Below are 57,671 nucleotides of genomic sequence, written 5' to 3'. Positions count from 1 at the left end.
CTGTCCGCCCATGGCGGCCCGGAGCTTGCTGTACACGAGCTTGTCGAACAAGGAGTGCTTGAGCCGGAGGCCAAGGCCCACTTTGCCGGCCTGCCGTGCGCGGGAGTAGGCGATGGCCGTGTCCGCGGCGCGGTGGAAGATGGCGCCCTTGCCACCGTCCTCGGCCTTGGTCAGGGCGGAGTTGTAGACCTTTTCGAAGACGCGCGGAACGGCGAGGATAAAAGTGGGCTGGTAGCTCTGCAGGTCCGGCAGGAGGTTCTTGATGTCCGGTGTGTGAGCCACCGTGACGCCGGCGGCCACCGCCAGCACGGAGATGAAGCGTGCGAAGACGTGGGCCATCGGCAGGAACATGATGGTCCTGGCGTGCTCGTGCACAACCGCACCCAGCGAGGTGGCCAGCACATTCTCGGAGAGTTCCACAAAGTTGCCGTGGGTCAGTTCGCAGCCCTTGGGCCGGCCGGTGGTTCCCGAGGTGTAGATGATCGTGGCGACATCGTTCAGGGAGGCCTCGCCGCGCCGCGCTTCAAGCTCGGCGTCGCTGATGCCGGCTCCCGCCGCACGGACCTCGTCCAGGCTGTCGCCCTCGAGCTGCCAGACATGCCGCAGGGCAGTGAGCCCCTCGGAGGTGGCGGCCTGCCGGATGATGTCCTCGTGATGCGCGGATTCGCCGAACGCGGCCACGGCGCCGGAGTCGCCAAGGTTCCAAGCCACCTGGGAGGGGGAGGAGGTCTCATAGATCGGGACCGAGACGGCGCCCGCGAACCAGATGGCGAAGTCGATCAGGGCCCACTCGTACCGGGTGCGGGACATGATGCCCACACGGTCACCGGCGGCCACACCGCTGGCCATGAGGCCCTTGGCGAGGGCCGAGACGTCGGCCAGGAAATCCGTGGCACCGACGTCCTGCCATTGGCCAGCCGCGTCGAGCCGCGAGAACAGCGCAGGGTTGGAGGCCTTGGCCGCCTGGCGCACCACGAGATCGGTGACGTTGGTGCCCGGATCGACATTCACCAGGGGCGGGACAATGATTTCTCGCACGACAGCTCCTTAGGTATCCATAGGCCCGCAAGGGGTACCGCTAAGCCTAGTATGCGGTCCCCCCAAGGTGTGTTCTGCGACACCTACTGGCCAGTAACTTTACGGTCAGGGCCGCCGTTCCGCCAGTCGTGGGTGCTGCGGACACCGCCGCTGCGTCATCCCGCTGCCTCATGCCGCAGCATCATGCCGCCGGGCCTCCGCGGCTGCGGCGGCCCCGGCGAATAGAATGAGGCACCATGCAGACACCAACACCCGGCCGGCAGCCCGGCCTGCGCGGCCGGACCGCGGCCTGGCGGAGCAGGACCCTGGGCGGAGCGGCGGCCGCCACCGCCGGGCACGACATCCGCTCACACCTGCGGCTGGGCCGCAAGGGCCTGGCGATCGGCGTCGACATCGGAGGCACGAAGGTTGCTGCCGGGGTGGTCGATGCCGAGGGCCGGATCCTCAGCCAGGCGAAACGCTCCACACCGGGCAATGACCCGCGCGCCGTGGAGCAGGTCATTGTCGAACTGGTCGAAGAACTGGGCGCAGGGCACCGGATCTGGTCGGTCGGAATCGGCGCCGCCGGCTGGATGGACCTCGACGGCGGCACGGTGCTGTTCAGCCCGCACCTGGCCTGGCGCAACGAACCGCTGCGGGAGAACCTGCAAAGGCTGCTGCGCCGCCCCGTCCTGCTGACCAACGACGCCGACGCCGCCGCCTGGGCGGAATGGCGCTTCGGCGCCGGGCAGGGACAGAGCCGCCTGGTGTGCATCACCCTGGGCACCGGGATCGGCGGAGCCATGGTGATGGACGGACGGGTGGAACGCGGCCGCTTCGGGGTGGCGGGGGAGTTCGGCCACCAGATCATCATGCCGGGCGGGCACCGCTGCGAGTGCGGCAACCGCGGCTGCTGGGAACAGTACGCCTCAGGCAACGCGCTCGGCCGTGAGGCCCGGGAACTGGCCGCCGCGAACTCTCCGGTTGCCCAGGAACTACTCAAGGCCGTGGACGGAGACGTAGGACGCATCACGGGCGTGATTGTGACCGAGCTGGCCAAGGCCGGCGACCAGACCTCCCGCGAACTTCTCGAGGACGTCGGGGAATGGCTGGGCCTTGGCCTGGCCAACCTCGCAGCGGCCCTGGACCCCGGAAAGTTCGTGATCGGCGGCGGATTGTGCGATGCCGGCGAGTTGCTGGTCGCGCCGGCCCGGAAGGCCTTCGCGCGGAACCTCACCGGCCGCGGGTTCCGGCCGGCAGCGGAGATCGAACTGGCGGCCCTGGGGCCCAACGCCGGACTGATCGGCGCCGCCGACCTCTCCCGGGTCAGCAGCCGCATGCACACGTAGCCTTACGACGTCACCAGCCCTGGAATAACCAGGCCTGAAATACGCGGCCCCGAAATAACCAGCGGAGTAGCCCGTGGACTGGATGGCCGGGTGGACTAGATGCGGGCCCCGTCGTCGTGCTCGTCCTTCTCGCCCGGCAGCTTCATGATCAGGAAGACTACCGCGGCCGCGAATGCGGCCACCATGCCAAGGATCGCTACCAGCGGGGCCGAACGCCAGAACATTGCCGAGAGCACCAGCGCAATCGGGCCGCCCACCGCGCCAATCCAGGCAAGGACGGTCATCGGATCTGCCCCTGCCAGACTCGGCGGCTCCTCCGGGACGAACGCGCCGTCGTCGTCGTCGTCGGTCTCGTAGTCGCGGGGGCCAGGTGCGGTGTCCGGGATCTCGTTGCTGCCCGCAGCCGGTTGCCCCGGGGCGGGGGCGAGCCGCTCCTTGGCGGAGAGCTCGATCGGCGCGGCGCCGGAGAGGCCCAGCGGGTCAAAATCGCGGAACGTCCTGCCCGGAAGGGAGTTGGCACCGAAGCCAGCGCCGGAGCCAGCGCCCGAGCCGGCTCCAGTGCTCCCGGCGGGGCCGCCAGTTGCCTCGTCACCGACTGCCCCGACCCCTTCAAGCCTGGCGACAAGGTCCAGCCAGACGGCCTCGTCATCGGACGGTGCGTCCGCGGCGGGGGAGCCCGGCTCCTTGGGCTGGGACTCCTGGGGCTGGGACTCCTGGGGCGGCGTGGCGTCCGAGTGCTCGGCAGCGCCAGCATTAGAAGCGGGGGGTCGGGCGTCGGCGGGGTCCTGGTCCGGGGTCTCGGGGTCCGGGAGGTCGGGATCTGGTTTAGTCATTGGCCGTGTCCTTCCGGCTGGCGCGGGCGGTGCCCGGACTGGCTGCGGATGCAACGGACCGGACAAATTCTGCCGTGCCACGGAAGATCTCGGGCGCGTCGTTGTCCATGGTAGCCACGTGGTAGCTGTTTTCCAGCCGGATCACCTCCAGCGGGGCGTTGGTCAGCCCGCGGCGCAGGGCCACCATGCTGGACTCGGACACCACATGGTCCACTGCCGAACGATACACCCGGACTGGTGCCGTGACGCGGGGCAGCAGCCGCACGGTGTCCTTGAACATCTTGTTGAGCTCGTGCGCGGCGGCCACCGGCGTGCGCGGGTAGGCGCCCTCATCCATGTCCGGTTTGAGGATGTCATTGGCAATCGCGGGGGTGCTCTTGAGGACGAACTTCAGGATGCCGGCCAGCGGGGCGCGGGGATCGTCGATGACCAGGCCGGGGTTGACCACCACAACCCCCGCCACGGGACGGGTGGCCGCAATCCGCAACGCCAGGGCACCGCCCATGGACAGCCCGGCCATCACCACGATGTCGCATTCTTCCGCAAGCTCCAGGTAGGCCGCGTCCAGGGACGCATGCCAGTCCCGCCAACGGGTCTTGGTCAGCTCCTGCCAGCTTGTTCCGTGGCCGGGCAGCAGCGGCAGCCGGACGGCGAACCCGGCACTGGCCAGGGACGACGCCCAGTCCCGTACACCGTGCGGGCTGCCCGTGAAGCCGTGGGACACCACCACGCCGGTCCGGGGGCCGGTTCCCGAGAACGGGCTGCTGAACGGCGAGTGGTCCGGGAGGATGCTCATGGGGTCTCCGAGGGGGCGGGGGGCGGCATGGTGGACCGTGTGTGGGTGGCGTGGGCGTGCTGAAGGAAGAAGCGGACTGATTCTTCAAAGAGTAGCGGCGCATCGGCGTCCATAGTGGCAACATGCCCGCTGCGCGGCAGCGGGATCACCGTGAGGTCCCGGGATCCGAGCCGCCTGCGCAGCAGCGCCAGGGACGACGGCGGGACCACCGCGTCGGTGCCGGACTTGAAGACCAGGGCCGGAGCCTGGACTGCCGGCAGATCCCGCAGGGTCGCGGAGAACAGCCGGCGCAGCTGGTCGACGGCGGCCAGCGGCGTCACGGAGTAGTCGCCGTCGTCGGTGGCGACTGCCGTGGAATTCTCCTCCTGAATCGGCATGGTGGTGCGCTGGAAGTACTTGAGCAGTCCCACGATCCTGACCCTGCGGTCATAGAAGCTCAGGCCGGGGTTGACTGCGGCCACTCCGGCCACGCTGTGGCGGGCTGCGGTGCGCAGCGCGATGGTGCCGCCCATGGACAGCCCCGCGACGTAGCAGTCCGTGGTCCGGGCGGCCAGTTCCAGATACGCCGTTTCAAAGCTCGCGTACCAGTCCTGCCAGCGCTGCCGGGCGAGGTCACGCCAGTGGGTGCCGTGACCGGGCAGGAGGGGCACCGAAACCGCGAAGCCCTGGTCGGCGAGGTGGCGGGCCCACGGCATGACGCTGTGCGGACTGCCCGTGAAGCCGTGGCAGATGGCCACGCCGGTCCGGGCATTGGGGCCGTGGCCGGGGTAGCTGAAAGCGGCGGGCGCCGGGGGAGTGCTGCTTTCAGTCATGAGCCCATCGTGTCACCCTTGGCGGCAAAACTCACTAGAGTAAGGTGTCCATTGAAGTCCTGGCCGGACCCGATTTGGACGGCCGGCCAGACGCCTTCCGGAGAGGTCGCCGAGTGTTTTATTGGTTCATGAAGACGTTTGTCCTGGGACCGGTGGTGAAGCTGCTGTTCCGGCCCTGGGTCAAGGGCCTCGACAACGTCCCGGCCCAGGGTGCCGCGATCCTGGCCTCGAACCACCTCTCCTTCTCGGATTCGATCTTTATGCCGCTCATGGTGCCGCGGCCGGTTGTCTTCCTGGCGAAATCCGAATACTTCACGGGTACCGGAATCAAGGGAAGGCTCACCGCGGCCTTCTTCCGGCTCACCAACCAACTCCCCATGGACAGGTCCGGGGGAGCCGCGTCCGCACAGTCCCTGAACGCTGGCATGCAGGTGCTCAGGAACGGCTCGCTCATGGGCATCTATCCCGAGGGAACTCGCAGCCCCGATTCCCGCCTGTACCGCGGCAAAGTGGGCGTCGCCCGCCTGGCGCTGCAGGCCCGTGTCCCGGTCATTCCGGTGGCGATGATCGGAACGGACAAAGTCCAGCCGATCGGCAAGCGCGTGCCCAATATCCGTCGCATCGGCATGATCTTTGGCGAACCGCTCGACTTCAGCCGCTACTACGGGATGGAGGATGACCGAATGGTCCAGCGTTCTGTGACGGACGAGATCATGTATGAACTCATGCGGCTGTCCGGTCAGGAATACGTGGACGAATACGCCGCCGTCGTGAAGCTCCGCCTGGCGGGCAAAGCGCAGGAAGCGGCACCGATCAAAGCCGCCGCGGACCCGGACGCCGGAGGGGACCCGACCGCCGGCACAACCGCCGGCACAACCCCCGACGAGACGCCCGACATATCCGGCGGAAACTCTCACAACCCTGGCGCATCGACGGCGGCCGCGGACGACGGCCCCGAGCTTCCCGGGACCGCCTGACTGGCGCCACGGGTGCCATATGACGGCAACGGAGCTGTCAATGACAGGCCGGGCCGCCGAACCTCGATGGGGCAACTATCCTTAGAGGGTGACCGAGCTATCTGAGAAACCAGTTTCCCCGCTGACCAGCACCGCCCAGAGCGGAGCCGCCAACTATCCCGGACTGGACAACTGGCGGGAGATCCCGGCCTCGCAGCAGCCCACATGGTCGGACCCGGCTGTGTTCGAGGCGTCCGTCAAGGAACTTTCCGTCCTTCCGCCCCTCGTGTTCGCCGGCGAAGTGGACATCCTTCGCGAACGGCTCGCCGCCGCCGCGCAGGGCAAGGCGTTCCTGCTCCAGGGCGGCGACTGCGCCGAGACCTTCGAAGCGGCGACCGCGGACAAGATCAGCGCCCGCGTCCGGACCATCCTGCAGATGGCCGTCGTCCTGACCTACGGTGCGGCCATGCCCGTCATCAAGATGGGCCGCATGGCTGGCCAGTTCGCCAAGCCCCGCTCCTCCAACGATGAAACGCGCGACGGCGTCACCTTGCCGGCCTACCGCGGCGACATCGTCAACGGCTACGACTTCACACCCGAGTCCCGCGCCCATGACGCCGGCCGGATGCTGAAGGCGTACCACACGTCCGCCTCGACCCTGAACCTGATCCGTGCCTTCACCCAGGGCGGCTTCGCGGACCTGCGCCTGGTGCACCAGTGGAATAAGGGCTTCACCGAAAACCCGGCCCACGCCCGCTACGAGTCCCTGGCACGGGACATCGACCGCGCCATCAAGTTCATGTCCTCCTGCGGCGCCGACTTCGAGGCACTCAAGCGCGTGGAGTTCTACGCCAGCCACGAGGCCCTGCTGCTGGACTACGAGCGCGCCCTGACCCGCATCGACTCCCGCACCGGGCTGCCCTATGACACCTCGGCGCACTTCCTGTGGATCGGGGAGCGCACCCGCGAGTTGGACCACGCCCACGTTGACTTCCTCTCCCGCGTCCGCAACCCGATCGGTGTGAAGCTCGGCCCGTCGACGAGCGGCGACGACGCCCTGCGCCTGATCGACAAGCTGGATCCGGACCGGGAGCCGGGCCGGCTCACCTTCATCACCCGGATGGGCGCCAGCAACATCCGCGAGAAGCTGCCGGCGATCGTCGAGCGCGTCACCGCCTCCGGGGCCCAGGTCCTGTGGGTCACCGATCCCATGCACGGCAACACGGTCACCTCGCCCAACGGCTACAAGACGCGCAACTTCGACGACGTCATCAACGAAGTGCGCGGATTCTTCGAAGTCCACCACGCGCTCGGCACCGTTCCCGGCGGACTGCACGTGGAAATGACGGGCGACGACGTCGCCGAATGCCTCGGCGGAGCCGACCCGATCGACCAGGAAGCGTTCCTCGACCGCTACGAATCGGTCTGCGATCCGCGGCTGAACCACATGCAGTCGCTCGAAATGGCGTTCCTGGTGGCCGGTGCCCTCGCCAAGCGCTGACCCGCTGCGCTAGCTCCTTAGTAAATAGCTCTGACAGAAAAGCTCCGCCCGGCTGATGCAGCGGGCGGAGCTTTTCTGCGGAGTGGGTCGGCAGCGAGCCGGGTACGGGTCAGAGGGTACGGTCAGACCACGGTCAGGGTGACAAGCGAGCCTTCGGGGACGCTCGTGTCCACCGGATACTGGTCGCGGACTGTTCCGAAGAAGCCTCCCAGGATCTCATCGACCTGGACTTTGAAGCCGAGCTCTTCGAGGGCTTGCTTGGCTTCCTTGGCCTGTTTCCCGATGAAGCTGGGGACCTCGACGAGCTTAGGGCCCTTCGAGATGGTCAGGGTGACGGTGCCGCCCCTGGTCAGGTTGCCGGAGGCCGGGTCCTGCGCCACCACGGCGCCCTTGGGTACATTCTTGTCATTGACCTGCTCCGGGGCGACTACCGCCTTCAGCCCGGCGCCTTGGAGCGCGTCGACGGCGGCACGCTGCTCCTGGCCCCGGACATCCGGGACCGGGATGGGCTGCGGGCCCTTCGACACAGTGAGGCCCACAGGCGTCCCGTGCCGCACCGGATTGCCGCTGCGCGGCGCCATCGCCAGGACGGTCCCGGCAGGCGCCTTCTCATCGAACGTCTCGGTAATGGGTCCCAAGGCCATCTGGGCGCCGTTGAGGGCGGCCTTGGCCTCGTCCAGGGTCTTGCCGGTCAGATCAGGCAACGGAAACAGCTGCGGACCCTTGGAAACAGCCAGGGACACCGGCTGGAACTTACGGATGACCTCCCCGGCCTTCGGCTCCGAGCCGACCACCAGGCCCGGTGAGACGTTGTCGTCGAAGACGTCCTTGACGATCGATTGGAACCCGGCGGTGCGGAGCAGGTCCTGGGCCTGGGCAACGGTCTTGTTCGCCACCGGGGGGACGGTTCCCGGCGAGCCCGGACCCATGCCGAAGAACCAGCCGGCGACGGCGGCGAGCAGTGCCGCGACCACGAGCAGGACGATCCACAGCAGCCCGCGGCGTCGCGGGTTTCCCTCGTGCAGGGTTTTGGTGGGCGTGGCCGCGGCGCGCTGGCGCGCCTTCTCCTCGTCCCGGTCCAGTTTCCGCTGGGCGCGCTTGCTGGGAGCAGCCGCGACTTCCGCCGGATCGTCGTCGTACCCGGCGGCGCCGTAGGCCGCCTCATCCGGAGTGGACAACGGTCCGTGGGCCGGACGCCGCGGCGCGCCGGACATCACGGTGGTCGGGTTGCCGCTGGTGCGGGAGATCGTCTCGGTAGGCGCGGCGAGGCTGCCGTACATCTCCGTGGGCATTTCGGTGGGCGGCGGCACGTAGGCTGTTTCTTGTGCGTCCCGCACGTCTCGCGCGTCCGACGCCGGGCCGGTAGCGCCGGGCGGCCGGCTTGGCGGGGCGGCCACGGCCGGCAGCGGGCTGCGGACGGCCGCCGGCGGCTGGAGGTCGAGTTCGGCGTCGCTGAGGTTGGTCCTGATGTGCCGGAGTTCGGACAACAGTGCGCTCCCGTCCACGGGGCGTTTGTCCGGGTCCCGGTCCGTGCACCACTGGACGAGTTCGTCGATCTCCGTGGCCAGCCCGGGCACCTGTCGGGAGGGAGCCTCCACGGTGGAATTGACGTGCTGGTAGGCCACCTGGATGGGCACGTCGCCGTCGAACGGCTGCCGGCCCGTGATCATTTCGTAGAGCATGATCCCCACCGAATAAATGTCGCTGCGGGCGTCCGCCTGTTTGCCCAGGACAAGTTCCGGGGAGATGTAGGCGACAGTCCCGATCAGGGCGCCGGTGCTCGTGGACGAGGAGATAGCGCGGGCCAGGCCGAAGTCGCCGAGCTTGATCCGCCCGTCGTCGGCGATCAGGACGTTTTCCGGCTTGATGTCCCGATGGATCATGCCGGCCGCGTGTGCGGCGCCGAGCCCTTCGACCACCGGGTCGATCAGCGCCAGAGCCAGCCGCGGTGACAGGGCGCCCTTGTCATTGAGGACGTCGCGGAGGGTGTGGCCCTTGATGAACTCCATGACCAGATAGGCGATCCGGCCGTCTTCGCCCTGGTCCAGGACTCCCACCACGTGGGGATGGGAGAGCCGCGCGGCAGCCTTGGCCTCGCGCCCCAGCCGGTCAAGGAACTGCGGGTCATCGGCCAGATGGGGATGCAGCACTTTCAGCGCGACATCGCGCTCAAGGCGCTGGTCAGTGGCAAGGTACACGGTGGACATCCCGCCGCGGGCAAGCCTGGATTGAACCTGGTAGCGGTTGTCCACCAGGTTCCCTACGAGAGCGTCCTGCACGTAATCTTGCACCTTACAATCGTAGTCGCTGGACAGAAACGGGCCCGAATCAACATGCGATCCGGGCCCGTAGCGTCAAGCTCCGCTGTGAAGGAGCCTGTGCTGGAGTCTGTGTTTAGCCGAACAGGCTGCGGTTGGCCTTGATGGCGGCGACGTACCCCTTGGTGTCCTCGAACATGCCATTCTGGCTCACCGAGTACTGACCCTGGTAGTAGCCGGCGATCGCATTGTCCAGATCGGGGCTTGTGCGGACCAACTGGCGGATGATCGCGACGCCTGCCGTGGCGTTGTCGTACGGATCCAGGAGGTTCAGCTTGCGGCCCACGAGATCGGAGGCCCACTGGCCGGAGGACGGGATGACCTGCATGGTGCCGATCGCATTGGCCGGTGACACGGCACGCTGGTCGAAGCCCGACTCCTGGTAGGCAAAGGCCAGGGCGAGGCTGGCGTCCACGCCCATGCGCCGTGCCGTGTCCGCCACGATCGACTTCATCTGCGCACGGCTGGGCACCGGCGAGGCGTTGAGGAGCGCCTTGTTCTGGTTGGCCGAGCTGACCACGGCGGCCGGGTAGCTGAAGCCGAGGAACGTGCTGGGCACGAGGGGCGTGGTGGCAGCAGGCTTGCTCGAGGCGGGTGCGATCGTCGACGCGCCGGGGATGACCAGCTTCTGGCCGGGGTAGATGATGCTCGACATCGTCAGCCGGTTGGCCGACAGGACGTCCGAGAGCCTGACGCCGTTGCGGGCCGCGATGCCGGAAAGGGTATCGCCGGCCTTGATGGTGTAGGAGCCCGAGCTGACCGGCGCGGGCGCTGACGCTGCGGGCTTGGTCGCAGGCTTGGTCGCGGCGGGAGCCGGGGTGCTGGATCCGCCGCCGACCTTGACCTTCTGGCCGGGATAGATCACGGAGCTCATGCCGAGCCCGTTCCACTTGAAGACCTCGGAAAGCCCAACGCCGTGCCGCGCGGCGATTCCGCCCAGCGTGTCGCCGGCCTTCACGACGTAGACGCGGCCAGCGCCTGAGGTAACAGGGGCTGACGTTGACTTGACCGGGGTGGCCGGTTTGGCTGCCGGGGCCGGCGTCGAGCCCGTGAGCTTGATCTTCTGCCCCGGGTAGATGATGGTGTTCGCCTGCAGGTTGTTCAGCTTCAGCACGGCGAAAGTATCCAGGCCGTAGCGGCCAGCAACGGCGCTGATGGTGTCGCCGCGGGCGATCGTGTAGACGGCGGGAACCGCGGACTTCGCCGGCCGCATGGCGCTTGGCAGCGACGCCGGGACGGAGGCGGCGGGGATCATTGCCGCCTTGAGGGACGTTGCCGCGTCTGCCTTGGCCTGGGCACGCATGGCGGCCGCGAGGGTTGCCGGGACCGAACGCACACGCGATTCGGCTGCGGCAGGCTGGGCAATCGCCAAGGAGGAAAGCATGACGGCAGGAAGCGCCGCCGTTGTGGCCGCTATTAGCGGCAGGCTGCGCCCCGGACGGAGCTGTGGCGAACGTGAGGTTGTCATTGGAAAGATCCTCTTCTCAGCGGCAACGCTGCGGTCAGGCCGGTAGAACTGGTGTTACCAGTGTGACAAAAGTTATTTCTGTTACAAATGTGATCTATGTGAATGTCTCATGAATTAGCAATTAGCACAAGAACTGTTTGACGTTCGCAAACCAGTCTCAGGCGGAGTGTCGGCCAAATACCGGTCGCCCCGGGGTCCCGTGCGAACCCGGGCGGCATTCCGGCGGGCGGGATGGGCCATGGCCTTCGGCCGTCATTTCTGCGACTGCCGACTAGGCGGCGGGGCACCCGCCGTGGCAATCTTTATCCGTGAGTAATGTAGAAAGCCTCGTGGGCGAATGGCTGCCCCTGCCCGATGTCGCACAGCTTCTGAACGTACCTATTACCAAGGTCCATGCACTCCTGGACGAACGTGCGCTGGCGGCCGTGAGAATTGGCGACCGGCGCATCCGGTCCGTGCCTGCGGCTTTCATTCAGGACGGCCATGCAGTGGAGAGCCTGAAGGGCACCATTGTGGTCCTTTCGGACGCCGGATACTCCGATGAGGAACTGATCAACTGGCTCTTTACCCCGGATGAGTCCCTCCGCGGCCGGCCGATCGACGCCCTTCGGGAAGGGCGCAAGACCGAAATCCGCCGCAGGGCGCAGTCACTGGCCTGGTAGGAGCACACTGGCAGCCTAGTGAGCCGGCAACATCATTAACCCGGCAACATAATTAGTAACCTGCCGTCACGGGCCGTGCACAGCGTAAGCCGCTGTGCACGGCCCGACCGCTTTTCCTGGCACCTTGGCCTGGCAGGGCCGGGCTAGGCGGCGCGGGAGACCGTGGCCTCTGCCAGCCTGCGGAGCGCGGTTTTGGGCAGGTCTTCAAGCGGCAGGAGGTCCAGGGCAGCGAAGGCCGCCTTGCCGAACTCCTCGATGAGTACTTCGGTGGCCTGGAGCGCACCGCAGCCCACGATGATCCGGCGGATCTCCTCGATGTCCGCGTCGCTGAGATCGGGGCTGCCCAGTTTGGCGTCGATATACTCTGATTCGGCCGGCGAGGCCTGGTCCAGGGCGAAAGCCACCAAGACTGTGCGCTTGCCCTCACGGAGATCGTCCCCGGCGGGTTTGCCCGTGGTGACGGGGTCGCCGAAAACGCCAAGGACATCGTCCCGCAGCTGGAACGCCTCACCGAGCGGCAGGGCAAAGGCGGAATAGCCGCGTAGCAGCTCATCACCGGCGCCGGCCAGGGCGCCGCCCAGGGCGAGCGGGTGTTCGGTGGAGTATTTGGCCGACTTGAACCGGATGATGGATTGGGCCCGGCTGACTGCCCCGGCGCGGTCCCGCCTGGGCCCGGCGACCTCTTCCAGGATGTCCAGGTACTGCCCGGCCATCACCTCGGCGCGCATGAGGTTGAAGATCAGCCGTGCCGGGCTGCCGGAGGCGGCGCGGTGCCCGATTTCCGTGAACGATTCCTCGCTGAAGGACAGGCAGAGATCCCCGGTCAGGATTGCTGCCGCGTGGCCGAACCGCTCGCTGTCCAGCGCCCAGCCCTGGGTCTCGTGCAGTTCAATGAACCGGCGGTGGACGCTGGGACCGCCCCGGCGGGTATCCGAGCGGTCAATGATGTCATCGTGGATCAGGGCCGCAGCCTGGAACAGCTCCAGGGCGGAGCCGGCCGTGACCACCTCGGTGGCGCCGGCCTCCCCGCCGGCGCCGCGCCAACCCCAGTAGCACATGAGCGCCCGGAGGCGCTTTCCGCCCGTGACCAGGTTTGAGATCGAGCCCATGAGCGGATCGATGTCCTGGGAGATCGAGGACATGACGGCCTGACGGCTGGTCAGGAACTCCGTGAGCTTGCCGGCGACGGCGGCCACGTAGTCCGTCTGCTCGAGCCTGAGCTGTTCCGCGAGACTCACTTGACGGACTCGGCAGCGACGTTCGCACCGATCGTGAACGTGGACACGCCTGTTGTCTGCATGACGGAGATGTTCACGGTTTCGTTATCCCCGCGCAGGAAGTCCTTGGAGGGCAGGGCGCCTACTGTTTCACCGGGCACGGGCTTGAAGCCCTGTGCCTGCAGGGCCTTGGTGTAAAAGGCCAAGGCATCCGCAGCAGGGGCACTGATACTGCCGACCAGCGCCACGGTTGCCGGCACGGTGGTCTTATCCAAGCTGCTGGACACCACTTTGGCTCCGGGCATGAGCGGCAGGAGTTTCTGCGGGAAGCCGGGAACCAGGGCGCCGACCGTCGCCGACGTGCCGGGCTCCGCGGAAGGGCTGGGGGGAGCCGTGGTGGAGGACTGCGCAGATGCGGCCGGGTTTGCCGCCGACGACGTCGCCAGGCTCTCGGAGCTGGCAGGCGTGCATGCGGCCAAGGCCAATAGCGTGCCCGCCGCCGCGATGGCCGCTGCGGCACGTTTGCGCTGTCCAAATACCTTCACAGAGACTTTCCTCCTGGTGTTGAAGCGGAATCAGCCTCCAGTTTAGTCAGTCCCCGGGCATAGGATTGAAGACGTGGGGCCGGACGCAGACAATCAGGAGCGAGTGCAGACGAATGTGCACCCTCCGGGGCTGTCGAATGCGCAGCCCCACATCCAGCCTTCCAGCCGCCTGAGTGGGGAATCCCTGCTGGACCTTCGGCGCACCAGCATCATGCACGTGGACATGGACGCGTTCTTTGTCTCGGTGGAGCTGCGCAGCCGTCCCGAGCTGAAGGGAAAGCCCGTGATTGTGGGCTACCCGGCGGACCGCTCCGTGGTGCTCTCGGCGTCCTACGAGGCCCGGGCATTTGGCGTCAGGTCAGCGATGCCCATGGTGGTGGCGGCACGAATGTGCCCCTCGGCTGTCATCATCGAACCCCGCCACAAGCTCTACTACGAAGTCTCCGGCCAGATCATGGAAATCTTTGGATCCATCACGGACCTGGTCGAGCCGCTCAGCGTGGACGAGGCATTTCTGGACGTCGGCGGAGCCATCCGGAGGCTCGGTCCGCCACGCGAAATTGGAGAATTGATCCGGGCCCGCGTCTTCCGGGAATTGGGCATCACGGCGTCCGTGGGCATTGCCGCCAGCAAGTTTGTGGCCAAGATCGCATCCACCCGGTGCAAGCCGGACGGGCTGCTACTGATCACGCCTGAGGAAACTGTCCCGTACCTGCACAGCCTTCCTGTCAGCGCGCTCTGGGGCGTCGGCGGCAAGACCGTCGAAGTGCTGGCCCGCAGGGGTATCCGGACAGTGGCGGACGTCGCCGCGTCGCCGCTGCCCTCGCTGCGGAAGCTGCTGGGCGCCTCGGGGGAGCATGTCTACCGGCTCTCTTGGGGCATCGATCCGCGGCCCGTGACGCCGGTCCGGCTGGAAAAGAGCATTGGAGCCGAGGAGACGTTCGCTACTGACACCGCGGATGACGCCCTACTGCACCGGGAGCTGCTTCGGCTTTCGCACCGGACAGCGGAGCGCCTCCGCGGCGCCGGCATGCACGCGCGCACCGTGGCGCTCAAACTGCGCTACGCGGACTTTTCCACCATCACCCGCAGCCGCACCGTCAGCACCCCGATCGACAGCGCCCAACTCCTATACGCCGTGGCCGTACAGCTCCTGGAATCCGTGGGAGAGAGGCCCATGACAGTCCGGCTCGTTGGCATCCGGGCCGAACAGCTGGAAGAGGCCGCCCACGCCCCGCTCCAGCTCAGCCTCGACCGCCGGGACGACAACTGGCGGGCCGCCGAACAAGCCCTCGATGCTGTCACCCGGAAATTCGGCAATAAGTCGGTTCTACCGGCGCGGCTCCTGGATCCCGGGGGACCCCTCGAATGAGCCTGGCGCAGGGATTCGCGGTGCCGCCACCGCAGGGGTTCCGGACAAGCGGTCCCGGGCATGGGACAGGGCCTTAAGACTGTCTTTCAGAACAGGCCGCAACAATCTATCCTTATTAATACCTAGGTTTAGGACTACTGGATCGACCGTTCGGGCGACCTGGGCAGCTCAGACCGGCGCGGGACTGTTGAGTGCCCCGTTCACCAAAGGCGGTGAGCGGGAACCACTTCGCAATCCCGGGCGTTAGGGGATAAGGGCAATGGCCACGTCACGCCCGGACGTTGGCAGACATGAGGAGGTCGTGATGCCGCTCTCGGAGCACGAACAGAAGTTGCTTGAGCAACTTGAGAAGCAGCTGCATGAGGACGACCCAAAGTTTGCAAGCCAGATGGGATCGGTCCCCGGACGCTCTTGGTCTACGCGCCATCTGGTCATGGGCGTGCTCGCGACGCTCGCGGGCGTGCTGCTGTTATTGGTCGGAGTGTCGACGCAAATCATCATCGTCGGCGTCGTGGGCTTTGTAGTAATGGGCGCCGGCGTCTATTTCGCCACCATGCGCAGTTCGGCTGTCGGCAAGGCCCGGGCAGCCGGCCGCAAACAAGGCAAACCCAGGAGCTCGTTCATGAGCAATCTTGAGCAGCGCTGGGACGAACGGCACGGGGGCGAATCCTGAACCGATCCGTGACGGCCCCTTAGGCCCTCCACTTCCCGCCACCGGTACGCCGGGGACGGCGCGAGACCCGCCTCGGCGGGTCTTTCGCCATTTAAAGCAGAAATTTTGCTGCGATCGGGACGCAAAAGGGTGTCGCCGTCGAATTGTTTCCGCCCTGGTGCCCGGTCCGGGCCGCGAATCCCGACGGCGAGTAAGGCAAGCAGGCAAAACCGCTCCACTTTCCCCCACCCGTCCTGTTTCCCTGCAAATGCTGGGAAGAAAGGGGATAAACATCCGCAAATTTGTCTAAACCTCCCGGGCGTGTCGTTGACTGTGGAGCGATGTGGAGTAATGTGGAGGACGTAAGAGGGTAGTGGCAGCACAGGGGACGTTGGACTTTCTAGAACAGACGGGCGGTGGGCCGTGTTTCTCGGCACACATTCGCCGCGTCTGGACGAAAAGGGTCGAATTATCCTCCCCGCGAAGTTCCGCGAGGAACTTGCCAGCGGGCTGGTTCTCACAAGGGGCCAGGAGCGTTGCATCTACGTCTTTAGTGAGGCTGAATTCGGCCGGGTTCACGAGCAGATGCGGGAGGCTCCAATTTCCTCCAAGCAGGCACGTGACTACATCCGTGTTTTCCTCTCTGGAGCCTCGGACGAGGTACCTGACAAGCAGGGGCGCGTGACGATTCCGCCGGCGCTCCGGGAGTACGCAGGTCTGGGCCGGGAACTCGCCGTCATTGGCGCAGGATCCCGCGCGGAGATCTGGGACGCCCAGGCTTGGAACGAGTACCTGGCCGAAAAGGAAACCGCCTTCTCGGAGACTGACGACGCTATTCCGGGGATTCTCTGAACCCCCGCTGATCCACAAGCAAACAACGTTCCTTGATCGAGATCTCCAGCCGCCCATCCGGTTGTTGTCCTGGCTCACTTCCCCGGAGCCAGGCCGGCGCTGGGTAGGCGCGGATGGGGATCTGGACCAAGGAACGTTGCGTAAGTGCCCCAACCACCCGCAGCCAGCAAACTCCCGCAACGAAAGGACGAAGGCATGACTGACCCCGACCCGGCGAAGCCTACGTCCGAACGCCATGTACCGGTCCTCAAGGACCGGTGCATCAATTTGTTGGCCCCTGGCCTCGAGGCTGCCCGGAGCCGCGGCGAGACCCCCGTGGTGATCGACGCGACGCTCGGCATGGGCGGACACTCCGAGGCTCTCCTCCAGCGCTTTCCCGACCTCCACCTAATCGGCATCGACCGCGACGAGGAAGCCCTGGCACTGGCGGGGGCGCGGCTGGCCCCCTTCGCGAACCGGACCGATCTCGTTCACGCCGTCTACGACGAAATCCCGGACGTTCTCGCGGACCTAGGCTTCACCGAAGTCCACGGTGTGCTAATGGACCTCGGCGTCTCGTCCCTCCAGCTGGACGAGCGGGAGCGCGGCTTCGCCTACTCCTTCGACGCGCCCCTGGACATGCGCATGGACACCAGCCGCGGCCAGACTGCCGCCGACGTCGTCAACAACTACAGCGAAGAAGAACTCGTCCGGATCATCCGGAAATGGGGCGAAGAGAAGTTCGCCGGCCGCATCGCGAACAGGATCGTGGCCGCGCGCGCCGAAAAGCCCTTCACCACCACCGGCGAACTCGTCGAACAGATCCGGTCCGTGGTGCCCGCCGGTGCCGCCAAGTCCGGCGGCCACCCCGCGAAACGCACTTTCCAGGCACTCCGGATCGAGGTCAACGAGGAACTGGACGTCCTGGAACGCGCCATCCCGGCAGCCATCGCGGCCATCGCCCTCGGCGGCCGCGTGGTGGTCATGTCCTACCACTCCCTGGAAGACAAGATCGTCAAGGGCTTCTTCCAAGCTGGATCGAAGTCCTCGGCCCCGCTCGGCTTCCCGGTGGAGCTCGAAGAACACAAGGCCGAACTCAAAACCCTGACGAAGGGCACTGAGGTACCTACCGCCGCTGAAATCGCCGAAAACCCCCGCGCAGCTTCCGCCCGGCTGCGCGCCGTCGAACGCATCAAAGCCAGGAGAGCCGCATGAGCACCGCCGCCGTCAACAGCTACCCCGTTGCCCAGGGCGCCACTGCCCGTGCCCTGCCAGGCCGCCCCGGCCGTGCCCCCGGCATTGAACCGACCCGGAAGGCGCGCACTCCGCTTTCTGTGGTCCGCTCGGTGCCCCGCAAACGCCGCGCACCATTCGTGGTCCTCTGCTTCGGACTCCTGGCGATTGCCCTCATGGCCGTCCTGGTCCTGAACATCTCCGTCTCCTCGGCCCAGTACCAGCTGGTCGAACTCCGCAGTCAACAGACCACCCTGACCAAGCAGAACCAGGACCTCACCCAGCAGGTCCAGAACTTCGACGCTCCGCAGAACCTCGCGGCCAAGGCCACGGAACTGGGCATGGTGGCTTCCCTCGCCAAGGGCCAGATCGACCTGTCCACCCTCAATGTCACCGGGAAGGCGAAGCCGGCCGTCAAGGGCGACGCCCCGGGCGCCGTCATCGCCGCACCGGCCCTCGCCGGAGCGCTCAACGTCGTCCCGCCGGCCACCGAGAATGAACCGCTCGCCCAGCGCAAATCGACAGAAGCAGACACCCAGCCGTCTGACACCAAACCGGCTGACACCAAGCCGGCCCCGGCACCTGCCGCCCCCGCGCCGCCCGCAGCTAAGGCCGTGGAGCTCCACGGCGGATCGGTGCCCGCCCCCGCACAGAAGACCCCCGGGCAGTAACGTTCACTGACCACCAGCAAGGCAAGCAGCAAGGACTCACCGTGGCGAAGAACTCCGGCAAGGCAAGCAAGGCGAAAGCCCCAAACGCCACCCGGCGGCTCCGCTGGGGACTCGGCATCATGCTGGCGCTCCTGCTGGTGGTCGGCGGCAAGCTGTTCATGGTCCAGGGCCTGGACATCGGAGGCATGGCCGAGGCCGCCCTCAATAACCGGCTCACGCCCATCGTGCTGCCAGCAGAGCGCGGCAGTATTCTCGATTCCTCCGGCACCGTCCTGGCCAGCAGCGTCATCCGCTATAACATCGTGGTGGACCAGACCGTCAACACCAAAACCGAATCCTTCCGCCGGCTCGAAACCATCAAGGGCAAAGACGAACTCGTCAAAGTCACCAGGGACCAGGGCATCTCCGAACTGGCCGGCGTGCTCGGCATGGACCGCGCCGCGCTGCGCGATGCCCTGACCGGGACCCAGCGCTACTACATCGTGGCCAAGGACTTGAAACCGGACGTCGAGGACCAGGTCTCCAAGCTGTCGATTCCGGGCATTGTCACTGTAGGCACCAGCAAGCGGGTCTATCCCAACGGCTCCGTGGCCGGCGGGATTGTCGGGTTCCTCAAGGACGGCACTACAGGCCAGGCCGGGCTCGAACAGACGCAGGACGAGATCCTCAAAGGAACCCCTGGCAAGCGGGTGTTCGAAATCGGGGCCGACGGACTGCGGATTCCCGTGGGCGTGGACGAGTTGACGCCGGCGATCAACGGCAAGGACATCAAGCTCACGCTGAATTCGGACCTGCAGTACTTTTCCCAGCAGGCGATCCAAAGTCAGAAGGACAAGCTCAGCGCCGAGTGGGGTGTGATTGTGGTTTCCGACGTCAAGACCGGCAACATCGTCGCCATGGCCGATACCGACTCCCCGGATCCGAACGACCCCGGCAAGGTTGCCGCCGAGGACCGCGGGGTGCGGGCCGTCACCGCCTCCTATGAGCCCGGCTCGGTGGAGAAGATGATTACGGCCGCCGCCGCGATCCAGGAAGGCAAGTCCAGCCCGCTGGACACCTTCACCGTTCCGCCGACCTACACCGTGGACGGGCAGACCTTCAGCGATGCGTTCGAACACGGCACCGAGCACCGGACTCTGGCCGGAATCGTGGGCTACTCCATGAACACCGGCACGGTCATGGTGGGCCAGCGCCTGAGCAAGGACCAGCGCCATGACTGGCTGCAGAAGTTCGGGATCGGCCAGGCCCCCGACATTGGGCTCCCGGCCCAGTCCAAGGGCATCCTGACCCCTGCCGACCAGTGGGATGGCCGCCAGCAGTACACCGTCCTCTTTGGCCAGGGCGTCGCCCAATCCACGCTGCAGACCGTCCGGGCGTACCAGAGCATCGCCAACGACGGCGTGATGCTCCAGCCGCGCCTGATCGACAGCTACATCAACCCGGACGGAACCGAGGACAAAGTCCCGGCCAAGGCGCCGCAGCAGATCGTTTCCAAGGAGACCGCCAAACAGGTGCGCGACATCCTGGAGAGCGCGGTAACGGAGGGTGAGATCAAGGAGGCCGCGATCGACGGGTACCGCGTGGGAGCCAAGACGGGCACCTCCGAATCCCCGTGCGACGACGGCAAATCCGGCTTCTGCGGCTACACCGCTTCGATCATTGGGATGGCGCCCATGGACAATCCGCGGTTTATTGTGGAGGTGGTCCTGCAACGGCCCAAGGGGTCTATCTTCGGAATCACCAACGGACCGGTGTTCCGTTCGGTGATGAGCCAGACGCTGCGCACATTCAACGTCCAGCCCTCCACCGGTGAACCCGTGCGGCTGCCGCAGTACGCCAAGTAGCGCCTGTTCCACCTGGCACCCGGAAGTTATCAGCGGGCGCCACTGCCCAGTGCCTGCGCGCCGGAGCATGTCTCCGTGCCAGTGCCAGATCCATTTAGTGCCCGATTCATCAGTGCTGATTCATGCAGTGCCCGATTCATTTAGTGCCCGATCCACTAGCACCACAACGGAGATCCACTTGTCAGAGCTCACCGACCCCGATGCTTCCGCGCCGTCCGGCCATGACTCCACCCCGGGCTTCCGGCCAACTGCGGTTGCCGCAGTGCCGCTGGCAGCCATCGGTGCTGAGATCGGCGTCGCCGTTCCCGGGGCATCCAGCTCCGTCCCGGTCACCGGGATCTCCCTGAACTCCCGCTCGGTCCGCCCGGGGGACCTCTACGTGGCCCTGCCGGGCGCCACACGGCACGGGGCCGACTTCGTGTCCCAGGCCGTCGACGCCGGCGCCGTGGCGGTCCTGACCGACGACGCCGGAGCGCGGCTGCTGGCCCTGGCCAATGACATCCCCGTCCCGGTGCTGCTGGCCGACGAGCCGCGCAGCGTGGTGGGCCGGCTGTCCGCACTCATCTACCAGAGCCGGCCCGACGGCGCCGGGGCACCTGCCCTCTTCGGCGTGACAGGCACCAACGGCAAGACCACCACCACGTACTTCATCAATGCCCTCCTTCGGGCGCTGGGCAAACGGACCGGGCTGATCGGGACGATTGAGATCCTGGCCGGCGGCGAGCCGATCCCGAGCCTGCTGACCACCCCCGAATCCACCGATGTGCACGCGCTGCTGGCGCTCATGCGCGAACGCGGGCTCGATGCCGCTTCCATGGAGGTTTCCTCGCACGCCGTGTCCTTCCACCGCGTGGATGCCGTGGTGTTCGACGTGGCCGGGTTCACCAACCTCACCCAGGACCATTTGGACCTGCACGGGACCATGGAGGAATACTTCCAGACCAAAGCCCGGCTGTTCACGCCGGAACGTGCCCGCGCCGCTGTGGTGACAGTTGACGATGCCTGGGGCCGGAAGCTCGCGGCCACCGCCGGGATCCCGGTGACAACCCTGGCGACGGCCACGGCCACGGCGACCGGCGCCGGGGAGGCTGAGGCTGCCTCGACAGGGGATGGGACCGCGGACTGGACCGCGGACTGGGCTGTGGTCCGGACTGCTCCGCGGGGCCTTGGCTCCGACTTCGTGCTCCGGCACCGCGGCGGCGCCGAGCTGCGCGTCCACACCGGCCTGCCGGGAAGCTTCAACGTCGCCAACGCCGCGCTGGCCACGGTAATGGTGCTCGCCGGCGGGCACGAACCTGCCGCCGTGCAGGCCGCCCTCGACGCCGCGGACCCCTTCACCGTCGCCGTGCCCGGCCGGATGCAGCTCGTGTCTACGGCCCCGGCTGCCGTGGTGGATTTCGCGCACAACCCCGACGCCTTGGAACGTGCCCTCGAGGCGGTCCGGTCCCCGGAACCCGGATCCAAGGTGATCATCGTTTTCGGCGCCACCGGACAGCGCGACCAGAGCAAGCGCCCCGCCATGGGCGCCATCGCGGCCCGGCTGGCGGACACCGTGATTGTCAGCGACGACGATCCCCACGACGAGGACGCGGCGGCCATCCGCGCGGACGTCCTCGCCGGTGCCCTGGCGGCCAAGGAGGACGAAGGCCTGGACTGCACGGTCCTGGAGGTTTTCCCGCGCGACGCCGCCATCGTAAAGGCCGTGGAGCTCGCCGGAGCAGGGGACACCATCCTGGTGGCCGGGCGCGGGCACGAGGTGTGGCAGGAAGTCAAGGGAGTGAACCTGGCACTCGATGATCGGGTGGAGCTTCGGAACGCCTTGACAGCACGGGGATTCACCGTTCTCGAAGACCACCGGATAGAGTCCTAAACCGAGATGATTGCACTTACAGCGGCGGAAATCGCCGACATAACCAACGGCCGGCTCACCGCGGAACCGGGAATTACCCCCGCATCCGTGGTGACCGACTCCCGCGAGGCCACGGCGGGTTCCCTCTATGTGGCCAAACCGGGGGAGAACGCCGACGGGCACGACTTCGTGGGCGCCGCCATCGACCGCGGTGCCGTCCTGGCGCTCGTCGAGCGCGAGGTCGCCGACGCCGCCGGAACGAATTATCCCGCCGTCGTCGTCGAGGACGCTGTCCTCGCCATGGGCGCGCTGGCCGCCGAATCGGTCCGCCGGATCCGCGCCAGCCGCGCGGCTGCCGGCGCCGCGTTCACCGTGATCGGCATCACCGGTTCCGCCGGCAAGACCACCACGAAGGACCTGCTCGCCGGGATCTTCGCGGCCACCGGCGCCGAAGGCGCCACCGTTGCGCCGCAGGGGTCCTACAACGGCGAGATCGGCGTCCCGCTCACCGTCTTCAAAGCCGATTTCGACACCCGCTACCTCGTCATCGAGATGGGCGCCACGGGCATCGGCCACATCCAATACCTCGCGGACATGGTCCGGCCGGAGATCGGCGTCGTGCTCGGCGTCGGCTCCGCCCATGCCGGCGAATTCGGCGGCATCGAGAACATCGCGGTCGCCAAGGGCGAACTCGTTGAAGCGCTTCCGGCCGACGGCACCGCTGTGCTGAACCTGGACGACTCCCGCGTCGCCGCGATGGCGGCCCGGACCCAGGCCCGCGTGCTCGGCTACACCTCCCGCCCGGCCGGCATGGGCCAGGACAACAGCGTCCAGGCGGACGTAGCCCAAGCCCATGTGGCCCCAACCAATGTGGTCCGTGCCGAGGGTGTGGAACTGAACGACGAAGGCCATCCCGAATTTGAGCTTTACCTCCCCGGCGACGGGGGCACGCACGGGACAGCCCAGCATCACGTCGCCGCCAAGCTGATCGGTGCCCATCACATGGCCAACCTCCTCGCGGCTGCTGCTGCGGCGCACGCGGCGGGCATCCCCGGCGCGCAGATCGCGGCCTCGCTCAGCGAGCAGGCCGCCGCCAGCCGCTGGCGGATGGAGCGCACGGAGCGTCCTGACGGCGTGACCGTCATCAACGATGCCTACAACGCCAACCCGGAGTCCATGCGGGCCGCCCTGCGGACGCTGGCCGAGTTGGGCCAGGGCCGGCGCACCTGGGCGGTCCTGGGCGCCATGCTGGAACTTGGCCCCGATTCAATCCGTGAGCACATCGCAGTCGGCACCCAGGTGGTGCGGCTCAACATCTCCCGGCTCGTCGTGGTGGGCCGGGAAGCCCGGTCGCTGTATGTCTCGGCCGTCAACGAGGGCTCCTGGGGCGACGAATGCGTTTTCGCCGAGACTGCGGACGAGGCCTACGACCTCCTTCAAGCCGAGCTCCAGCCCGGCGATCTGGTCCTGTTCAAGTCCTCGAACGGCATCGGGCTGCGCCACTTGGGGGATCGGATAGCATTACCCCCACATGCCGCCAAAGACTCTCCCGAGCGACCTGCTGAGGGAACCGCCGCAACCGCCACCGAAGGGAGTGCACAGCTGTGATTGCACTGCTGATGGGCGCCGGAATGGCGCTGTTCCTCGCGTTTGTGGGCACCCCGCTGTTCATCCGGTTCCTGGTCCGCAAGGGCTACGGACAATTCATTAGGGATGACGGACCCACGTCCCACCACACCAAGCGTGGTACGCCCACAATGGGTGGCGCCGTGGTGGTCCTGGCCGTACTGGTCAGCTACGGGCTCACGCACCTGTTCATGTGGATGATGAACCCGCACTCCCCGGGACCAAGCGCCTCCGGGCTGCTCCTGCTGTTCCTCATGGTGGGCATGGGGCTGGTCGGTTTCCTGGACGACTTCATCAAGATCTCCAAGCAGCGCAGCCTGGGGCTGGATACGAAGGCCAAGCTGATCCTCCAGGGCGCTGTTGGCATCGTTTTCGCCGTGCTGGCGCTGAACTTCCCCAACGCTGCCGGCGAGACACCGGCCTCCACAAACATCTCACTGGTGCGCGATATCCCCTGGCTTAACCTGGCCTTCGCCGGAACCGTGCTCGGTGCCATCCTGTTTGTGCTCTGGTCCAACCTGATTGTCACGGCTGCGACCAACGGCGTGAACCTCACCGACGGCCTCGACGGCCTCGCGGCCGGCGCTGCGGTCATGGTGTTCGGGGCGTACACGCTCATGGGCATCTGGCAAAGCAACCAGGCGTGCGGGTCTCCGCGGCAGGCCGGCGGTGGCTGCTACTCGGTCCGCGACCCCCTGGACCTGGCCCTGTTGGCTGCCATCCTGAGCGCGGCGATGGTCGGATTCCTGTGGTGGAACACCTCGCCCGCGAAGATCTTCATGGGCGACACCGGCTCCCTGGCCATCGGCGGCGCCGTGGCAGCTTTCGCCATCCTGTCCCGCACGGAGCTGCTGCTGGCCTTCATCGGCGGACTCTTCGTCCTCATCACGCTCTCGGTGATCATCCAGGTGGGCTACTTCAAACTCACCAAGGGCAAACGGTTCTTCAAGATGGCACCGCTGCAGCACCACTTTGAACTCAAAGGCTGGGCCGAAGTGACGGTGGTGGTCCGGTTCTGGATCCTGTCCGGATTGTTTGTCGCCGCCGGCCTGGGCATCTTCTACGCCGAATGGGTGGTACTGCTGTGACCGGACCGATCCCCACCCCGCTCACCACCTCACCCCGGCTGCAAGGGCTCACCACCTGGGATTCCGACTGGTCCGGCCTGCGCGTCGTGGTCACCGGCATCGGCGTCTCGGGCTTCGCCGCCGCCGATACCCTGATTGAACTCGGTGCCCGGGTGGTGGTGGTGGACGCCGCCACCAGCGCCAAGGCGCTGGCCCAGGCTGACACGCTCCGGATCGTCGGCGCCGCGGACGTCCTGCTGGGCGAGGAAGCAGTGGAGTCCGTTCCGAAGATCGACGGGCACAAGCCTGACCTGGTGGTAACGTCCCCGGGCTGGCGCCCGGACCAGGCCTTGCTCGCCGCTGCGGCGCGGGCACACATTCCGGTGTGGGGCGACGTCGAGCTCGCGTGGCGGCTCCGCGAACGCAAGGGCCGCAAGACTGCCGACTGGATGACCATCACTGGCACCAACGGCAAGACCACCACGGTGGGCCTGACCGAGTCCATGCTCCAGGCCGCCGGGCTCAAGGCGATCGCCGTGGGCAACGTCGGGACCCCGATCCTGGACGCCCTACGGGACCCGGTGGACTACGACGCTTTCGCGGTGGAACTCTCCAGTTTCCAGCTGCACTGGAGCCACTCGGTGTCCCCGGTGGCCAGCGTGTGCCTCAACGTCGCCGAAGACCACGTGGACTGGCATGGTTCCTACGCCTCCTACCTGGCCGACAAAGCCAAGGTCTACGCGAACACGCAGAAGGCCTGCATCTACAACGCCGAGCAGATCGAGACCGAACGCATGGTCGAGGACGCGGACGTGGTGGAAGGCTGCCGGGCCGTGGGCTTCACCACACTGACGCCTGCCATCAGTATGCTCGGCGTCGTGGAGGGTCTGTTAGTGGACCGCGCGTTCATCGCCGAACGCAAAGACAGCGCAGCCGAACTCGCCTCCATTGCTGATTTGGGGTCGGCGGCACCGCGCCACATGGTGGCGAACGCGCTGGCAGCGGCCGCCCTGGTCCGGGCTTACGGACTGGAGCCGTCGGCGGTCCGCCAGGGCCTGCTGAACTACCTCCCGGGCGACCACAGGATCCAGCCCGTGGCCCGCCATGAGGGTGTGCTCTGGGTCAACGACTCCAAAGCCACCAACCCGCACGCCGCTGCCGCCGCTTTGTCCGCGTTCCAGAACGTGGTGTGGATCGCCGGAGGCCTGTCCAAGGGCGTGAACTACGACTCCCTGATCCAGGAACAGGGCAGCCGGCTCAAGGCCGTGGTCCTGATCGGCACGGACACCAGCGATCTGCAGGCCGCACTGAAGCGACACGCGCCCGATGTCCCCGTGATCTTGCCGGCCAAGGGCGAGACTGAAGACGTGCAGACTGCCGGAACGGCCAAAGCCGCCGCAGGCCCTTCGCCGATTTTCAGCGAGACTGTGATGGCCCAGGCCGTTGCCTCGGCGGCGCAGCTGGCCGCTTCCGGGGACACTGTGCTCCTGGCCCCGGCGGCTGCTTCCATGGACCAGTTCTCTTCCTATGCTCACCGTGGCGATGCCTTCATCGAAGCTGTCCGCGAGCTCGTGGAAGGGCAGGCTCAGACCAGCGAGGAGTAACAATGGTCAGCACGCCCACACGTACGACGGCGGCACGATCCGCCGCAGGCGGGGCCAGCAGTGACGGGGCCAGCAGTGGCGGGGCCACGGCTAGCAGGACGCCCGGCGGCAGGCCCGCCGTCACTCCGGCAGCCCGGGTGCTTGCCTGGAACCGCGGATTCTGGTCCGCGCTCGAAGGCACTGGCAAGTCCCGCAACGGATCCACGTACTACCTGATCCTTGGCTCCACCCTGGCACTGACGGCGATCGGCATCATGATGGTCCTCTCCGCCTCCAGCGTGGAAGCGATCGCGGCGGGGGAGTCGCCGTACTCCGCCGCCCTCAAACAGGGCGGATTCGCCGCGCTTGGCGTTTTCGCGATGTTTGTCCTCTCACGCGTCAACGTCATCTGGTTCAGGCGCTTCGCCTGGCTGCTCATGGGGCTGGCCATTGCGCTGCTGGGCCTGGTCCTTCTCGTGGGACGCAGCGCCCTGGGCAACCAGAACTGGATCGACGTCGGCCCGTTCACCTTCCAGCCCTCCGAAGCCGCCAAGCTTGCCCTCGCGCTCTGGATGGCCACGGTGCTTGACCGCAAAGCGAAGCTCCTCCAGGAATGGCGCCACGCGCTCATCCCGGTCGTGTTCCCGGGTGCTGCTGTGGTCCTGGTCCTCATTCTCGCCGGAAACGACCTCGGCACGGCCATGATTGTGATGATCATCGTGGCCGCCGCGCTGTTCTTCGCCGGCGTCCGGCTGTCCTTCTTCGCCATTTCCGGGGCGTTACTGGCCATCGGCGCGACGGTACTCGCCGTCACGAGCCCGAACCGGATGTGCCGCATCCTGTCCTGGACGGGCCAGACCTGCGCCGACGGCTCAGACCTGAACTACCAGTCCACCAACGGCCTGTACGGGCTGGCGTCCGGCGGCTGGTTCGGCGTCGGACTGGGCCAGAGCCGGCAGAAGTACAGCTGGATCCCGGAAGCGCACAACGACTTCATCTTCGCGATCATCGGCGAGGAACTCGGGCTGGTGGGGACACTGGTCGTCCTGGTCCTCTTCGCCATCCTCGGCACCGCCATCTACCGGGTGGTCGTCGCACAGCACGATGTTTTCCACCGCGTCCTGGCCGGCGCGATCATGGTCTGGCTGCTGGGCCAGGCCAGCGTCAACATGGCCGTGGTCACCGGGCTGGCACCGGTGATCGGCGTCCCGTTGCCCTTCATTTCCTACGGCGGCTCGGCCCTGCTGATGTCGCTGTGCGCAATCGGCGTCGTCCTGTCCCTGGCCCGGGCCCAGATGGACCCGGGCATGCAGCCGAAGAAGATGCTCAGGTTCGGCCCGGCCGCCTTCGCGAATTCCGTGCGGCGCGCCCGCGCTGCCCGGGCCGCCAGCACTGCGGCCAGCCGATCCGCCGCCCGCCCCGCGGGCAAACCGGGCGCCCGCCCCGGCGCCAAGAGCGGCACAAAGCCGGGCGCCAAGCCCGGCGCCAAGGTCGCCGGGAACGGCGCCGGGGACCCAGCCAGGAATGCGGCCAACAAGTCGTCGGCCAAGGTCCCCACCAGCAAGAACCCTGCAGGCAAAATTCCCACCATCAAGAACTCCGCCTCCAAAAACCGTACGAAAGCGTAAACAGCCCTTCATGAACACTGAGACGCCCTTGTCCGTGGTCCTTGCCGGCGGCGGAACCGCCGGCCATATCAGTCCGCTGCTGGCGATCGCCGGGGCCCTCCGGCAGTCCCGCCCCGGAGTGCGGCTCCTGGCTGTGGGGACTCCCGGCGGGATGGAGGCGCGGCTGGTCCCGGCGGCCGGGCTGGACCTCGCCACCATCAGCAAGGTCCCGCTCCCGCGCAAGCCGTCCGCTGACCTGCTCCGGCTTCCGGGCCGGATGGCCGCGGCAGTGAAGCAGGCGGGCTCCATCCTGGATGAGGCAGGAGCCGACGTCCTGGTGGGAGTCGGCGGCTATGTGTGCACGCCGATGTACGTCGCGGCCCGACGCCGGAAGATCCCGATCGTGGTCCACGAGGCCAATACCCGCCCCGGCCTGGCCAACCGGGTCGGCGCACGCCTCGGCGCCCACGTGGCCGTTGCCTTCGCCGCGACCAAACTGGGCCGTGCACGGCACGTCGGCATGCCGATGCGCCCCGAAATTTCCGGCCTCGACCGCGCGGCCGCCCAGGCCGGTGCCCGGCAGGCGCTCGGGCTGGACGCGGACAAGCCGACGCTGATTGTCACGGGCGGCTCCTCCGGCGCCCAAAGCATCAACCGGTCCCTCGCCGCGGCCGTGGGAGCCCTCGCCGACGCCGGCGTGCAGACTCTGCACATCACCGGCCGCGGCAAGGCCGTGCACGACGCCGACGGCAAGCCGCTCGCCGCGCCGGGCTACCGGCAGGTGGAATACGTGGACGGCATGGAAACCGTCTACGCCGCCGCGGACCTCCTGCTGGCCCGTGCCGGAGCCGCCACCGTCTGCGAGGTGGCCGCGGTGGGCGTGCCCGCCGTCTTCGTCCCCCTGCCCATTGGCAACGGCGAGCAGGCGCTGAACGCTGCGGGCCTCGTCGCCGCAGGCGGCGCCTTGATGGTCGACGACAAGGCCTTCTCCGTCGACTGGATCCGCGAGAACATCATTCCCCTGCTCCTGGACCCGGACAAGCTGGCCCGGATGGCCGCCAGCTCCGAACAGCTCGGCATCCGGAACGCGGACCGGCGGATGGCCGATCTCATCCTCGAAGTCGCGTCCTCAAACCCGCTCAGCAGAAACCAGCAGCGCCCGACACAGCACGGCAGGAAGCAGTAGAGCAATGACCCAGCCCCAACAGGGAACGCGTTCCCTCGAATCCCTCGGCCGCGTTCACTTCATCGGCATCGGCGGCGTCGGTATGTCCGCCGTTGCCCGCATCATGGTGGCGCGCGGCATCCCGGTGAGCGGCTCCGACGCCAAGTCGCTTCCCGTCATGGATGACCTCGCAGCCGCCGGGGCGCGGATCGCCGTCGGCTATACTCCCGGCAACCTCGGCGACGCCCAGACGGTGGTCGCCGGCTCAGCCATCCGGCCCGACAACCCCGAGCTCGCGGCGGCGCGTGCCGCCGGGCTTCCGGTGCTGCACCGCTCCGAGGCGCTGGCCGCCACCATGGCGGATGACACCGTGGTGGCGGTCGCCGGAACGCACGGCAAGTCCACCACAACCTCCATGATCACGGTGCTGCTGCAGGGCGCCGGACTGGACCCGTCGTTCGCCATCGGCGCCAACGTCCCAGCGCTCGGCGTCAACGCGGCCCACGGCACCGCGGGGATCTTCGTTGCGGAGGCCGACGAGTCGGACGGCTCCTTCCTGAACTACCGCCCCGTGATCGCCGTAGTAACCAACGTCGAGCCGGACCACCTGGACTTCTACGGCACCGCCGAGGCCGTCTACGCCTCCTTCGACAGCTTCACGGCCTTGCTCCCGGCCGACGGCGTCCTGGTGGCTTGCGCGGACGACCCCGGGGCCAGGGCCCTGGCCGAGCGCACCCTGGCCCGCGGCAACACCCGCGTGGTCCTGTACGGGACGGCGGCCGACGCCGCCATCCGGCTACACGACGCCGAACCGGGCCAGGTGGAAATCTCGACGACGGCCGGCACCTTCGGCGTCGAACTCCAGGTTCCTGGCCGGCACAACGCGCTCAACGCTGCGGCCGCCTTCGCTGTGGCGATCGAACTCGGCGTCGCGCCGGAGACCGCGGCGGCTGCCCTGGCTCACTTCTCCGGCGCTTCGCGCCGCTTCGAGTTCAAGGGGGAGGGGCGCGGCGTCCGCGTCTACGACGACTACGCCCACCACCCCACGGAAGTCCGGGCCGCCCTGTCCGCGGCACGGGCCGTCGCCGGGCAGCACAAGGTGCATGTCCTCTTCCAGCCCCACCTGTTTTCCCGGACCCGCGAATTTGCCCGCGAGTTCGCCGAAGCCCTCAACACAGCTGACACGGCCCTGGTCCTGGACATCTACCCTGCCCGCGAGGATCCCATTCCCGGTGTCACCAGCGGGCTGATCGCCGAGCACCTGGGCTCCGGCGGCCGCCTCGTCGGACCGGGCGGGGACGCTGTGCAGGCACTTCTGGCCGACGCCGGACCCGGAGACATCGTGCTGACCGCCGGCGCCGGCGACGTCACGGCCTACGGGCCGCTGATTGTCGACGCCCTCACGATCGAGGCCGCCGGTGCCTAGCACCAGGCGGCCCACCTACCGGGGCGGATCCAACGCTTCCGGAACCGGCTCGCGGCCGCCATCCGGCGGAACGGGCACGGATGTCATTTCAGCGTCCAAGAACGCCGCGGACATTGCCAGCGGCCACTCGAAGAACACTCAGCATCCGCAGGGCCCAGCAGATGTCGGGTCCGGCAAGGTGCTGTCCTTCCCTGAGCCCAAGGGCAAACGTCGCCGACGCATCCTGCTCAGCACCATAGCCATCGTGGCCGTGCTGATGGCGGGGATCGTCGCGGCCGCCGTCTACTCGCCGGTGCTCGCCCTGCGGACGGTCACGGTGGAGGGCACCAAGATGCTGACACCGGCTCAGGTTCAGGCCGCCCTCGCGCCCCTTCAGGGCAAGCCACTGCCGCAGATCAGCGAGGAGGAGGTCGCAGCCCTGCTTAAGCCGCTGGTCCAGGTCAAGGGCGTCTCCGCGAAGGCGCTGCCGCCCGCCACCTTGCAGGTGCACGTCACCGAGCGCATTCCCGTGGCGCTGGTCAAACAGGGCAAGACATTCCAGTTGGTGGACGTCGACGGCGTCCAGCTCAGCACCACCGCGGATGCCGCCTCGGTGTCGCTCCCGGTGATCGACGGCGGCAGCGGAACACTTCCGAAGGACCTCTTCCAGGCCATCACCGCGGTGCTGGGGGCGCTGCCGGCGGATGTGCTGGCACGGCTCTCCAACGCCTCGGCCGCCTCCGCCGACGCCGTCGAACTCAAACTCGACGACGGGCAAACAATTGTCTGGGGCAACGCGGGGGAGAAGGAGCTGAAGGCACGGGTCCTTTCGGCCCTCCTGAAAGTCCCGGCCGATCCGAAGAACCCCGTCAAGGTCTACGATGTCAGCGTGCCCCGGCACCCCGTCACGCGGTAGCTGCGACGCCGAGGGACGCCCAACTGCCCTCGGAAGCACATACAGGGGCTATTTGGCCGGTATTCCCGCGACACGCGGCGGCGGTTATTGAATGTCCCCGGCATAGGAAATACCGTCACAGACATGAGTTACTTGACATAACTATAACCTTCAAGTCGAAGGTTAAGGTTCAAAGATTCAAGCAGGACTCGACCAGTTTTCGCATTAGTACACGAACAAGGGACACGTAACGTGGCAGCTCCGCAGAATTACTTGGCCGTCATCAAGGTCGTCGGCATCGGCGGCGGTGGCGTGAACGCAGTCAACCGCATGATCGAGGTCGGTCTTCGCGGCGTCGAATTCATCGCCATCAACACCGATGCGCAGGCATTGTTGATGAGCGATGCCGACGTCAAACTCGACGTCGGGCGTGAGCTGACCCGTGGTCTCGGTGCTGGCGCGAACCCTGAGGTTGGCCGCCAGGCCGCCGAGGACCACGCCGATGAAATCGAAGAGGTCATCCGGGGCGCAGACATGGTCTTCGTCACCGCCGGCGAAGGCGGCGGAACCGGTACCGGCGGCGCCCCCGTCGTGGCCCGGATCGCCCGTTCCCTTGGCGCCCTGACCATCGGCGTCGTGACACGTCCCTTCACCTTCGAAGGCCGCCGCCGCGCCGGCTCCGCCGAGGCCGGCATCGACGCCCTGCGCGACGAAGTCGACACCCTGATCGTGATCCCGAACGACCGGCTGCTCTCCATCAGCGACCGCAACGTTTCCGTCCTGGATGCATTCCGCTCCGCCGACCAGGTGCTGCTCTCCGGCGTCCAGGGCATCACGGACCTCATCACCACCCCGGGCCTGATCAACCTCGACTTCGCCGACGTCAAGTCCGTCATGCAGGGTGCCGGTTCCGCGCTGATGGGCATTGGTTCTGCCCGCGGCGAAGACCGTGCCGTCAAGGCTGCGGAGCTGGCCATCGCCTCCCCGCTGCTGGAAGCATCGATCGACGGCGCACACGGCGTCCTGCTCTCCATCCAGGGCGGCTCGGACCTGGGCCTCTTCGAAATCAACGAGGCAGCCCGCCTGGTCCAGGAAGTCGCCCACCCGGAGGCCAACATCATCTTCGGCGCCGTGATCGACGACGCCCTCGGCGACGAGGCACGCGTCACCGTCATCGCCGCCGGCTTCGATGACGTCAAGGCCACCTCGCCGTCCATGGACCAGTCACTGCCGGCCGCCCCGCAGCGGCCCACGTCCGCTGCCCCCGCTCCGGCGCAGGCACCCGCCGCCGCCCCGGTCCAGCCGCTGCACGCCACCGTCGGTGCCTCGGGCTACGGCGGCTGGGGCCAGCAGCGCCCCTCCGCGGTACCGGCCGACTCGGGCTTCGACGTCGACCTCCCGGCCGTCGTGGAGCCGGACCTGTCCGGCCGGCACTCCGATGACCTGGATGTCCCTGACTTCCTCAAGTAAATCGTTCCGCTTCAGCATGGCACCGCCGTCCGGCGGTGCCATGCTGCTTTGCGGCGGGATACGGTGGATTGTATGAACGTAGATATTCCGGACATGTCGATGGCGGTGTTGTGATTGTTTTGCTGGCGGGCTGAAGTCCGGCCGGGCGTGTGGGTGGCCTTCACCGACGCCGGAGCCGGGAACCTGGCACTGCATGTTGGCGATGACCCCGCGGCGGTCCGCCGCAGGCGTGCGGAGCTCGAAGCGGCCGCCGGGCTCGGCGGGCGGGCCTTCCGCTACATGAACCAGGTCCACGGCAATGATGTGGCCACGGTCGTCGGGTCGACGGCGGCATTACCGACGACGGCGACAGCCGATGCCGCGGGCCACGTGCCGGCCGCCCCCACAGCCGATGCCCAGGTCTCCCTGACCGAGCCGCTGGCCGTCCTGGTGGCGGACTGTGTGCCCGTGGTGCTGGTCGGCGAAGACGCGGCCGGGGCGCCTGTCCTCGGTGTTGTCCACGCCGGCCGGCCCGGCGTTGCCGCCGAAGTGGTACCGGCCGCCGTGGCCCGCCTGCGGGAGCTCGGCGCGGACGGCATCAGCGCCTGGATTGGGCCCTCGGTCTGCGGCCGCTGCTACGAGGTCCCCGAAGACCTGCGCGCGGACGTTGTCGCAGCCGTGCCCGCCACGTGGTGCACCACATCCACCGGCGCCCCCGGCCTGGACCTGCCGGCAGGTGTGCGGAGCCAGCTGCAGGCAGCGGGCGTAGCGATCGAATACTCCGGGGGCTGCACACTCGAGGACGAGACCCTCTTCTCCTACCGCCGCGACAGCCACACCGGCCGTTTCGTGGGGCTGGTGTGGGCGAACGGGACGCATGTGACCAGAGCGCACGGCCATGACTGAGCCTGTGGACGTACCGGACGCAAGCGCGTTCAAGTCGGTCAACGGGCCGGGGGCGAGCCGGGAGGACGCGCTGGAGGGCCCGCGGCTTGCCCAGCTGGGCGCGAACCTCGCGGCCGTCCGCCGCAGGATCGACGCCGCCGTGGCCGCCGCCGGCCGCCAGGCGACGCCACCACGACTGATCGTCGTCACCAAATTCCATCCAGCGCAGGACGTCCGGCGGCTGGCGTCACTGGGCGTCACCGACGTCGGGGAAAACCGGGACCAGGAGGCCGCCGAAAAAACGGCGCAGCTCGAAGACCTCGGCCTGAGCTGGCACTTTATCGGCCAGCTTCAGAGCAAGAAGGCCAAATCCGTGGTGAAGTACGCCGCGTCGGTGCACTCCGTGGACCGGGAGGCTCTGGCTTCCGCACTCGCCAAGGCGATGGCTGCCGAAAGCGAACGCACCGGGCGGCCGCCCCTGGAGTGTTTCATCCAGGTCAGCCTGGACGAGGACGCAGGGGCGCACCGCGGCGGCGCAGCCCCCGACGAGGTCCCCGCACTGGCCGAACTGCTGGCCGGCGCTGCCGAACTGCGGCTCGCCGGCGTCATGGCCGTGGCCCCGCTCGGGGCGGATCCGGCGGCTGCCTTCGAGAAGCTGGCAGGCATTTCCGGGCGGCTGGCTGAACAATATCCGGGCGCCACGGGAATATCCGCCGGAATGAGCCAGGACCTCGAAGAGGCGGTCCGATTCGGGGCGACACACCTACGCATAGGCTCCGATATTCTCGGTCCGCGTCCGGCCCTGCGGTAAGTTCGACATATTGGAAGGTAATGGCGGGGATTCCAAGGCTGTCTAGTCACTAAGCGGCCCGCTTACGGACAAGATTAGGAGTCGACCATGGCTGGCGCTCTGCGCAAGACAATGATCTATCTTGGGCTCGCCGACGGCGACGAACACTACGAGTCTGAGCACCCCACACCGCACAAGGATGAGGACGAATCCATGGAGCAGGACCGCGAGGAACGACGTGCTCCGGCGCCCGTCCGCGAGGTCCCCCGGGAAGAGCCTCACGCCGCTGAAGAGGAATATCGCGCACCTGTGACACCCATCAAGCGTGCGGCATCGAGCCGCGAAGAGACCACCGGACTCCGGCAAATCACTACCATCCATCCGCGGTCGTACAACGACGCCAAGCTCATTGGTGAAAGCTTCCGCGATGGCATCCCCGTCATCATGAACGTCACCGACATGGGCGAGGCTGACGCCAAGCGCCTCGTGGACTTCTCCGCCGGACTCGTTTTCGGCCTCCGCGGCAGCATCGAACGGGTGACGAATAAGGTGTTCCTGCTCTCGCCGTCGTACATCGAGGTCATCGGCGATGACAAGAAGGTCAGCGAGACCCAGGCAAGTTTCTTCAACCAAAGCTAGGCCCGAATATCGTTGCGGATGCCAGGCAGGGACACCTGCCTGGCATCCGTGCGGAATTATCCGTGTTGAAATAGAAGTGACACTTTCCTTAGGACACTGCGGTATCCGGAATGAACATGGAGATATGAGTTAGCTCATGGGAATTGTTTTCGGACTCGTCTATATCGCTCTGTTGCTCTTCTTTGTGGCATTGATCATCCGCCTGGTCTACGACTGGGTGCAGATGTTTGCCCGAAGCTGGCGGCCGCGCGGCATGGCACTCGTGGCGGCCCATGCTGTGTATTCGGTCACGGACAAGCCGCTCAAGTTGCTCCGCCGGCTCATCCCGCCGCTGCGGCTGGGCGGAATTTCACTGGACATCGGCTTCCTGCTCCTGTTCGTGGCCGTCAGCGTGGCGATGTGGATCGTCAAGGGCCTGGTGTACGCCCAGCCGATCGCAGCATGAGCCGCCGGAGCCGGGCATGCGACTTGCCCGGGCCCAGGCCCACACCGAATGAAACTCCGGTTTGACACTGCGGTGTTGAATTAGAGGAACCAGACCATATTTAGGTACCGTAGTTTTGACGGCCGGAAGGCCTACTGACTAACTAGACCAACGAGGTGACCAGATGGCTTTGACGCCAGAAGACGTTGTCAACAAGCGCTTTCAGCCGACCAAGTTCCGCGAAGGCTACGACCAGGACGAAGTTGATGACTTCCTGGACGAGATCGTCGTCGAACTTCGGCGCCTGAACCAGGAGAACGACGAGCTCCGCAAGAAGCTCGCCGAATCCGGCGCCGGCACGCCTGCCAGCTCCGCCGCCGCCGCACCTGTGGTGGAAAAGGTCCCGGCGCCCGTCAAGGCCGAGAAGGAAGACACCGCCAAGGCCGAGGCCGAGGCCAAGGCAAAGGCGGCCGCAGAAGCTGCCAAGAAGAAGGAAGCCGAGCAGGCTGCCAAGGCAGCCCAGGCAGTCGAACCGGCACGTACCGCTGCAACCCCGGCTTCCGAGTCCGCCGCCGGCCTGCTGGCCATGGCGCAGCAGATGCACGACAAGCACGTCGCCGACGGCGAGCAGCAGCGGGACAAAATCATCGCTGAAGCCCAGATCGAGGCCAGCAGCCTCGTCAACGATGCGCAGGAAAAGTCCCGCAAGATCCTTGGTGCCCTCGAGCAGCAGCGCTCCGTGCTGGAACGCAAGGTCGAGCAGCTTCGCGGCTTCGAGCGTGACTACCGCTCACGCCTGAAGGCCTACATCGAAGGCCAGCTCCGGGACCTGGATGCCCGCGGCTCCGTTGCGGCCCCTGAGGTCGAAGCCAATAGCTAGGCAAAAAGCAAAGTATTCTGAAAGTCGGTGGCTGAGGTTTCCTCGGCCGCCGGCTTTTCACTTTCCCGCAACGTGCCGCCACCGGTCCGGTGCCCGGCGCTAGCCGGGAAACGGACCCCCGGTCTCCGCACTGGCTCCCGAACGAAAGCCCTATGACTGACGCATCATCACCAGACGCCATGCAGCCTGTCGAGGCGGCACAGCCTGTGCACCCCCGGCCGCGCCGGGCAAAGCTGTTTGCCCTGTTCGCTGCCTTCGCGGTGTTCGCCTACGTGTTCGACCAGCTGACCAAGCTCTGGGTCACCAGCACCATGACCGAGGGCGAGCGGATCCCCGTTTTTCCGCCGCTGCTGCACTGGTTCTACATCCGTAACTCCGGCGCCGCGTTCTCGATCGGCGAGAACGTCACGTGGGTGTTCACGATCATCATGGCGGCCGTGTCCGTCGCGATCTTGCTGCAGCTGCGCAAGCTCGGCTCGCTCTGGTGGGCGTTGGCGCTGGGGCTGCTCCTCGGCGGCGCACTCGGCAATCTCACTGACCGGCTGTTCCGCGAGCCGTCCTTCGCGATGGGCCACGTGGTGGATTTCATCCAGCTCCCAAACTTCGCGATCTTCAACATCGCCGACTCGGCCGTGGTCTCCGCCGTCGTAATTATCTGCCTGCTCACCCTCCGCGGGATCTCCCTGGACGGCTCACGCCACACTAAGGATACGGTGGCCAAAGATGTCTGAAACTACCTCAGGAAACGCCGCAGGACGCGCCGCGGAGGAAGTGCCGCAGGATCTGGCGCCGGACGTCGCTGACAGCCGTGCAGACGACCTGGCCGACGACGCGTCTGACGACGTGGCGGCAGATGCTGCCGGTGAAGCCGGTGCTGCAACTGCCGGGCACCGGCAGTTCACCGTCCCGGAGGACCTTGCCGGCTCCCGCGTGGACGCCGGCCTGGCCAGGCTGATGGACATCTCCCGCTCCCAGGCAGCCACGCTGATCGCCGAGGGCAACGTCACCAGCAATGCCAAGCCGGTCGGGAAGTCACTCAAGCTCACCCTCGGCACCGTGCTCGACGTCGTTGTGCCGGACCGCAGGGATCCCCTGGAAATCGTGGAGGAAGTTGTGGACGACCTGTTGATCCTGCTGGACGATGACGAATTTGTTGTCATCGACAAACCGGTGGGCGTGGCAGCGCACCCCTCTCCCGGCTGGGTGGGGCCCACGGTGGTGGGTGGCCTCGCCGGTCTCGGGTACCGGATCTCGACGTCGGGCGCCCCCGAGCGTGCCGGCATCGTCCACCGGCTCGACGTCGGCACCTCCGGCGTCATGGTGGTGGCAAAGACCGAAAACGCCTACACCGTGCTCAAGCGGGCCTTCAAGGAACGCACCGTGGACAAGGTCTATCACGCCGTGATCCAGGGCCTTCCTGATCCGCTGGCGGGCACCATCGACGCGCCCATTGGCCGCCACCCTGGCCACGACTGGCGGTTCGCCGTCATCGAGGACGGCCGTGATTCGGTGACGCACTACGAGGTCCTGGAAGCCTTCGGGAAGGCCTCCCTGGTGGAGGTGCACCTCGAAACCGGCCGCACCCACCAGATCCGTGTGCACTTTGCGGCCCTGCGGCACCCCTGCGCCGGTGACCTCACCTACGGCGCTGACCCGCGGCTGGCCGCCACCCTCGGGCTGACCCGGCAGTGGCTGCACGCCCGGGAACTCTCTTTCGACCACCCGCGGACGGGGGAGCGCGTTACCGTGGCCAGCGAGTACCCGCAGGACCTGAGGTACGCGCTCGAGGTCCTGGAGTCCGGGAACGCCTGAGCCGTCCGGGCGGGGCGGCCTGATCCGCTCCAGTCCTGGGTCTTGCTCCTGGTTTGGGCCGGCGGATCCGGCGCTCTGTCCGGCATGTTCCGCTCCCGCCGTCGTGGTTGCACGCCGCCGTCGTGGGTCGGCACTAGAATGGTGCGGTGACTTCCAGCAACGACTCGTTTGTCCATCTCCACAACCACACCGAGTACTCGATGCTGGACGGTGCCGCCCGGCTCGGTGAGCTGTTCGACGAAACCGAGCGGCTCGGCATGCCGGCCCTCGCCACGACGGACCACGGCTACCTGTTCGGCGCCTTCGACTTCTGGAAGCGGGCAACCGACCAGGGTATCAGGCCGATCATCGGCGTCGAAGCCTATGTGACTCCCGGGACCGCGCGCACGGACAAGACCCGTGTGCGGTGGGGCGAGGAGCACCAGCGCAAGGATGACATTTCCGGTGGTGGCTCCTACACGCACATGACCCTGCTCAGCTACAACAACGTGGGCATGCGGAACCTTTTCCGGGCCTCCTCGATCGCCTCGTTGGACTCGGTCTTCGGCAAATGGCCCCGGCTGGACCGTGAGTTGCTGAACACGTACTCGGAAGGGCTCATCGCCACCACCGGCTGCCCGTCCGGTGAAGTCCAGACCCGGCTGCGCCTGGGCCAGTACCGCGAAGCGGTTGAGGCCGCGGCCGAGTTCCGCGACATCTTTGGCGCGGAGAACTACTTCTGCGAGCTCATGGACCACGGCCTGGACATCGAGCGGCGCGTCACCGGTGACCTGCTGCGCCTGGCCAAGGACCTGAATCTGCCGCTCGTGGCCACCAACGACCTGCACTACACGCACGAGCACGACGCGAAGGCGCATGAGGCCCTGCTGGCCATCCAGTCCGGCTCCACCCTCCTGGAGCCGACCTATGACAACGGCGGCTCGCGCTTTGCCTTCTCCGGCAGCGGCTACTACCTGAAGTCACCGCAGGAAATGCGGGAGCTGTTCCGCGACCACCCGGAGGCGTGCGACAACACGCTCCTGATCGCCGAGCGCTGCGAGGTCTCGTTCAACACCGGCGCCAACTACATGCCCCGGTTCCCCTGCCCGGAGGGGGAGGACGAAACGTCCTGGCTGGTCAAGGAAGTCGACAAGGGACTCCAATACCGCTATCCCCAGGGCATCCCGGACAAGGTCCGCAAGCAGGCCGACTATGAGCTGGAAGTCATCACTTCCATGGGCTTCCCGGGCTACTTCCTGGTGGTGGCCGACTTCATCAACTGGGCCAAGAACAACGGCATCCGCGTCGGTCCCGGGCGTGGCTCCGGTGCCGGCTCCATGGTGGCGTACGCCATGCGTATTACCGACCTTGACCCGCTGCACCACGGCCTGATCTTCGAGCGCTTCCTCAACCCGGACCGCGTCTCCATGCCTGACTTCGACGTCGACTTCGATGACCGGCGCCGCTCCGAAGTGATCGACTACGTCACGCGCAAGTACGGCGACGAACGCGTGGCGATGATCGTCACCTATGGCACCATCAAGACCAAGCAGGCCCTCAAGGACTCCTCGCGCGTGCTGGGCTACCCGTTCAGCATGGGCGAGACGCTGACCAAGGCGCTTCCGCCGGCCGTGATGGCCAAGGACATTCCGCTGGCCGACATCCAGAACCCCCAGTCCAAGCGCTACAGCGAGGCCGGGGACTTCCGCCAGCTGATCAGCACGGACCCGGAGGCTGCCAAGGTCTTCGAGACGGCGCTGGGCATTGAGGGCCTGAAGCGGCAGTGGGGCGTGCACGCCGCCGGTGTCATCATGTCCTCGGACCCCATCATCGACGTGATTCCGATCATGCGCCGGTTCCAGGACGGCCAGGTCATCACCCAGTTCGACTATCCGACGTCCGAGGGCCTCGGCCTGATCAAGATGGACTTCCTCGGGCTTCGAAACCTGACGATCATTTCCGATGCCCTGGAAAACATCAAGATGAACCGCGGCGTCGACCTCGACCTCGAAACTCTCGAGTTGGATGACACGGCATCCTACGAGCTGCTGGCCCGGGGTGACACGCTGGGCGTTTTCCAGCTCGACGGCGGACCCATGCGCTCCCTGCTCAAGCTGATGAAGCCTGACAACTTTGAAGACATCTCCGCCGTGCTGGCCCTCTACCGGCCCGGACCCATGGGCGCCAACGCGCACACCGACTACGCGCTGCGCAAGAACAAGATCCAAGAGGTCATCCCGATCCACCCGGAGCTCGAGGAGCCGCTCTCCGAAATCCTCGGCGGGACCTACGGGCTGATCGTGTACCAGGAGCAGGTCATGGCCGTGGCGCAGAAGCTTGCCGGCTATACCCTGGGCCAGGCCGACATCCTGCGCCGCGCCATGGGCAAGAAGAAGAAGTCCGAGCTGGACAAGCAGTTCGCCGGCTTCTCCCAGGGCATGCAGGACAACGGCTATTCCATGGCCGCGGTCAAGACTCTCTGGGACATTCTGCTGCCGTTCTCCGACTACGCCTTCAACAAGGCGCACTCGGCCGCCTACGGCGTGATCTCCTACTGGACGGCGTACCTGAAGGCGCACTATGCGCCGGAGTACATGGCTGCCCTGCTGACCTCGGTGGGTGACGACAAGGACAAATCGGCCATCTACCTCAACGAATGCCGGCGCATGGGCATCACGGTGCTGCCGCCCGACGTCAATGAGTCAGCCCTCAACTTCACCCCTGTTGGCACCGACATCCGCTTCGGCATGGGCGCCATTCGCAACGTCGGCGTGAACGCCGTTGAAGCCATGGTGGTGGCGCGCGAAAAGGAAGGCGTCTACACGTCCTTCAAGGACTACCTCCTGAAGGTCCCGGCGGTGGTCTGCAACAAGCGCACCATCGAATCCCTGATCAAGGCCGGCGCCTTCGACTCGCTGGGCCATCCCCGGCGGGCCCTGGCCATGATCCACGAAGAGGCGATCGACTCCGTCATCACCCTCAAGCGCAACGAGGCGATCGGCCAGTTCGACCTCTTCGCCGGCTTTGAGGACCAGGAGCCCGAGGCCTCGCTCAGCACGGAAATCCCGGACCTGCCGGAATGGGAGAAGAAGGACAAGCTGGCGTTCGAACGCGACATGCTCGGCCTCTACGTCTCCGACCACCCGCTGCAAGGACTGGAAGGGCTCCTGAGCCAGCACGCCGACCGGTCAATCACCTCGATCATCGCCGAGGACGGCCCGCCGGACGGCTCGATCGTGACCATCGCGGGCATGATCACCTCGCTCAGCCGAAGGATCGCCAAAGCCAGCGGCAACGCCTACGCCCGCGCCGAGATCGAGGACCTCGCCGGTTCCATGGAGGTCATGTTCTTCGGCCAGGTCTACGGCCCTATCGCCTCGGTGCTCGCGGAGGACCTGATCGTGGTGGTCAAGGGACGCCTGCAACGGCGCGACGACGGCGCCGTCACCTTGAACTGCATGGAACTTTCCGTGCCGGACCTCAGCGACAGCCAGAACGGGCCCGTGGTGATCACCATGGCCACGCACAAGGCCACCGAGGCCGTGGTCACGGAGCTGGGCGACGTGCTGCGCACCCACCGCGGAAACTCCGAGGTCCGGCTGCACCTGCAGGGCGACAACCGGGTGGAGGTCATGGGCCTACCGGTGCATTTGCGCGTCAACCCGAGCCCGTCCCTATTTGGCGACTTGAAGGTTCTGCTCGGCCCGACCTGCCTGGACAACTAGCGCGGGGGAGTGGCCCCGGGGCTTTCAGTTCCGGCCACTGGTGCGGGCGGCCAGCGCCGCTCACCAGTGGCCGGCCGGGGCCGTCGGATCTCGGCGCTCAAATTTCGTAGTCGAGCGGAACGGGCTGGCTGTAGGCCCCGGAGTGGTAGAGCAGGGGAGCGCCGTCTTCGCCGACCTGGCCCTCCACTACCTCGACCACCACAACGGCGTTGTTCTCGAAGGAGAGCCGCATCTGGACCTTGCCGATCAGCCAGCCGCTGACTCCCTTGAGCACGGGCACCTCGTGGGGGCCGAGCTCCCAGTGGTCGCCGTCGAACCGGTTGCCGGCCCGAGCAAAGCGGTCGGCGAGCTCCTGGTTCTCCAGCCCAAGCATGTGCACGCCAATGTAGGTCGTGTTCGCCACCGCCGGCCACGAGCTGGAGGTCCTGGCCATGTTGAACGTGAAGCGCGGCGGCTTGGCGGACAGCGAGGCCACTGAGGTTGCCGTGAATCCGAAAGGCACGCCGTTGTGGTTGGCCGTGATGATGGCCACGCCCGCCGCGTGCCGGCGGAACATTTCCTTGAACGTTCCCTCGAAGATTCCTTCATCTGTGGCCACTGCGATCCAACTCCCTGCTGCACGTGCGTGTGGTACTTCCTACACTGCCAGCGTATTGCGCCAGTGATCGAGGTACGGCATTTTGTTTACTTCCGCCGTCATGTGCTGCCGGGGCTTCGCCATGCGCCGGCAGAATCCTTGTTACGGTTTGTTGCATGACACAGCCCGCAGTAGACGGCCCCGTCCACCACGCCGGGGAGCCCGCGCAGCCGGTCCGGCCCGAGAATCCCGAACAGCAGTCCGGACCCGGCGGGACCCCGTGGCGGAAGGCCGCGGTCATCGCGGCCGCCGGTGTCCCGGTGGGATTGCTCTGGTGGCTGCTGGCGCCGTCGGGCCTGAATCTCCTGACGGGAAATCCGGACCTCGCCGCCGGCACCAACACCGCCACGTGGCTGCCCAGGGACCTGGTGCTGGCAGGGCTGTGCCTGCTCGCCGGGTGCATCGCCGGGTCCTTCGTCGCCGGCACCAAGCACCACCAGCCCGGCGCCGGCACCGTCATCCTGGTGGTCCTCGCCGGCGCGGCAGGCGCGCTCATCGCCTGGGGAACCGGCGTGCTCAGCGCCCAGTGGTGGGGCGCGCCGGCGGATACCTCGGCCAGCGCCAGCGTCGCCTTCTCACTGCGCTCCTACGCGGTCCTCGCCATCTGGCCCGCGGCGATCGCCCTGGCCATCTTCCTGAACAGCCTCTTCCCTGGTTCCGGCGGCAAACCCCGCCGCTGAAGCCAGTGCCGGCCCGCCGCGGCAGGACACGTAAAATGATCGGGTGAGCCAAACTCCTGACAGCCCCGTGACCCCGATGACCGCCGCCCTCAACTTCCGCACGGTGGACGTGCGGGGTGCCCAACTGTCCCTCGCCGGGCTCCGCGCTGCCGTGCCCCGGGCCCAGTCCGGCACCATGGCCGACGCCGAGGGCAAAGTCCTGGACATCATCTCCGCCGTCCGCTCACGCGGCTTCGGCGCACTGCGGGAGCTGGCACTGGCCTTCGACGGCGTCGAGCAGGGGCACCCCCGGGTCCCGGCCGAGGCGCTGCGGGCGGCCCTGGAGGGCCTGGATCCGGCCGTGCGCGCGGCACTCGAGGAGTCCATCAAGCGGGCCCGCGCGTTCGCCGACGCCCAGCGCCCGGCGAACATCGACGTCGAACTCGGCGTTGGCGCCGTCGTCAGCCAGAACTGGGTGCCGGTGGCGCGGGTGGGGCTCTACGTCCCCGGCGGCCTGGCGGTCTACCCGTCCTCGGTGATCATGAACGTGGTCCCGGCCCTCGCCGCCGGCGTCGAATCAATTGCGCTGGCCTCGCCGCCGCAAAAGGATTTCGGCGGCCTCCCGCACCCCACAATCCTGGCCGCCGCCTGCCTGCTCGGCATCGATGAGGTCTACGCGATCGGCGGGGCGCAGGCCATCGCCGCCTTCGCCTACGGCATCTCAGTGGACCCGTCCGACGCCGGCAACCTCCCCGGGATCGACCCCGTTGATGTCGTGACCGGTCCGGGCAATATCTTCGTGGCGACGGCCAAGCGGCTGGTCAAGGGGGTTGTGGGGATCGATTCCGAGGCCGGCACCACGGAGATTGCGATCCTCGCGGACTCCACCGCCAACCCCGCCCTCGTGGCCGCAGACCTCATCAGCCAGGCGGAGCACGACCCCAAGGCGGCATCGGTGCTGTTCACCGATTCCGAGGCCCTCGCCGCCGACGTCCGCGTGGAACTTGAACGGCAGGCCGCCGCCACCAAGCACTCCAGCCGCGTCCTCGAGGCACTCTCGGGCCCGCAGTCCGGCGTGGTCCTGGTCGAGGACATGGAGCAGGGCATCGCCGCCTGTGACGCGTACGCCGCGGAACACCTCGAAATCATGACCGCCGATGCCGCCGCCGTGGCCGGCCGGATCCGCAGCGCCGGTGCGATCTTCGTGGGGGACTACAGCCCCGTGAGCCTGGGCGACTACTGCGCCGGCTCCAACCACGTGCTGCCCACCAGCGGCACGGCGGCCTTCTCCTCTGGACTGAACGTGACCACGTTCTTGCGGGCCATCCAGGTCATCAACTACACCCGGGCCGCGTTGGAGCAGGTCAGCGACCACATCGTCAGCCTCTCCGGCGCGGAGGACCTGCCGGCGCACGGCGAGGCCGTTACAGTGCGGTTCGCCGCCCCGTAGACAGGGCCCAGACCACTACATGTAGTAATTACAGGCTTGTTATTCAGCTACATCTAGTCGTAAACTGGGGACAACAGGGCAGCGCTGACTGCGGATTGCGACAGGGGAGGAACCGACATGTATTGCCCGTTCTGCCGAAACCCCGATTCGCGTGTTGTGGACAGCCGGATCGCTGACGACGGCTCCGCCATCCGCCGCCGCCGTCAGTGCCCCGAATGCGGCCGTCGGTTCACCACAGTGGAAACCACCAGCCTGACCGTCATCAAGCGCTCCGGCGTCGGCGAGCCCTTCAGCCGCAGCAAAGTCATCAACGGCGTCCGCAAGGCCTGCCAGGGCCGTCCGGTCACCGAGGACGATCTCGCCCTGCTGGCGCAGGAAGTCGAGGAAACGATCCGGGGCTCCGGCGCCGCCGAGATCGATGCCCACGAAGTCGGGCTGGCAATACTGGAGCCGCTGCAGCGCCTCGACGAGGTCGCCTACCTGCGGTTCGCCAGCGTCTACCAGGCCTTCGAATCGCTCGAGGACTTCGAATCGGCGATTTCCCTTTTGCGCCACGAGGCCGAGACCAAGGGCCGGGACGGCAAGAACCCGGACAAGCGCCCCCTCCAGGCGCCGTCGTAGGTTCAGCGCCGTCGTAATTCTTGTGAATCATATGTCCTAGTGTCTGTGTCCTAGGATCCACCACAGACTCCGGTGGTGGCAGCGGAGGGGAAGCCGCGGCCACCACCGGCTCCAAAAAAATTGAGCTATCACTCCGGGTCGTTCCCAGCTTTCAGAACGACCCGGAGTGATAGCTCAATTGGCCTTTATAGCCCAATGGGCCTTTATTTGGCCAGCTTGTGCTTCAGCGCAATCTCGATGGCCGCGCCCACGATCCCGGCGTCGTTCTTCAGCTCGGCCGGGACGATCGGAGTGCGGAGCTTCATGTGCGGCAGGTACTCGTTGGCGCGCTTGGAGATGCCGCCGCCCACGATGAAGAGCTCGGGGGAGAACAGGAACTCCACATGGGAAAAGTAGCGCTGCAGCAGCACGCTGTACTGTTCCCAGCTGAGGCCGTCGCGCTCACGGGCCACGGCCGAGGCCTTGGTCTCGGCGTCGAAGCCATCGATCTCCAGGTGGCCGAGCTCGGCGTTGGGGACCAGCTTGCCGTCGAAGATGAAGGCCGAACCGATGCCGGTGCCAAGGGTGATGACCAGGACGGTGCCGTCGATTCCCTCGCCGGCACCGAAGCGGGCCTCGGCGAGGCCGGCGGCGTCGGCGTCGTTGATGACCTCCACGGGGCGGCCCAGACGCGCCGTGAGCATGCCATCGATGTCGGCTTCCAGCCAGGACTTGTCCACGTTCGCGGCCGAGTGGACCACGCCGTGCTGAATGATGCCGGGGAAGGTGACTCCCACGGGGCTGCTGGCATCGGGGGCGTCGGGTCGTGCCGTGAGCTCAGCGACAACCAGGGCCACCACTTCGGCCACGGACTCGGGGGTGGAGGGCTGCGGCGTGGGGAAGCGCACGCGGTCACCGATCAGCTTTCCCTTCTTCAGGTCCACGATCCCGCCCTTGATACCGGTCCCGCCGATGTCAATGCCGATCAGGGGTGCGTGCTTCTTCGACTTTTCGTCCTTCTTGGCCAATGTCGTTCCGTTCGTGGCAGGGGCGGGCTGTGGTGACCGGGCGGGCCGGCAGGTGAAAGTGCGGGAGGTTCAGGGAAACAGCGTGTGGAGCGGTCGGTCAGGGCAGCGTGAGGACCTCGGCGCCGGACTCCGTGACGAGCAGGGTGTGCTCGAACTGGGCAGTGCGCTTGCGGTCGCGGGTCACCACGGTCCATTCATCGGCCCACATGTCCCAGTCAACGGTGCCCAGGGTCAGCATTGGCTCGATCGTGAACACCATACCGGTTTCTATGGTGGTGTTGTATGCGGGCGCGGCGTCGTAGTGCGGAATGATCAGCCCGGTGTGGAATGCTTCGCCGACTCCGTGTCCGGTAAAGTCACGGACCACGCCGTAGCCGAAGCGTTTTGCGTAGGACTCGATGGTCCGGCCGATCACGTTGATCTCGCGTCCCGGAGCTACGGCCCGGATGGCGCGGTTCAGGGATTCCCGGGTGCGCTCGACGAGGAGGCGGGATTCCTCGTCGACATCGCCGACCAGGAAGGTGTAGTTGGTGTCGCCGTGAACGCCGCCGACGAAGGCCGTGATGTCGATGTTGAGGATGTCGCCGTCCTGGACCACTGTGCTGTCCGGGATTCCGTGGCAGATGACCTCGTTGAGGGACGAACACAGGGATTTCGGAAAGCCCCGGTAGCCGAGGGTGGACGGATACGCGTTGTGGTCCAGCAGGAACTCGTGGCCCACCCGGTCCAGGTGGTCGGTGGTGACGCCGGGTTCGATGTGCTTGCCGACCTCCACGATGGCCTGGGCAGCTATTTTGGAGGCGATCCGGATCTTTTCAATGATCTCTGCCGACTTGACCTCTGAGCCGGTGAACTTTGCCGGAGCCGGCTTGCCCACATATTCCGGACGCGGGATGGACGGCGGTACGGGAAGCTGCGGGCTCACTGTCCCCGGGACAAGCGTGCCGATGGGTGCAGTTGAGGCTAGAGAAGGCATAGATTGATCATATAAGCCCCCGGGCTCTGCCCGGAAAATAGAGCCCGGAAAACAGAGCCCGGAAAACAGAGCCCAGAAAACAGAGCCCGGAAAGTAAGGCCCGGAAAACAGAGCCCGGAAAACAGGGGGCGGAAAATACCTCCGGGAAGAGCAGGAAAACCGCAGGAAATCATCCGGACAAACAGTGAAGGAACCCCCGATGCCCGAATACTGGTACAACGTCAATACTCACGAGATCGAGGAAGACGCGATGTCCGACTGGAGTCAATTGATCGGACCGTACAAGACCCGTGAGGAAGCCGAACACGCCCTGGAAAAGGTTAAGGCGCGTAATGAGGCGTGGGACAAGGACGAGGACGACTAGTCCGCTCCGCCTGCCGCGCCAGTGAGGGCATCCCAGGCTGTCGCGGACCGGACACCGGGCATGGGGACGGCTTTTTCTCGGCCCGTCATTCTCACCCTGTGAGGGTGAGTGCCTGCCGGTTGCGGCCAGCCATACTGAGAAAATGCCGACGAGCGTTATGCGCACCCGCGGCGCCCGAGTCACCGACCTGGCCAGGCTGGCCGTTGTCTGGGCTGCCTCGACGGTAGCCCTCATTATCACCGGCGCGCTGTTGCCTGGCTTCTCGGCAACCAGCTGGTGGGCTTACGCCGCCGTGGCAGCGGTGGCCGGCATCGTCGGTCTGGTCCTGCGCCCGGCGCTGGTGGAGGTTTCCGCCAGGGTGGGCTGGCCGGCGGTGCTTCTGATTGCTTTCATCGGGCAGGCCCTGATCATGTACGTCGCCATCAGACTGGTGCCCGGCATCGAGTCGACGGCATGGACCGCGCTTGCCGCAACCTGGGTCAGCGCCGTCGTGGGTACGCTGATCTCGTGGGCCACTACGGCCGGAACCGATGACGGACTCATCACCTCACTGGCCGGAAGGGCACGCCGGCAGGAAACGGTGAGCGATCCAGAGGTTGACGGCGTCCTGTTCGTGCAGCTCGACGGTGTCCCCTTCCCGGTGCTGCAGTGGGCGGTCCAGTCCGGGGCAGTGCCCCATATCCGGCGCTGGCTGACATCGGGGGATTACCAGTTCCGTGAATGGACTCCGCAGCTGCCATGCACCACGCCAGCCAGCCAGATGGGCATTCTGCACGGCACCGTAGATGGAATCCCCGCCTTCCGCTGGTACGACCGTGAGCTCAAACGGGTCCTGGTGGCCAACCGTCCGGCCGACGCCCGGGTGATCGAGGAAAGACACAGCACCGGCAAAGGCCTGCTCTGCGACGACGGCGTCTCCATTTCCAACTTGTTCACCGGTGACGCGCCCCGATCGCTCTTGACGATGAGCCGGGTGGAGGCCCGGCGCGGCTCCACCCAAACCCGCCGTGCGTTCGCCTGGTTTTTCGCTTCGCCGAACGGATTCATGCGCAGCTTCACGCGGACAGTCGGGGAGATCCTCAAGGAGCGATGGCAGGCCCGGAGGCAGGTCAAACGGGATCTCAACCCGCGGGTGCATCGAGACTGGACCTTCGCCCTGCTGCGGGCAGTCACCAACGGCCTGCTGCGGGACCTGAACACCGCTTTGGTGGCGGAAGAACTGCGTCGCGGCACGAAGAGCATCTATGTCGATTACGTCGACTACGACGAGATCGCCCACCACGCCGGCATGTTCCGGCCCGAATCGCTCGCAGCCCTGGATGGCCTGGACCGCACGCTCGGATCACTGGCCCAGCTCGCCGGTACAGCGCCCCGCCGCTATCGGCTGGTGGTGCTCTCGGACCACGGCCAGTCCCAGGGCACCCCGTTCGCGGACCGGTATGGCCAGGCCCTCGGCGAGCTGTGCGCGGAACTCATGAACGAACAGGTTCAGAACGTGGACGCGTCCGTCGAAGGGCTCGGCCGCGCGGACTCCATCGCCGGTGACATCGCGGCCGGCGGGATGACCGGGAAACTGGCCGGCCGTGCCGACGAGGTGCTGACCAAGGCACAAGAGACGGAGGCACAGCAGGCTTCTGGCGCAGGCGGCGACGCCGAGGATCCGGTGGTCGTGTTGGGCTCCGGCAACCTGGGCCTGGTCTACGTCCGGGGCGACCGGCGCCTCACTCTCCAAGCCCTCGAGAGTCAGTGGCCAGCCCTGATCCCCGGCCTGGCGGGCCATCCGGGCGTCGGCTTTGTCGCGGGCATCGATGAGGACGGTCGGGCGTGGGCGATCGGAAGCGGCGGGCGGCTCGACCTCGCCAGCGGCGCGGTCGAAGGCAGCGATCCGTTGGCTGGCTTCGGGTCTCACGCGGCACGGGTGCTCGCCCGTGCGCTGCTGCACCCCGAGGCACCGGATCTGTATGTCAACAGCACGGTCGATCCCGTGACCGACGACGTCTCAGCGTTCGAAGGCCTCGTCGGATCCCACGGAGGCCTCGGCGGCTGGCAGGACCGCGCCGTGCTGATCGGTCCGGCCGATCTCATGGCGGGGCTGCCCGAACGGATCGAAGGCGCCGGAGAGCTCCACCGGGTGCTGGTGACGATGCTCGAGTCCTGCGGCCAGCGGTCAACGACGGCGTTCCACGGCTAGTGACGGGGTTGAGTGGGCGGGGCTGAGTGGGCGGGGCTGAGTGGGGGGCGTTGATTGTCTGGGTTGGGCGACTCACGCGGGCATCACCCAGGACTCGCCGGGAGCGAGGACCACTGCCGTGCAGCCAGGAGCCTGCTCCGCTATCGCGTCCGCAAACCGCTGCCCGGGCTGCTCAAGCCAGCCCTGGGCAAAGTGGGTGACGAACGGAGGGTGAAGCGTTCCCCAGTGCACCGGGATGGCGAATCGCGCACCGCTCATCGCGACAGCCCGGGCGGCGCTTTCCGGAGACAGGTGCCCGGCCGAGAGCCTGGGTCCCCACCCCCAGACCGGTACCAGGGCGACATCGATCGGCCCTCCCGCCATGGCGGGAATCGCGGCCATCTCCGGATACAACCCCGTGTCCCCAGCGATCCAGACGATGCCTGATGGTCCCCGAACGAGCTGGCCATTGGCGTCGTTGGGACGGTGCGGCATGGGGCGGCTGCGATGCTCGGCCGGGACTTGGCGAATCTTGACCCTGCTGCTTACCGGGGTCCAGTCGTCACCCAGCGGAACTGTGTGCGTCAGCTTTCGGCGACGCAGCCAGTCAACGTTCGCCGGAGCGCTCATCAACGCCGCCCCGCGCAGCATGCGCAGGGAGCGCAACTCGGTGTGGTCGTGGTGCAGGTGGGAAAGGAGCACCGCGTCCGGCCGACTCCACGACGCCGGATCCGGCCGCGGTGCCAGACGACGCAGCAGCCCGGCATGAGGACGAAGCAGCGGATCGGTCAGGACCCGCACCCCGTCGAGATCCAGAACCACCGTGGAGTGACCAAGCCAGGTGATTCTCATGCCGGGCGTAGCTGTCGCGTCAGGCCAGCGTCAGGCCAGGGCCTTTGCCTTCAGGGAATCAAACTCGGTCTGGTTGATGGCTCCGGAATCGAGCAGCGCCCTGGCATCGGCGATCTGGGCGGCCGGGCTGGCTGAGGTGCCTGCAGCCTGCTTGATGTACTCCTGCTGGGCGGCCTGTTGCTCGGCCAGCGCCTTCATCTGACGATCGGCCATGCTGCGGCCCCGGGCGATCAGGTAGATGAGGGCGCCGAGCCAAGGCACGAAGACCAGCAATATTACCCAGCCGGCCTTGGCCCAGCCGCTCAGCGTGTGGTCGCCGAACATGTCAATCAGGCAGCGGAACCACACCATCAGTGCGGCGATCCAGATGAAGAACCAGAAACTCCACAGGAGAACGTCCCAGAAGTTTGTTGTGTCCATCGCTACTCCTCCAATCGTGTCCGCCGGAGCCGGACCCCGCGCTTCGCGCATGAAACCGTCCGGGCCGGCGGAGCATCTGCTGAGGCCCTGATGCAGACCTTAAGGTCAGCCTGACCTCCGCGAAGGCGCAACGCATCGTCCGTGAAGGATGAGGTGTGGGCTCTGGCGCCGGGCTGATTCCTGGATCCGGAGGGACCGAGGCCCGCAGGCGCGTCTAGAAGGAGTGCTCGGGGCCGGGGAACTGGCCGGAACGGACGTCCTCGCCGTATGCCTTGGCCGCGTCGCTGAGCGAGGCCCGCAGGTCCGCGTACTGCTTGACGAATTTCGCCATCTTTCCGCCGCGCAGGCCCGCCATGTCCTGCCACACCAGGACCTGTCCGGTGGTGGCGCTGCCGGCGCCGATGCCGACAGTGGGGACCTCGACGGCGGCATCCACGGCGGCCGCAGTGGCGGCCGGCACCATTTCCATCAGTACGCAGAACGCGCCGGCGTCCGCCAGCGCGACGGCGTCGTCGATCAGCCGCTGGGCGTCATTGCCGCGGCCCTGGACGCGGTAGCCACCGAGGGCGTGCTCGCTCTGCGGGGTGAAGCCGATGTGTGCCATGACCGGGATGCCGGCCTGGACCATGGCGCGGACGGTCTCGGCGTAGAACTTTCCGCCTTCGATCTTGACCGCGTGGGCCAGGCCCTCCTTGAGGAACCGCACGCCGGTGGCCACCGCCTGCTGGGCGGAGACCTCGTAGCTGCCGAACGGAAGGTCGGCGACCACCAAGGCCCGCCGCGCGGAGCGGGCCACGGCCCGGCACAGCGGCAGGAGTTCGTCCACAGTCACGGGGAGGCTGGTCTCGTTGCCGAAGACGTTATTGGAGGCCGAATCGCCCACCAGCAACACCTCGATGCCGGCCTGGTCAAAAATCTCGGCGGTGTACTGGTCATAGGCGGTGAGCATCGCGAAGCGCTCACCGCTGACCTTGGCCTGATGGAGGTGATGCGTGCGGATCCTGGCCACCGGTTTCCGGGACGCGTCCGCCGATCCCGCACTGGTGCCCGTGCTCCCGGAGGGGACGGCCGCGGAGTCCGCTGCCGGCCCGTTGCCGTAGGGGGCCGCAAGTTCTGCGGGCGTGCTGGAATCAGAGCTGTTGCTGGTGGCCATGCCACGAGCGTAATGCGATACGGGTCTACGCAGCTACCGGGGAACATCCCGGTGGCCAGTGAATCACGTCACACCCCATGGTCCATGAGGCGGTGCAGCGCCGCCGCACGCAGCGAAATCGTCGGCCGTTGTGTTAACGGTGTGTTACGCGGGGGCCCGGCTTCAGCAATCGGTGGCAATGCTTAGTAAAGTGAACGGTGAGCAGCCGCGGGGCCCAAGAATGGCGGGCCTGGGGCGGATGGAAGAACCGGAAAGAGGCCAGTATGGACCGCCAGCAAGAGTTTGTCCTGCGGACGATCGAAGAGCGCGATGTGCGGTTTGTGCGCCTTTGGTTCACCGACGTCGTGGGATCGCTCAAGTCCGTGGCCCTGGCCCCGGCCGAGGTGGAAGGCGCCTTTGAGGAAGGACTCGGATTCGACGGGTCATCGATTGAGGGCCTGGCCCGCGTCTTTGAATCCGACATGCTCGCCCAGCCGGATCCGGCCACGTTCCAGATCCTGCCGTGGCGCGGCGAGACCGAGGCCACCTCGCGGATGTTCTGTGACATCCTGACCCCCGACGGCGAACCCTCCACAGCGGACCCGCGCAACGTCCTCAAGCGCACGCTGGCCAAGGCCGCGGACATGGGCTTCACGTGCTACACCCACCCCGAGATCGAGTTCTACCTGCTCAAGTCCCAGCAGCCGGGCCCCGACGGATCGCCCATCCCAGTGGACGAGGGCGGCTACTTTGACCACGTCCCGGGCGGCGTGGCCCAGGATTTCCGCCGGACCGCCGTGACCATGCTCGAATCCGTCGGCATCTCCGTGGAATTCAGCCACCACGAGGCCGGGCCGGGCCAGAACGAGATCGACCTGCGCTACGCGGACGCCCTGCAGACCGCGGACAACATCATGACGTTCCGGACGGTCATCAAGGAAGTCGCGCTGCAGCAGGGCACGTATGCCACCTTCATGCCCAAGCCCTTCACCGCCCACCCGGGCTCCGGCATGCACACGCACTTCTCGCTCTTTGAAGGAGACACCAACGCCTTCTACGAGGCCGGTGCAGAGTTCCAGCTCTCCGAGACGGCGCGCCAGTTCATTGCCGGCATCCTCAAGCACGCCCCCGAATTCACGGCGGTGACCAACCAGTTCGTGAACTCCTACAAGCGGCTTTGGGGCGGGGGAGAGGCGCCGAGCTACCTGAGCTGGGGCCACAACAACCGCTCCGCGCTGGTCCGCGTCCCGCTGTACAAGCCCGGCAAGGGCCAGTCCGCGCGGATCGAATACCGCGGCATCGACTCCGCAGCCAACCCCTACCTGGCCTACGCCGTGCTCCTCGGCGCCGGCCTCAAGGGCATCGAGGAGGGCTACCAACTCCCCGCAGCGGCAGAGGACGACATCTGGTCGCTGAGCTCGGCGGAACGCCGCGCCATGGGCCACGACCCACTGCCGGCGAGCCTGCACGACGCCATCCGGACCATGGAGGATTCCGAGCTCATGCCGCAGATCCTCGGCGAACAGGTGTTCGAGCACTTCCTGCGCAACAAGCGTGCAGAATGGCAGGACTACCGCCTCCAGGTGACGCCCTACGAGCTGCAACGCAATCTCGGTATTCTGTAGGCTGCCCCAATGAGCCTGGCACGACGCCTCATTGCCGCCGGCTTCAGTGATCTCGACAAGGGCGAGCGGTTTCTGGCGGCCCGGGAACTGGAGGGGCTCGACCAGGATGCCCTGTTCGCGGGGCTGCAGCTGGCGGCGAACCCGGACACGGCACTGCAGTCCCTGGTCCGGCTGATCGAGAAGCATCCGGAGCTGCGCAAGCTTGCCGTCGCGGACCCGGAAAGCAGCGAACCGCTGTACCGGGTCCTGGGGGCCTCCGAGGCGCTCGGTGAGTTCCTCATCCGCCACCCCGAGCACCTCGACGCCTTCGAGGTGCGGATCAGCCCCGAACCGCTGGCCGCGGACGCCGCGACCCTGCGGGCCCGGTTACTGCAGTCGGTGCGGGCCGACCCCAAGTTGGCCCGGCCGGTGGCGGCCCTTAGCGGACAAGAAGCCTACGCCGCCCTGCGGACCGCCTACCGGCGCGGGCTCGTGGAACTCGCCATCAAGGACCTGTGCGCAGCTGACCCGCTGGACTTTATGCCGGCCGCGGGTGCGGAACTGGCAGATCTCGCCGGCGCCGCCCTCGAGGCGGCCCTCGCCGTGTCCCGGGCCGAGGCGGCGGAGAAGTTCGACGCGGCGGAGGTGGCCGACGTCGGTCTCGCCGTGATCGGCATGGGCAAGTGCGGTGCCCGCGAACTGAACTACATCTCCGACGTCGACGTCATCTACGTGATCGATTCCGGTGCGCTGGAGGACACCCTCGCCACCACCATCGGCACGGTTCTGGCTTCCGGGATCTCGCGGGCGATCATGTCCACGAGCCGCGAACCGGGGCTGTGGGAAGTGGATGCGAACCTCCGGCCCGAGGGAAAGTCCGGGCCGCTGGTCAGGACCCTTGCCTCGCACGAAAGCTATTACGCGCGCTGGGCCGAGAGCTGGGAGTTCCAGGCCCTCCTGAAGGCCCGGACCATTGCCGGCGACCCCGGCCTGGGCGCCCGTTACGAAGCTGCCGTGATGCCGTTGATCTGGTCCTCGGCCGGCCGGGAAGGCTTCGTCGAATCCGTCCGCGCCATGCGCCGCCGCGTCACCGAGCACATTCCGGCCGAGGAGGAGCAACGGCAGATCAAGCTGGGCCGCGGAGGACTGCGGGACGTCGAATTCACCGTCCAGCTGCTCCAGCTCGTGCACGGCAAGTCCGATGAATCGCTGCGCTGCCGGGACACTACCTCGGCCATCGCCGCGCTCTCCGCCGGCGGCTACATCGGCCGCTCCGACGCCGCGGAGTTCGACCGCGACTACCGCTACCTGCGCCTGCTCGAACACCGGATCCAGCTGTTCCAGCTGCGCCGGACCCACCTCATGCCGGCCAACGAAGCGTCGCTGCGCTCCCTCGCCAAGGCCGTCCTGGGGCCGTTCTCGGCCGAGCGGCCCAAGCCGGACGCCCTGGTCGCGGCCTGGCGACAGACCAAGCGCTCCGTGCGGGAACTCCACGAACGCATTTTCTACCGCCCGCTGCTCAATTCCGTCGCCACCCTCAGCAGCGAAGAGGCGCGCCTGACCCCGGAAGCCGCCCAGGGCCGCCTCGCGGCCCTCGGGTACCTCGATCCCCGCGGCGCCATGCGGCACATCGAGGCCCTCACCGCCGGCGTGAGCCGCCGCGCCGCGCTCCAGCGCCAGCTTCTGCCCATCTTGCTGGACTGGCTCGCCGACGGCGTGGACCCCGACGCCGGGCTGCTCGCCTTCCGGCGCGTCAGCGAGGCCCTTGGCACGACGCACTGGTATCTGGGCATGCTCCGGGATTCGACGGCCGCGGCCGAGCGGCTCTGCCACGTGCTGGCCAACTCCCGGCTGATCGCGGACCTGCTGGAGGTTTCGCCCGAGTCCGTGGCGTGGCTGGGCACGGACAAGGAACTGGTGCCGCTCAGCTTCGAATCCCAATGGCTCGAGATCACCTCGAAGATGTCCCGGCACGCCGACCCGGAGAGCGCCATGCGGCTGATCCGGCTGATCCGGCGCAGGGAAATCCTGCGGGTGGCCATTGCGGACAGTGAGGGGCTGCTGGACCAGGATCAGGTGGGGGCAGCCCTCGCCGACACGGACCGCGCAGCCGTCCTGGGGGCGCTGCGCGTGGCGGAGACGATCATCACCGCCGAGGAGCCGCTGAAGACGCACGTGCTGGTGGTCGCGATGGGCCGCCAGGGCGGCCGGGAGATCGGCTACGGCTCGGACGCCGACGTCATGTACGTCCACCGCGGACTCCCGGGCGTGCCGGAAGAGGAGGCGCAGGCGCAGGCCGTGCAGATCGTCGGCAAGCTCTCCAGCCTGCTGACCCAGCCGCTGAAGCCGGCGATCCTGGCCGAACGGGTGCTGGCCGTGGACGCGGACCTGCGCCCCGAGGGCAAGAGCGGGCCCATGGTGCGGACCCTGGAGTCCTACGCCGAGTACTACCGCCGGTGGTCCCTCGTCTGGGAGGCCCAGGCGCTGCTGCGGGCGCGCCCGATGGCCGGCGACGATGATCTGGCAGAGGATTTTGTGGCGCTGATCGATACCGTCCGGTACCCGGAGTCGCTCTCTGACCAGGACGTGCGGGAAGTCCGGCGGGTCAAGGCCAGGGTCGAGGCGGAACGCCTGCCGCGCGGGGCCGATCCCGCCCGGCACCTGAAGCTTGGCCGGGGCGGGCTGAGCGACGTCGAATGGCTGGCCCAACTGCTCCAGCTTCAGCACGCCGGCACGCACCCCGAGCTGCGGACCACGTCCACCGTGGAGGCCCTCGAGGCGGCCGCTGCCCTGGACCTCATCGACGCGGCGGACACCGTGGTCCTCCTCCGGGCCTGGCGGCTGGCGAGCCGGATCCGGTCGGCCAACGTCATCTGGACCGGCCGGTCCTCGGACCTGCTGCCCTCCTCCCGTCGCGACCTTGAGGCGGTGGCCCGCTGGTGCGGCTACGGGCAGGGCAACGCCGCGGCGCTGGAAGAGGACTACCTCCGGCTGAGCCGGCGGGCCAGGGCAGTTTTCGAGCGCGTCTTCTACGGCCAGTAATGCCTGCCGGCTGGGACGCGGCTGCCGAAAAGCCCTACTGACACGATTGCCGCGCGGTGCTACCTTGGGCGGATGGCCAGGCAACTGTTTGTGAACCTTCCCGTCCGGAATCTCGATACGACCGTTGAGTTCTTCACGGCGTTGGGATTCTCCTTCAACCCCGACTTCACCGATGAGAACGCCACCTGCATGATCGTCAATGACGGCGCATACGTGATGCTGCTCGTCGAGTCCTACTTCAAGACCTTCACCTCGAAGTCGATCGCCGCGACGGCGGACAGCGCCGAGGCCATCATGTCCTTCTCGCTGAAGAGCCGCGAAGCCGTGGACGAGGCCATCCGCACCGCCCTGACCTCCGGCGGCACGGCGTCGGAAGAGGCCCAGGACTACGGCTTCATGTACACGCACAGCTTCCAGGATCCGGACGGCCACCTTTGGGAAGTCTTTTGGATGGATCCGGCCGGTCCGCCCAAGGACGCGGCCCTGTAGCTGCGTCACTCCCGGCGGCCTGCGCCGCCTGCGCGGGTAGGCTGGCTACATGGCTGGACATGTGTGGCTGCTGCCCTTGAAGAACCTCGACGACGACGCCCGGGCCATCAAGCTGGGGGAGATCGCGCTGCTGGAGCTCGGTGAGGGGCAGCAAAGGTTCGTTGGCGAGCCGCTGCGAATGATGCTGATCGCGCTCGAGGAAGAGTCCCGACACCCGTTCGCCGTGGATGAGAACGGCACCGCCGTCGGCGTGCTGACGCTCCAGGCCGGTGCCGCGACCCTGGCCGGCTGGCCGGACGACGACTCCGCCTGGCTGCTGCGGGGCTTCCTGATCGACCGGCGGCAGCAGGGCCAGGGCCTCGGCACCCTCGCCGCGGAGGCCGCAGTGCGG

Annotated in this window: 49 protein-coding genes and 1 pseudogene (2 of these 50 cut by a window edge); 36 read left to right on the top strand and 14 right to left on the bottom strand. The window is 67.1% G+C overall.

The features are described from left to right. Positions 1-1,038 carry the 5' portion of an AMP-dependent synthetase/ligase gene (locus tag ACFRJ8_RS20415; RefSeq protein WP_377988190.1) on the bottom strand. 786 nt of this gene lie to the left of the window's left edge, so 1,038 of the gene's 1,824 nt are visible here — the first part of the coding sequence; it begins with the start codon at positions 1,036-1,038; its stop codon lies beyond the left edge, outside the window. Positions 1,039-1,274: 236 nt separating this feature from the next. On the opposite strand from ACFRJ8_RS20415, the gene ACFRJ8_RS20410 reads away from it, so the two are divergent. Beyond that, a complete protein-coding gene (locus tag ACFRJ8_RS20410) occupies positions 1,275-2,366 on the top strand; it encodes an ROK family glucokinase (RefSeq protein ID WP_377988189.1) in 1,092 nt (363 codons plus the stop codon). 95 nt (positions 2,367-2,461) lie between these two features. On the opposite strand, the gene ACFRJ8_RS20405 is transcribed toward ACFRJ8_RS20410, so the two are convergent. The 3 genes from ACFRJ8_RS20405 to ACFRJ8_RS20395 are packed head-to-tail and all read right to left on the bottom strand — an operon-like array spanning position 2,462 to position 4,807. After that, complete coding sequence (locus ACFRJ8_RS20405; protein ID WP_377988188.1) at positions 2,462-3,199, bottom strand: hypothetical protein; 738 nt, start codon at positions 3,197-3,199, stop codon at positions 2,462-2,464. Next, a complete protein-coding gene (locus ACFRJ8_RS20400; protein ID WP_377988187.1) occupies positions 3,192-3,995 on the bottom strand; it encodes an alpha/beta hydrolase in 804 nt (267 codons plus the stop codon). Before ACFRJ8_RS20400 ends, ACFRJ8_RS20405 begins: the two co-directional genes overlap by 8 nt. Further along, positions 3,992-4,807 (bottom strand): alpha/beta hydrolase, encoded by an 816-nt coding sequence (locus ACFRJ8_RS20395; RefSeq protein ID WP_377988186.1) that lies wholly within the window; start codon positions 4,805-4,807, stop codon positions 3,992-3,994. Before ACFRJ8_RS20395 ends, ACFRJ8_RS20400 begins: the two co-directional genes overlap by 4 nt. A gap of 113 nt (positions 4,808-4,920) precedes the next feature. Here ACFRJ8_RS20395 and ACFRJ8_RS20390 point away from each other — a divergent pair, with 113 nt between their 5' ends. After that, positions 4,921-5,784 (top strand): lysophospholipid acyltransferase family protein, encoded by an 864-nt coding sequence (locus ACFRJ8_RS20390; protein WP_377988185.1) that lies wholly within the window; start codon positions 4,921-4,923, stop codon positions 5,782-5,784. An 88-nt stretch (positions 5,785-5,872) separates the two neighbouring features. Further along, on the top strand, positions 5,873-7,264 hold the full coding sequence (locus ACFRJ8_RS20385) for a class II 3-deoxy-7-phosphoheptulonate synthase (protein WP_377988184.1): 1,392 nt from the start codon (positions 5,873-5,875) through the stop codon (positions 7,262-7,264). 122 nt (positions 7,265-7,386) lie between these two features. Here the strand turns inward: ACFRJ8_RS20385 and ACFRJ8_RS20380 are convergent, their stop codons facing one another. After that, positions 7,387-9,555 carry a PASTA domain-containing protein gene (locus ACFRJ8_RS20380; protein ID WP_377988183.1) on the bottom strand — a complete coding sequence of 723 codons (2,169 nt, stop codon included), beginning with the start codon at positions 9,553-9,555 and terminating at the stop codon, positions 7,387-7,389. A gap of 103 nt (positions 9,556-9,658) precedes the next feature. Continuing rightward, the gene (locus tag ACFRJ8_RS20375) at positions 9,659-11,050 is read right to left on the bottom strand and encodes a LysM peptidoglycan-binding domain-containing protein (RefSeq protein WP_377988182.1); all 1,392 of its coding nucleotides are present in this window, start codon (positions 11,048-11,050) and stop codon (positions 9,659-9,661) included. A gap of 308 nt (positions 11,051-11,358) precedes the next feature. Here ACFRJ8_RS20375 and ACFRJ8_RS20370 point away from each other — a divergent pair, with 308 nt between their 5' ends. Beyond that, complete coding sequence (locus ACFRJ8_RS20370) at positions 11,359-11,712, top strand: Rv2175c family DNA-binding protein (protein WP_377988181.1); 354 nt, start codon at positions 11,359-11,361, stop codon at positions 11,710-11,712. 143 nt (positions 11,713-11,855) lie between these two features. On the opposite strand, the gene ACFRJ8_RS20365 is transcribed toward ACFRJ8_RS20370, so the two are convergent. Together ACFRJ8_RS20365 and ACFRJ8_RS20360 are read right to left on the bottom strand one after the other, a co-directional pair. After that, a complete protein-coding gene (locus ACFRJ8_RS20365; protein WP_377988180.1) occupies positions 11,856-12,950 on the bottom strand; it encodes a polyprenyl synthetase family protein in 1,095 nt (364 codons plus the stop codon). Next, on the bottom strand, positions 12,947-13,474 hold the full coding sequence (locus tag ACFRJ8_RS20360) for a hypothetical protein (protein WP_377988179.1): 528 nt from the start codon (positions 13,472-13,474) through the stop codon (positions 12,947-12,949). The genes ACFRJ8_RS20365 and ACFRJ8_RS20360 overlap by 4 nt, the downstream gene beginning before the upstream one ends. A 211-nt stretch (positions 13,475-13,685) precedes the next feature. Between ACFRJ8_RS20360 and dinB the strand changes: the two genes are divergently transcribed. The 23 genes and pseudogenes from dinB to dnaE all read left to right on the top strand — a co-directional run bounded on the left by dinB (position 13,686) and on the right by dnaE (position 41,857). Then, the gene (dinB, locus tag ACFRJ8_RS20355) at positions 13,686-14,846 is read left to right on the top strand and encodes a DNA polymerase IV (protein ID WP_377988227.1); all 1,161 of its coding nucleotides are present in this window, start codon (positions 13,686-13,688) and stop codon (positions 14,844-14,846) included. A gap of 304 nt (positions 14,847-15,150) precedes the next feature. After that, positions 15,151-15,519: a DUF3040 domain-containing protein gene (locus ACFRJ8_RS20350; RefSeq protein WP_277526946.1), complete on the top strand. Its 369-nt coding sequence runs from the start codon at positions 15,151-15,153 to the stop codon at positions 15,517-15,519. 402 nt (positions 15,520-15,921) lie between these two features. Further along, entirely contained in the window at positions 15,922-16,350 is a 429-nt protein-coding gene (gene mraZ / locus ACFRJ8_RS20345) for a division/cell wall cluster transcriptional repressor MraZ (RefSeq protein WP_028275887.1), read from the top strand. A gap of 195 nt (positions 16,351-16,545) precedes the next feature. Further along, on the top strand, positions 16,546-17,544 hold the full coding sequence (gene rsmH, locus ACFRJ8_RS20340) for a 16S rRNA (cytosine(1402)-N(4))-methyltransferase RsmH (RefSeq protein WP_377988178.1): 999 nt from the start codon (positions 16,546-16,548) through the stop codon (positions 17,542-17,544). Continuing rightward, complete coding sequence (locus ACFRJ8_RS20335; RefSeq protein ID WP_377988177.1) at positions 17,541-18,233, top strand: hypothetical protein; 693 nt, start codon at positions 17,541-17,543, stop codon at positions 18,231-18,233. Before rsmH ends, ACFRJ8_RS20335 begins: the two co-directional genes overlap by 4 nt. A gap of 41 nt (positions 18,234-18,274) precedes the next feature. Further along, complete coding sequence (locus ACFRJ8_RS20330; protein WP_377988176.1) at positions 18,275-20,077, top strand: peptidoglycan D,D-transpeptidase FtsI family protein; 1,803 nt, start codon at positions 18,275-18,277, stop codon at positions 20,075-20,077. A 178-nt stretch (positions 20,078-20,255) separates the two neighbouring features. Then, positions 20,256-21,947, top strand: coding sequence for a UDP-N-acetylmuramoyl-L-alanyl-D-glutamate--2,6-diaminopimelate ligase (locus tag ACFRJ8_RS20325; RefSeq protein WP_377988175.1), 1,692 nt, complete (start codon positions 20,256-20,258; stop codon positions 21,945-21,947). Positions 21,948-21,953: 6 nt separating this feature from the next. Further along, positions 21,954-23,534, top strand: coding sequence for a UDP-N-acetylmuramoyl-tripeptide--D-alanyl-D-alanine ligase (murF, locus tag ACFRJ8_RS20320; RefSeq protein WP_377988174.1), 1,581 nt, complete (start codon positions 21,954-21,956; stop codon positions 23,532-23,534). Next, positions 23,531-24,640, top strand: coding sequence for a phospho-N-acetylmuramoyl-pentapeptide-transferase (mraY, locus tag ACFRJ8_RS20315; protein ID WP_377988173.1), 1,110 nt, complete (start codon positions 23,531-23,533; stop codon positions 24,638-24,640). The genes murF and mraY overlap by 4 nt, the downstream gene beginning before the upstream one ends. Next, positions 24,622-26,223: a UDP-N-acetylmuramoyl-L-alanine--D-glutamate ligase gene (murD, locus tag ACFRJ8_RS20310; RefSeq protein WP_377988172.1), complete on the top strand. Its 1,602-nt coding sequence runs from the start codon at positions 24,622-24,624 to the stop codon at positions 26,221-26,223. The genes mraY and murD overlap by 19 nt, the downstream gene beginning before the upstream one ends. A 2-nt stretch (positions 26,224-26,225) precedes the next feature. Beyond that, positions 26,226-27,542: pseudogene (ftsW, locus tag ACFRJ8_RS20305) on the top strand (putative lipid II flippase FtsW); the annotation flags it as partial. A 298-nt stretch (positions 27,543-27,840) separates the two neighbouring features. After that, positions 27,841-28,995, top strand: coding sequence for an undecaprenyldiphospho-muramoylpentapeptide beta-N-acetylglucosaminyltransferase (murG, locus tag ACFRJ8_RS20300; protein WP_377988171.1), 1,155 nt, complete (start codon positions 27,841-27,843; stop codon positions 28,993-28,995). Between the two features lie 4 nt (positions 28,996-28,999). Then, positions 29,000-30,400 carry a UDP-N-acetylmuramate--L-alanine ligase gene (murC, locus tag ACFRJ8_RS20295; protein WP_377988170.1) on the top strand — a complete coding sequence of 467 codons (1,401 nt, stop codon included), beginning with the start codon at positions 29,000-29,002 and terminating at the stop codon, positions 30,398-30,400. Beyond that, positions 30,393-31,295 carry a cell division protein FtsQ/DivIB gene (locus ACFRJ8_RS20290; protein ID WP_377988169.1) on the top strand — a complete coding sequence of 301 codons (903 nt, stop codon included), beginning with the start codon at positions 30,393-30,395 and terminating at the stop codon, positions 31,293-31,295. Before murC ends, ACFRJ8_RS20290 begins: the two co-directional genes overlap by 8 nt. A gap of 231 nt (positions 31,296-31,526) precedes the next feature. Further along, entirely contained in the window at positions 31,527-32,744 is a 1,218-nt protein-coding gene (gene ftsZ / locus ACFRJ8_RS20285) for a cell division protein FtsZ (protein ID WP_277526893.1), read from the top strand. A 114-nt stretch (positions 32,745-32,858) separates the two neighbouring features. Then, the gene (locus ACFRJ8_RS20280) at positions 32,859-33,629 is read left to right on the top strand and encodes a polyphenol oxidase family protein (protein ID WP_377988168.1); all 771 of its coding nucleotides are present in this window, start codon (positions 32,859-32,861) and stop codon (positions 33,627-33,629) included. Further along, positions 33,622-34,419 carry a YggS family pyridoxal phosphate-dependent enzyme gene (locus tag ACFRJ8_RS20275; protein WP_377988167.1) on the top strand — a complete coding sequence of 266 codons (798 nt, stop codon included), beginning with the start codon at positions 33,622-33,624 and terminating at the stop codon, positions 34,417-34,419. Before ACFRJ8_RS20280 ends, ACFRJ8_RS20275 begins: the two co-directional genes overlap by 8 nt. Positions 34,420-34,506: 87 nt before the next feature. Further along, a complete protein-coding gene (locus ACFRJ8_RS20270; RefSeq protein ID WP_026266243.1) occupies positions 34,507-35,037 on the top strand; it encodes a cell division protein SepF in 531 nt (176 codons plus the stop codon). Between the two features lie 136 nt (positions 35,038-35,173). Next, positions 35,174-35,482 (top strand): YggT family protein, encoded by a 309-nt coding sequence (locus ACFRJ8_RS20265; RefSeq protein ID WP_277526897.1) that lies wholly within the window; start codon positions 35,174-35,176, stop codon positions 35,480-35,482. Positions 35,483-35,645: 163 nt separating this feature from the next. Then, positions 35,646-36,341 carry a DivIVA domain-containing protein gene (locus ACFRJ8_RS20260; RefSeq protein WP_277526898.1) on the top strand — a complete coding sequence of 232 codons (696 nt, stop codon included), beginning with the start codon at positions 35,646-35,648 and terminating at the stop codon, positions 36,339-36,341. Positions 36,342-36,493: 152 nt separating this feature from the next. Further along, positions 36,494-37,072, top strand: coding sequence for a signal peptidase II (lspA, locus tag ACFRJ8_RS20255; RefSeq protein WP_377988166.1), 579 nt, complete (start codon positions 36,494-36,496; stop codon positions 37,070-37,072). 112 nt (positions 37,073-37,184) lie between these two features. Next, entirely contained in the window at positions 37,185-38,153 is a 969-nt protein-coding gene (locus tag ACFRJ8_RS20250; protein ID WP_377988226.1) for an RluA family pseudouridine synthase, read from the top strand. 146 nt (positions 38,154-38,299) lie between these two features. Further along, positions 38,300-41,857 (top strand): DNA polymerase III subunit alpha, encoded by a 3,558-nt coding sequence (gene dnaE / locus ACFRJ8_RS20245; RefSeq protein ID WP_377988165.1) that lies wholly within the window; start codon positions 38,300-38,302, stop codon positions 41,855-41,857. Positions 41,858-41,954: 97 nt separating this feature from the next. Here dnaE and ACFRJ8_RS20240 read toward each other — a convergent pair whose 3' ends face one another. Continuing rightward, positions 41,955-42,413 carry a flavin reductase family protein gene (locus tag ACFRJ8_RS20240; protein WP_377988225.1) on the bottom strand — a complete coding sequence of 153 codons (459 nt, stop codon included), beginning with the start codon at positions 42,411-42,413 and terminating at the stop codon, positions 41,955-41,957. A gap of 197 nt (positions 42,414-42,610) precedes the next feature. Here ACFRJ8_RS20240 and ACFRJ8_RS20235 point away from each other — a divergent pair, with 197 nt between their 5' ends. The 3 genes from ACFRJ8_RS20235 to nrdR all read left to right on the top strand — a co-directional run bounded on the left by ACFRJ8_RS20235 (position 42,611) and on the right by nrdR (position 45,224). After that, positions 42,611-43,174, top strand: coding sequence for a hypothetical protein (locus ACFRJ8_RS20235; protein WP_377988164.1), 564 nt, complete (start codon positions 42,611-42,613; stop codon positions 43,172-43,174). A 76-nt stretch (positions 43,175-43,250) separates the two neighbouring features. Continuing rightward, entirely contained in the window at positions 43,251-44,603 is a 1,353-nt protein-coding gene (gene hisD / locus ACFRJ8_RS20230; RefSeq protein WP_377988224.1) for a histidinol dehydrogenase, read from the top strand. Positions 44,604-44,720: 117 nt separating this feature from the next. Next, positions 44,721-45,224, top strand: coding sequence for a transcriptional regulator NrdR (gene nrdR, locus ACFRJ8_RS20225; RefSeq protein ID WP_377988163.1), 504 nt, complete (start codon positions 44,721-44,723; stop codon positions 45,222-45,224). 203 nt (positions 45,225-45,427) lie between these two features. On the opposite strand, the gene ppgK is transcribed toward nrdR, so the two are convergent. Continuing rightward, a complete protein-coding gene (gene ppgK, locus ACFRJ8_RS20220; RefSeq protein WP_277526904.1) occupies positions 45,428-46,231 on the bottom strand; it encodes a polyphosphate--glucose phosphotransferase in 804 nt (267 codons plus the stop codon). A 97-nt stretch (positions 46,232-46,328) separates the two neighbouring features. After that, a complete protein-coding gene (gene map, locus ACFRJ8_RS20215; RefSeq protein WP_377988162.1) occupies positions 46,329-47,207 on the bottom strand; it encodes a type I methionyl aminopeptidase in 879 nt (292 codons plus the stop codon). 199 nt (positions 47,208-47,406) lie between these two features. On the opposite strand from map, the gene ACFRJ8_RS20210 reads away from it, so the two are divergent. Together ACFRJ8_RS20210 and ACFRJ8_RS20205 are read left to right on the top strand one after the other, a co-directional pair. Beyond that, positions 47,407-47,571: an SPOR domain-containing protein gene (locus ACFRJ8_RS20210; protein WP_018772367.1), complete on the top strand. Its 165-nt coding sequence runs from the start codon at positions 47,407-47,409 to the stop codon at positions 47,569-47,571. 142 nt (positions 47,572-47,713) lie between these two features. Beyond that, the gene (locus ACFRJ8_RS20205; protein ID WP_377988161.1) at positions 47,714-49,762 is read left to right on the top strand and encodes an alkaline phosphatase family protein; all 2,049 of its coding nucleotides are present in this window, start codon (positions 47,714-47,716) and stop codon (positions 49,760-49,762) included. Between the two features lie 72 nt (positions 49,763-49,834). Here the strand turns inward: ACFRJ8_RS20205 and ACFRJ8_RS20200 are convergent, their stop codons facing one another. The 3 genes from ACFRJ8_RS20200 to panB all read right to left on the bottom strand — a co-directional run bounded on the left by ACFRJ8_RS20200 (position 49,835) and on the right by panB (position 52,166). Then, complete coding sequence (locus ACFRJ8_RS20200) at positions 49,835-50,593, bottom strand: MBL fold metallo-hydrolase (RefSeq protein ID WP_377988160.1); 759 nt, start codon at positions 50,591-50,593, stop codon at positions 49,835-49,837. Between the two features lie 30 nt (positions 50,594-50,623). Then, entirely contained in the window at positions 50,624-51,013 is a 390-nt protein-coding gene (locus ACFRJ8_RS20195; RefSeq protein WP_377988159.1) for an SHOCT domain-containing protein, read from the bottom strand. Between the two features lie 214 nt (positions 51,014-51,227). Continuing rightward, entirely contained in the window at positions 51,228-52,166 is a 939-nt protein-coding gene (gene panB / locus ACFRJ8_RS20190) for a 3-methyl-2-oxobutanoate hydroxymethyltransferase (RefSeq protein WP_377988158.1), read from the bottom strand. Positions 52,167-52,429: 263 nt separating this feature from the next. Here panB and glnA point away from each other — a divergent pair, with 263 nt between their 5' ends. The 4 genes from glnA to ACFRJ8_RS20170 form a co-directional block, all read left to right on the top strand. Beyond that, on the top strand, positions 52,430-53,770 hold the full coding sequence (gene glnA / locus ACFRJ8_RS20185) for a type I glutamate--ammonia ligase (RefSeq protein WP_377988157.1): 1,341 nt from the start codon (positions 52,430-52,432) through the stop codon (positions 53,768-53,770). A 9-nt stretch (positions 53,771-53,779) separates the two neighbouring features. Then, entirely contained in the window at positions 53,780-56,791 is a 3,012-nt protein-coding gene (locus ACFRJ8_RS20180) for a bifunctional [glutamine synthetase] adenylyltransferase/[glutamine synthetase]-adenylyl-L-tyrosine phosphorylase (protein WP_377988156.1), read from the top strand. A gap of 72 nt (positions 56,792-56,863) precedes the next feature. After that, positions 56,864-57,280 (top strand): VOC family protein, encoded by a 417-nt coding sequence (locus tag ACFRJ8_RS20175; RefSeq protein WP_377988155.1) that lies wholly within the window; start codon positions 56,864-56,866, stop codon positions 57,278-57,280. Positions 57,281-57,329: 49 nt separating this feature from the next. Continuing rightward, positions 57,330-57,671, top strand: the 5' portion of a protein-coding gene (locus tag ACFRJ8_RS20170; protein WP_377988154.1) for a GNAT family N-acetyltransferase. Its footprint extends 174 nt past the window's final position; 342 of the gene's 516 nt are visible here — the first part of the coding sequence; the start codon lies at positions 57,330-57,332; the stop codon falls past the right edge of the window.

Origin of the sequence: Arthrobacter sp. NPDC056886, assembly GCF_042788715.1 — a bacterium.
In the GTDB taxonomy this organism is placed as follows: domain Bacteria; phylum Actinomycetota; class Actinomycetes; order Actinomycetales; family Micrococcaceae; genus Arthrobacter.
This window is presented reverse-complemented; position numbering and strand designations above follow the sequence as displayed.

What these genes read in the sequence shown, in the direction of transcription:
- ACFRJ8_RS20410 (WP_377988189.1), top strand. Translation starts at nt 1,275, where the DNA reads ATGCAGACACCAACACCCGGCCGGCAGCCCGGCCTGCGCGGCCGGACC.
- ACFRJ8_RS20405 (WP_377988188.1), bottom strand. Translation starts at nt 3,199, where the DNA reads ATGACTAAACCAGATCCCGACCTCCCGGACCCCGAGACCCCGGACCAG.
- ACFRJ8_RS20400 (WP_377988187.1), bottom strand. Translation starts at nt 3,995, where the DNA reads ATGAGCATCCTCCCGGACCACTCGCCGTTCAGCAGCCCGTTCTCGGGA.
- ACFRJ8_RS20395 (WP_377988186.1), bottom strand. Translation starts at nt 4,807, where the DNA reads ATGACTGAAAGCAGCACTCCCCCGGCGCCCGCCGCTTTCAGCTACCCC.
- ACFRJ8_RS20375 (WP_377988182.1), bottom strand. Translation starts at nt 11,050, where the DNA reads ATGACAACCTCACGTTCGCCACAGCTCCGTCCGGGGCGCAGCCTGCCG.
- dinB (WP_377988227.1), top strand. Translation starts at nt 13,686, where the DNA reads ATGCACGTGGACATGGACGCGTTCTTTGTCTCGGTGGAGCTGCGCAGC.
- ACFRJ8_RS20350 (WP_277526946.1), top strand. Translation starts at nt 15,151, where the DNA reads ATGCCGCTCTCGGAGCACGAACAGAAGTTGCTTGAGCAACTTGAGAAG.
- rsmH (WP_377988178.1), top strand. Translation starts at nt 16,546, where the DNA reads ATGACTGACCCCGACCCGGCGAAGCCTACGTCCGAACGCCATGTACCG.
- ACFRJ8_RS20335 (WP_377988177.1), top strand. Translation starts at nt 17,541, where the DNA reads ATGAGCACCGCCGCCGTCAACAGCTACCCCGTTGCCCAGGGCGCCACT.
- murF (WP_377988174.1), top strand. Translation starts at nt 21,954, where the DNA reads ATGATTGCACTTACAGCGGCGGAAATCGCCGACATAACCAACGGCCGG.
- murD (WP_377988172.1), top strand. Translation starts at nt 24,622, where the DNA reads ATGGGTGGTACTGCTGTGACCGGACCGATCCCCACCCCGCTCACCACC.
- murG (WP_377988171.1), top strand. Translation starts at nt 27,841, where the DNA reads ATGAACACTGAGACGCCCTTGTCCGTGGTCCTTGCCGGCGGCGGAACC.
- murC (WP_377988170.1), top strand. Translation starts at nt 29,000, where the DNA reads ATGACCCAGCCCCAACAGGGAACGCGTTCCCTCGAATCCCTCGGCCGC.
- ACFRJ8_RS20275 (WP_377988167.1), top strand. Translation starts at nt 33,622, where the DNA reads ATGACTGAGCCTGTGGACGTACCGGACGCAAGCGCGTTCAAGTCGGTC.
- ACFRJ8_RS20270 (WP_026266243.1), top strand. Translation starts at nt 34,507, where the DNA reads ATGGCTGGCGCTCTGCGCAAGACAATGATCTATCTTGGGCTCGCCGAC.
- ACFRJ8_RS20265 (WP_277526897.1), top strand. Translation starts at nt 35,174, where the DNA reads ATGGGAATTGTTTTCGGACTCGTCTATATCGCTCTGTTGCTCTTCTTT.
- ACFRJ8_RS20260 (WP_277526898.1), top strand. Translation starts at nt 35,646, where the DNA reads ATGGCTTTGACGCCAGAAGACGTTGTCAACAAGCGCTTTCAGCCGACC.
- lspA (WP_377988166.1), top strand. Translation starts at nt 36,494, where the DNA reads ATGACTGACGCATCATCACCAGACGCCATGCAGCCTGTCGAGGCGGCA.
- ACFRJ8_RS20240 (WP_377988225.1), bottom strand. Translation starts at nt 42,413, where the DNA reads ATGTTCCGCCGGCACGCGGCGGGCGTGGCCATCATCACGGCCAACCAC.
- ACFRJ8_RS20235 (WP_377988164.1), top strand. Translation starts at nt 42,611, where the DNA reads ATGACACAGCCCGCAGTAGACGGCCCCGTCCACCACGCCGGGGAGCCC.
- hisD (WP_377988224.1), top strand. Translation starts at nt 43,251, where the DNA reads ATGACCGCCGCCCTCAACTTCCGCACGGTGGACGTGCGGGGTGCCCAA.
- nrdR (WP_377988163.1), top strand. Translation starts at nt 44,721, where the DNA reads ATGTATTGCCCGTTCTGCCGAAACCCCGATTCGCGTGTTGTGGACAGC.
- map (WP_377988162.1), bottom strand. Translation starts at nt 47,207, where the DNA reads ATGCCTTCTCTAGCCTCAACTGCACCCATCGGCACGCTTGTCCCGGGG.
- ACFRJ8_RS20210 (WP_018772367.1), top strand. Translation starts at nt 47,407, where the DNA reads ATGCCCGAATACTGGTACAACGTCAATACTCACGAGATCGAGGAAGAC.
- ACFRJ8_RS20205 (WP_377988161.1), top strand. Translation starts at nt 47,714, where the DNA reads ATGCCGACGAGCGTTATGCGCACCCGCGGCGCCCGAGTCACCGACCTG.
- ACFRJ8_RS20200 (WP_377988160.1), bottom strand. Translation starts at nt 50,593, where the DNA reads ATGAGAATCACCTGGCTTGGTCACTCCACGGTGGTTCTGGATCTCGAC.
- ACFRJ8_RS20195 (WP_377988159.1), bottom strand. Translation starts at nt 51,013, where the DNA reads ATGGACACAACAAACTTCTGGGACGTTCTCCTGTGGAGTTTCTGGTTC.
- panB (WP_377988158.1), bottom strand. Translation starts at nt 52,166, where the DNA reads ATGGCCACCAGCAACAGCTCTGATTCCAGCACGCCCGCAGAACTTGCG.
- glnA (WP_377988157.1), top strand. Translation starts at nt 52,430, where the DNA reads ATGGACCGCCAGCAAGAGTTTGTCCTGCGGACGATCGAAGAGCGCGAT.
- ACFRJ8_RS20180 (WP_377988156.1), top strand. Translation starts at nt 53,780, where the DNA reads ATGAGCCTGGCACGACGCCTCATTGCCGCCGGCTTCAGTGATCTCGAC.
- ACFRJ8_RS20175 (WP_377988155.1), top strand. Translation starts at nt 56,864, where the DNA reads ATGGCCAGGCAACTGTTTGTGAACCTTCCCGTCCGGAATCTCGATACG.